The sequence below is a fragment of the Providencia sp. PROV200 genome (assembly GCF_049901995.1).
GTDB lineage: Bacteria > Pseudomonadota > Gammaproteobacteria > Enterobacterales > Enterobacteriaceae > Providencia > Providencia rettgeri_E.
In genome coordinates, this window is the sequence record NZ_CP096307.1 from 2,875,104 (window position 1) to 2,932,774 (window position 57,671).

50 protein-coding genes, 1 other RNA gene and 1 pseudogene (2 of these 52 cut by a window edge) are annotated in these 57,671 nt (G+C 40.6%); 18 read left to right on the forward strand and 34 right to left on the reverse strand.

Annotated elements, in window-relative coordinates; genetic code table 11:
* The 4 genes from M1E86_RS13290 to M1E86_RS13305 all read right to left on the reverse strand — a co-directional run.
* A protein-coding gene (locus tag M1E86_RS13290) for an S-(hydroxymethyl)glutathione dehydrogenase/class III alcohol dehydrogenase (protein WP_213914352.1) crosses the window boundary here: on the reverse strand, positions 1-76 show its start. The gene continues 1,037 nt to the left of window position 1, outside the view; the window shows 76 of its 1,113 coding nt (coding positions 1-76); its start codon is at positions 74-76; the stop codon falls past the left edge of the window.
* A 15-nt stretch (positions 77-91) separates the two neighbouring features.
* Positions 92-364: a metal-sensing transcriptional repressor gene (locus tag M1E86_RS13295; RefSeq protein WP_426099130.1), complete on the reverse strand. Its 273-nt coding sequence runs from the start codon at positions 362-364 to the stop codon at positions 92-94.
* 168 nt (positions 365-532) lie between these two features.
* On the reverse strand, positions 533-1,450 hold the full coding sequence (locus tag M1E86_RS13300) for a bestrophin family protein (protein WP_213914353.1): 918 nt from the start codon (positions 1,448-1,450) through the stop codon (positions 533-535).
* A 185-nt stretch (positions 1,451-1,635) separates the two neighbouring features.
* Positions 1,636-1,962 (reverse strand): DUF1090 family protein, encoded by a 327-nt coding sequence (locus tag M1E86_RS13305; protein WP_102137452.1) that lies wholly within the window; start codon positions 1,960-1,962, stop codon positions 1,636-1,638.
* Between the two features lie 549 nt (positions 1,963-2,511).
* On the opposite strand from M1E86_RS13305, the gene M1E86_RS13310 reads away from it, so the two are divergent.
* Both M1E86_RS13310 and M1E86_RS13315 read left to right on the forward strand, forming a co-directional pair.
* Complete coding sequence (locus M1E86_RS13310) at positions 2,512-3,609, forward strand: fatty acid desaturase (RefSeq protein ID WP_213914354.1); 1,098 nt, start codon at positions 2,512-2,514, stop codon at positions 3,607-3,609.
* A gap of 371 nt (positions 3,610-3,980) precedes the next feature.
* Complete coding sequence (locus M1E86_RS13315) at positions 3,981-4,925, forward strand: ATP-grasp fold amidoligase family protein (RefSeq protein ID WP_125894058.1); 945 nt, start codon at positions 3,981-3,983, stop codon at positions 4,923-4,925.
* Between the two features lie 70 nt (positions 4,926-4,995).
* On the opposite strand, the gene M1E86_RS13320 is transcribed toward M1E86_RS13315, so the two are convergent.
* Positions 4,996-6,138: an MFS transporter gene (locus M1E86_RS13320; RefSeq protein ID WP_213914361.1), complete on the reverse strand. Its 1,143-nt coding sequence runs from the start codon at positions 6,136-6,138 to the stop codon at positions 4,996-4,998.
* A gap of 668 nt (positions 6,139-6,806) precedes the next feature.
* On the reverse strand, positions 6,807-8,393 hold the full coding sequence (prpR, locus tag M1E86_RS13325) for a propionate catabolism operon regulatory protein PrpR (RefSeq protein WP_213914355.1): 1,587 nt from the start codon (positions 8,391-8,393) through the stop codon (positions 6,807-6,809).
* Positions 8,394-8,635: 242 nt separating this feature from the next.
* Between prpR and prpB the strand changes: the two genes are divergently transcribed.
* From prpB to M1E86_RS13340, 3 genes are read left to right on the forward strand one after another with little or no spacing between them, the layout of a single operon-like run.
* Positions 8,636-9,523 carry a methylisocitrate lyase gene (prpB, locus tag M1E86_RS13330; protein ID WP_213914356.1) on the forward strand — a complete coding sequence of 296 codons (888 nt, stop codon included), beginning with the start codon at positions 8,636-8,638 and terminating at the stop codon, positions 9,521-9,523.
* Between the two features lie 60 nt (positions 9,524-9,583).
* Entirely contained in the window at positions 9,584-10,747 is a 1,164-nt protein-coding gene (prpC, locus tag M1E86_RS13335; protein WP_213914357.1) for a bifunctional 2-methylcitrate synthase/citrate synthase, read from the forward strand.
* A gap of 11 nt (positions 10,748-10,758) precedes the next feature.
* The gene (locus tag M1E86_RS13340) at positions 10,759-12,213 is read left to right on the forward strand and encodes a bifunctional 2-methylcitrate dehydratase/aconitate hydratase (protein WP_125894066.1); all 1,455 of its coding nucleotides are present in this window, start codon (positions 10,759-10,761) and stop codon (positions 12,211-12,213) included.
* A 73-nt stretch (positions 12,214-12,286) separates the two neighbouring features.
* On the opposite strand, the gene M1E86_RS13345 is transcribed toward M1E86_RS13340, so the two are convergent.
* Together M1E86_RS13345 and M1E86_RS13350 are read right to left on the reverse strand one after the other, a co-directional pair.
* Positions 12,287-13,327 carry a galactose-1-epimerase gene (locus M1E86_RS13345; protein ID WP_213914358.1) on the reverse strand — a complete coding sequence of 347 codons (1,041 nt, stop codon included), beginning with the start codon at positions 13,325-13,327 and terminating at the stop codon, positions 12,287-12,289.
* A gap of 223 nt (positions 13,328-13,550) precedes the next feature.
* The gene (locus M1E86_RS13350) at positions 13,551-14,480 is read right to left on the reverse strand and encodes a cation diffusion facilitator family transporter (RefSeq protein WP_125894071.1); all 930 of its coding nucleotides are present in this window, start codon (positions 14,478-14,480) and stop codon (positions 13,551-13,553) included.
* Positions 14,481-14,778: 298 nt separating this feature from the next.
* On the opposite strand from M1E86_RS13350, the gene M1E86_RS13355 reads away from it, so the two are divergent.
* The gene (locus M1E86_RS13355; protein WP_125894073.1) at positions 14,779-15,216 is read left to right on the forward strand and encodes a universal stress protein; all 438 of its coding nucleotides are present in this window, start codon (positions 14,779-14,781) and stop codon (positions 15,214-15,216) included.
* Between the two features lie 47 nt (positions 15,217-15,263).
* Here M1E86_RS13355 and eco read toward each other — a convergent pair whose 3' ends face one another.
* Positions 15,264-15,740 (reverse strand): serine protease inhibitor ecotin, encoded by a 477-nt coding sequence (eco, locus tag M1E86_RS13360; protein ID WP_125894075.1) that lies wholly within the window; start codon positions 15,738-15,740, stop codon positions 15,264-15,266.
* Between the two features lie 266 nt (positions 15,741-16,006).
* Between eco and M1E86_RS13365 the strand changes: the two genes are divergently transcribed.
* The 3 genes from M1E86_RS13365 to M1E86_RS13375 all read left to right on the forward strand — a co-directional run bounded on the left by M1E86_RS13365 (position 16,007) and on the right by M1E86_RS13375 (position 18,397).
* Positions 16,007-16,219, forward strand: coding sequence for a DUF465 domain-containing protein (locus M1E86_RS13365; RefSeq protein ID WP_004261774.1), 213 nt, complete (start codon positions 16,007-16,009; stop codon positions 16,217-16,219).
* Between the two features lie 256 nt (positions 16,220-16,475).
* A complete protein-coding gene (locus M1E86_RS13370) occupies positions 16,476-16,844 on the forward strand; it encodes a nitrous oxide-stimulated promoter family protein (protein ID WP_125894077.1) in 369 nt (122 codons plus the stop codon).
* A gap of 734 nt (positions 16,845-17,578) precedes the next feature.
* Positions 17,579-18,397, forward strand: a complete 819-nt coding sequence (locus M1E86_RS13375) for a helix-turn-helix domain-containing protein (RefSeq protein ID WP_213914359.1) — start codon at positions 17,579-17,581, stop codon at positions 18,395-18,397.
* Positions 18,398-18,619: 222 nt separating this feature from the next.
* On the opposite strand, the gene M1E86_RS13380 is transcribed toward M1E86_RS13375, so the two are convergent.
* The 7 genes from M1E86_RS13380 to xerD all read right to left on the reverse strand — a co-directional run bounded on the left by M1E86_RS13380 (position 18,620) and on the right by xerD (position 31,160).
* On the reverse strand, positions 18,620-23,623 hold the full coding sequence (locus M1E86_RS13380; RefSeq protein WP_426099131.1) for a hypothetical protein: 5,004 nt from the start codon (positions 23,621-23,623) through the stop codon (positions 18,620-18,622).
* 20 nt (positions 23,624-23,643) lie between these two features.
* On the reverse strand, positions 23,644-24,198 hold the full coding sequence (locus M1E86_RS13385; RefSeq protein WP_125894081.1) for a hypothetical protein: 555 nt from the start codon (positions 24,196-24,198) through the stop codon (positions 23,644-23,646).
* An 834-nt stretch (positions 24,199-25,032) separates the two neighbouring features.
* On the reverse strand, positions 25,033-26,550 hold the full coding sequence (gene lysS / locus M1E86_RS13390; protein ID WP_102137438.1) for a lysine--tRNA ligase: 1,518 nt from the start codon (positions 26,548-26,550) through the stop codon (positions 25,033-25,035).
* 7 nt (positions 26,551-26,557) lie between these two features.
* Positions 26,558-27,659 (reverse strand): peptide chain release factor 2 gene (gene prfB / locus M1E86_RS13395; protein WP_125894083.1). Its coding sequence is split into 2 segments (ribosomal slippage): positions 26,558-27,580 and positions 27,582-27,659, totalling 1,101 coding nucleotides; the frame shifts between segments, so codons are not numbered across the junction.
* 129 nt (positions 27,660-27,788) lie between these two features.
* Positions 27,789-29,522: a single-stranded-DNA-specific exonuclease RecJ gene (recJ, locus tag M1E86_RS13400; RefSeq protein WP_213914556.1), complete on the reverse strand. Its 1,734-nt coding sequence runs from the start codon at positions 29,520-29,522 to the stop codon at positions 27,789-27,791.
* Positions 29,523-29,531: 9 nt separating this feature from the next.
* Positions 29,532-30,236, reverse strand: a complete 705-nt coding sequence (dsbC, locus tag M1E86_RS13405) for a bifunctional protein-disulfide isomerase/oxidoreductase DsbC (protein WP_125894087.1) — start codon at positions 30,234-30,236, stop codon at positions 29,532-29,534.
* 21 nt (positions 30,237-30,257) lie between these two features.
* Positions 30,258-31,160 (reverse strand): site-specific tyrosine recombinase XerD, encoded by a 903-nt coding sequence (xerD, locus tag M1E86_RS13410; protein ID WP_109912915.1) that lies wholly within the window; start codon positions 31,158-31,160, stop codon positions 30,258-30,260.
* Between the two features lie 117 nt (positions 31,161-31,277).
* On the opposite strand from xerD, the gene fldB reads away from it, so the two are divergent.
* A complete protein-coding gene (gene fldB / locus M1E86_RS13415; RefSeq protein WP_125894089.1) occupies positions 31,278-31,796 on the forward strand; it encodes a flavodoxin FldB in 519 nt (172 codons plus the stop codon).
* 108 nt (positions 31,797-31,904) lie between these two features.
* Here the strand turns inward: fldB and M1E86_RS13420 are convergent, their stop codons facing one another.
* Together M1E86_RS13420 and sdhE are read right to left on the reverse strand one after the other, a co-directional pair.
* The gene (locus M1E86_RS13420; protein WP_213914557.1) at positions 31,905-32,315 is read right to left on the reverse strand and encodes a protein YgfX; all 411 of its coding nucleotides are present in this window, start codon (positions 32,313-32,315) and stop codon (positions 31,905-31,907) included.
* Entirely contained in the window at positions 32,296-32,562 is a 267-nt protein-coding gene (gene sdhE, locus M1E86_RS13425) for an FAD assembly factor SdhE (RefSeq protein ID WP_004261864.1), read from the reverse strand. Before sdhE ends, M1E86_RS13420 begins: the two co-directional genes overlap by 20 nt.
* 247 nt (positions 32,563-32,809) lie before the next feature.
* On the opposite strand from sdhE, the gene ygfZ reads away from it, so the two are divergent.
* From ygfZ to M1E86_RS13440, 3 genes are all read left to right on the forward strand, one after another.
* Positions 32,810-33,793, forward strand: coding sequence for a tRNA-modifying protein YgfZ (ygfZ, locus tag M1E86_RS13430; RefSeq protein WP_125894094.1), 984 nt, complete (start codon positions 32,810-32,812; stop codon positions 33,791-33,793).
* A gap of 11 nt (positions 33,794-33,804) precedes the next feature.
* Positions 33,805-34,425 carry an HD domain-containing protein gene (locus tag M1E86_RS13435; protein ID WP_125894096.1) on the forward strand — a complete coding sequence of 207 codons (621 nt, stop codon included), beginning with the start codon at positions 33,805-33,807 and terminating at the stop codon, positions 34,423-34,425.
* Positions 34,426-34,665: 240 nt separating this feature from the next.
* The gene (locus tag M1E86_RS13440; RefSeq protein WP_213914558.1) at positions 34,666-35,562 is read left to right on the forward strand and encodes a YncE family protein; all 897 of its coding nucleotides are present in this window, start codon (positions 34,666-34,668) and stop codon (positions 35,560-35,562) included.
* Positions 35,563-35,657: 95 nt separating this feature from the next.
* On the opposite strand, the gene gcvP is transcribed toward M1E86_RS13440, so the two are convergent.
* From gcvP to M1E86_RS13475, 7 genes are all read right to left on the reverse strand, one after another.
* The gene (gene gcvP / locus M1E86_RS13445; protein WP_426099132.1) at positions 35,658-38,534 is read right to left on the reverse strand and encodes an aminomethyl-transferring glycine dehydrogenase; all 2,877 of its coding nucleotides are present in this window, start codon (positions 38,532-38,534) and stop codon (positions 35,658-35,660) included.
* Positions 38,535-38,919: 385 nt separating this feature from the next.
* Entirely contained in the window at positions 38,920-39,312 is a 393-nt protein-coding gene (gcvH, locus tag M1E86_RS13450) for a glycine cleavage system protein GcvH (protein WP_125894102.1), read from the reverse strand.
* Between the two features lie 46 nt (positions 39,313-39,358).
* Positions 39,359-40,453, reverse strand: coding sequence for a glycine cleavage system aminomethyltransferase GcvT (gcvT, locus tag M1E86_RS13455; protein ID WP_248466787.1), 1,095 nt, complete (start codon positions 40,451-40,453; stop codon positions 39,359-39,361).
* Positions 40,454-40,966: 513 nt separating this feature from the next.
* Positions 40,967-42,196 carry an FAD-dependent 2-octaprenylphenol hydroxylase gene (gene ubiI / locus M1E86_RS13460; protein WP_213914561.1) on the reverse strand — a complete coding sequence of 410 codons (1,230 nt, stop codon included), beginning with the start codon at positions 42,194-42,196 and terminating at the stop codon, positions 40,967-40,969.
* 27 nt (positions 42,197-42,223) lie between these two features.
* The gene (gene ubiH, locus M1E86_RS13465; RefSeq protein WP_213914562.1) at positions 42,224-43,402 is read right to left on the reverse strand and encodes a 2-octaprenyl-6-methoxyphenyl hydroxylase; all 1,179 of its coding nucleotides are present in this window, start codon (positions 43,400-43,402) and stop codon (positions 42,224-42,226) included.
* Between the two features lie 34 nt (positions 43,403-43,436).
* On the reverse strand, positions 43,437-44,759 hold the full coding sequence (pepP, locus tag M1E86_RS13470) for a Xaa-Pro aminopeptidase (protein ID WP_213914563.1): 1,323 nt from the start codon (positions 44,757-44,759) through the stop codon (positions 43,437-43,439).
* 189 nt (positions 44,760-44,948) lie between these two features.
* On the reverse strand, positions 44,949-45,527 hold the full coding sequence (locus M1E86_RS13475) for a YecA family protein (protein ID WP_125894112.1): 579 nt from the start codon (positions 45,525-45,527) through the stop codon (positions 44,949-44,951).
* A 139-nt stretch (positions 45,528-45,666) separates the two neighbouring features.
* On the opposite strand from M1E86_RS13475, the gene zapA reads away from it, so the two are divergent.
* The 3 genes from zapA (at position 45,667) to M1E86_RS13490 (ending at position 47,003) form a co-directional block, all read left to right on the forward strand.
* A complete protein-coding gene (gene zapA, locus M1E86_RS13480) occupies positions 45,667-45,996 on the forward strand; it encodes a cell division protein ZapA (RefSeq protein ID WP_125894114.1) in 330 nt (109 codons plus the stop codon).
* A gap of 112 nt (positions 45,997-46,108) precedes the next feature.
* A non-coding RNA gene (gene ssrS / locus M1E86_RS13485) (6S RNA) lies at positions 46,109-46,290 on the forward strand.
* A 119-nt stretch (positions 46,291-46,409) separates the two neighbouring features.
* Positions 46,410-47,003 carry a 5-formyltetrahydrofolate cyclo-ligase gene (locus M1E86_RS13490; RefSeq protein WP_213914564.1) on the forward strand — a complete coding sequence of 198 codons (594 nt, stop codon included), beginning with the start codon at positions 46,410-46,412 and terminating at the stop codon, positions 47,001-47,003.
* A 38-nt stretch (positions 47,004-47,041) separates the two neighbouring features.
* Here M1E86_RS13490 and serA read toward each other — a convergent pair whose 3' ends face one another.
* Together serA and rpiA are read right to left on the reverse strand one after the other, a co-directional pair.
* Positions 47,042-48,292, reverse strand: a complete 1,251-nt coding sequence (gene serA, locus M1E86_RS13495; RefSeq protein ID WP_213914565.1) for a phosphoglycerate dehydrogenase — start codon at positions 48,290-48,292, stop codon at positions 47,042-47,044.
* Positions 48,293-48,737: 445 nt separating this feature from the next.
* A complete protein-coding gene (rpiA, locus tag M1E86_RS13500) occupies positions 48,738-49,400 on the reverse strand; it encodes a ribose-5-phosphate isomerase RpiA (protein ID WP_004913074.1) in 663 nt (220 codons plus the stop codon).
* Positions 49,401-49,603: 203 nt separating this feature from the next.
* Here rpiA and M1E86_RS13505 point away from each other — a divergent pair, with 203 nt between their 5' ends.
* Positions 49,604-50,515: a LysR family transcriptional regulator ArgP gene (locus M1E86_RS13505; RefSeq protein WP_125894120.1), complete on the forward strand. Its 912-nt coding sequence runs from the start codon at positions 49,604-49,606 to the stop codon at positions 50,513-50,515.
* On the opposite strand, the gene M1E86_RS13510 is transcribed toward M1E86_RS13505, so the two are convergent.
* From M1E86_RS13510 to M1E86_RS13525, 4 genes are all read right to left on the reverse strand, one after another.
* Entirely contained in the window at positions 50,512-51,246 is a 735-nt protein-coding gene (locus M1E86_RS13510) for an oxidative stress defense protein (RefSeq protein WP_213914566.1), read from the reverse strand. The genes M1E86_RS13505 and M1E86_RS13510 overlap by 4 nt on opposite strands.
* A gap of 152 nt (positions 51,247-51,398) precedes the next feature.
* Complete coding sequence (gene argO, locus M1E86_RS13515; protein WP_213914567.1) at positions 51,399-52,034, reverse strand: arginine exporter ArgO; 636 nt, start codon at positions 52,032-52,034, stop codon at positions 51,399-51,401.
* A gap of 226 nt (positions 52,035-52,260) precedes the next feature.
* Positions 52,261-53,133, reverse strand: a complete 873-nt coding sequence (gene mscS / locus M1E86_RS13520; RefSeq protein ID WP_213914568.1) for a small-conductance mechanosensitive channel MscS — start codon at positions 53,131-53,133, stop codon at positions 52,261-52,263.
* A 141-nt stretch (positions 53,134-53,274) separates the two neighbouring features.
* Positions 53,275-53,640: a YacL family protein gene (locus tag M1E86_RS13525; RefSeq protein WP_125894128.1), complete on the reverse strand. Its 366-nt coding sequence runs from the start codon at positions 53,638-53,640 to the stop codon at positions 53,275-53,277.
* 98 nt (positions 53,641-53,738) lie between these two features.
* On the opposite strand from M1E86_RS13525, the pseudogene M1E86_RS13530 reads away from it, so the two are divergent.
* A pseudogene (locus M1E86_RS13530) lies at positions 53,739-53,870 on the forward strand (VOC family protein); the annotation flags it as partial.
* A 61-nt stretch (positions 53,871-53,931) separates the two neighbouring features.
* On the opposite strand, the gene acnB reads toward M1E86_RS13530, so the two are convergent.
* The 3 genes from acnB to M1E86_RS13545 form a co-directional block, all read right to left on the reverse strand.
* Positions 53,932-56,529 (reverse strand): bifunctional aconitate hydratase 2/2-methylisocitrate dehydratase, encoded by a 2,598-nt coding sequence (gene acnB / locus M1E86_RS13535; RefSeq protein WP_125894132.1) that lies wholly within the window; start codon positions 56,527-56,529, stop codon positions 53,932-53,934.
* A gap of 441 nt (positions 56,530-56,970) precedes the next feature.
* Positions 56,971-57,324, reverse strand: coding sequence for a VOC family protein (locus tag M1E86_RS13540; protein WP_213914569.1), 354 nt, complete (start codon positions 57,322-57,324; stop codon positions 56,971-56,973).
* A gap of 227 nt (positions 57,325-57,551) precedes the next feature.
* On the reverse strand, positions 57,552-57,671 hold the final stretch of the coding sequence (locus M1E86_RS13545) for a hypothetical protein (protein WP_166267662.1). Its footprint extends 243 nt past the window's final position; 120 of the gene's 363 nt are visible here — the last part of the coding sequence; its start codon lies off the right edge, out of view; its stop codon occupies positions 57,552-57,554.

The following is a 57,671-nucleotide window of genomic DNA, read 5'->3' on the forward strand; positions in this document are numbered from 1 at the left end:
TTGGTGGCATGACATCAATTTCGACAATTTTTAATGGCTCACCGGGACCAAATGCGACTGCTGCACGTGATTTCATCGTTATTCCTTCTTTTTACCGCAAATAAGTTCGAATTAATGAGATAGCATCGTCTACAGAGTCTTTTTGCAACTGTGTTGTCGCAGACTCTTGAAGCCCTTCCCGTAAATGACTTTCTAATACCCCGGCCATCAGACCGTTAACGGCCCCTCGAATAGCGGCGATTTGTTGTAAAATGGCCGCACATTCAACTTCATCTTCCAAGGCCGACTCCAAAGCAAGTAATTGACCTTTCAATTTTCTGACCCGTGTAAGGACAGCTTTTTTTTTCTTTGGGGAATGTGGCATATTTAAGCCCCTTTAATATACATAGGGGGAGTATAGTATTGGTCGGATTATCTGTACAGAATTCCTTATTTTTATGACCCGAAAAGACAAAATAATACCCAGTGGAAAAGTAAAACAGTAAAACACCAATATCGAGCTTTACTGTCTCCAATTAGGAATAGATCAACGTTACAACAAGTTGAAGTATTTATCTGGCTGGTACTGAGGGGGAAGTGGTTGAATATCTAACATATCCAATGCATTACGCTCAATACTATTACAAATGGCATTAAGCGGTAAATCATTTGCAGCAACCCCAAATGGGTCTTCAAGTTCTTCCGCTAATGCGTCCCACGCTAAGAAAGTATAAGAAATAAAAACAGACACCAATGGCGTCATAAAATGTAAGTCAACGACCAACGCAAAAGGAAGTAATGAACAAAATAAGTAGACTGTTCGCTGTAAAATGAGTGTATAAGCGAATGGGATCGGTGTATTAGAAATACGTTCGCAACCACCGAGTACCTCCGATAACGCATTAATATCTTTATTAATGGCTTGAAAAAGTACATCACTGATGACTTTTTTATCACGTAATTCCCCCACCTTTAGGCCTATCTGCAATAATATTCGGCTAGTGGGAAACGGGCTCTGGATAACCTCATCAAAAACAGCTCGGGGCAGCAACCTATACAAATCAATGATTGGGCTGGTTTTTCTTAATTCATGTTTAAGGCTCCAACCAAAAGCGATCAATAAATTCGCGAACTCCTTCTGTTCTACGGGATCATTGGGTAATAATCCTTTAATATTCCTGAGAATATTTCTTTGGTTGATCAATAACGAAGCCCAAAGCGTTCGAGCCTCAATCAAGCGGCTATAACATGCATTATTACGAAAACCTAGGAATATTGCGATAGCAATCCCTAGTAAACTAAAAGGGGCAATCGTTAAGTGTATACCTAATCGTTCGTACCATTGAAAACTGAGTACGGCCACGATAGATATCATTATATTTAGAGAAAGCCGAAATGTTATTTTTGACAGTACAGAACCATGCCAGTCGAATAACCGAAAAAACCAGTGTTGATGAGGGCGAATAACCATAAGAAGACATATTGTGTTAAGAAAACGACATTAACTTATTATTTCATTGATTAATTCAATACGCTAGCGCCAAACAAAAAATTAAAGTGAAAGTTACTATAATTATAACAAGTGGCAATTGCGCTAAATTCATCTAACACGGTTTATTTTATAAATAATATTGGGTTTTAATATTACCTATTACATTACTTTTTAGCAGCTTTTAAGCGTTCAATTTCATCTTGTAGCGCCTCTATCTGCTGCTCTAAATGATCAGTTTCAGTAAAACTATATCGATGATTTAGTTTAGTTGGGCCTGTCGCTCCAGAATAATGGTCATAGCAATTATTTTGCACATTTGAAATCGCACGCTCTAATCCTGCAACCCTATTTCGATTTCCATGCATTTTGGCATATTTTAGTTGTTTCTCTAGTTGATAGATTTTTTTATCACAACCATAGTATTTATAACTTGCTTGAGCAGATACTGGAATAATCAGTGTTGATAAAATTATTAACAGTATTTTTTTCATGTTACATTCCTAATTCAAGAAATAATTTACCAGTGACTATTTCATCATTTTGATACATTATTAATATAGGCAAGCTCCTAATTTAACTTAAGCGAGATAAATATAACACGCAATTCGCATAAAACCACCAAAAATGGTAACATTAATTTATTGTTAACTTGAAAAACTAAGTGGCGATATTTTTTCACATGATTTATTACAGACAGACATATTTTTCCTTGATACCTTAAGGCTAAAGGATTTCTCTACAAGGATGTAGCCCGTTTTTGGTATTTATGTAGGTTGAAAATACGTACATTTACTGGGTTGCTAACAAAAAAACACATCAATTTAATTAACTCATATTTAATCGATTATTCTACAAAATTATCCATTTATATTTATTTCCATCAAAAACACTTATTTAAATTGTCGAAATTTATTACTTTCGATGAAATCTGATTCAGAATAGGTCGAAACGTTCTCCCCCTGTCATATTTATTTTGCGACGATTAACTTAGTATGGATATACTCTTTGATTAAAAGAAGATAACATCAAATGAGAGTCGCATGCATCACACTGAATTCGAACTCACGTTCTCAAATGCTAACGAACAACAATTTCATATCGCATTAAAACAAGCAAGTCAGGAATATCTGCAAGCTAAACAAGATCACGTGTATGCCAGCCTAGCTGACCTTACTGTAATCGGGGTCTTATTTATTGTTGCCCTTCTGAGTTATCTTCCAACAATCATGACAACATCTACCTCAATTTACATATTGTCCTATTTTGTATTTGTTTTACTTATCATGCTATTAAATGTAATTGGCCAGCACGATGCCTGTCACAATACCCTGTTTAAATCAGGCTGGAAAAATCGGTTATTTGGCCGTTTAGTCACATTACCTTTAGGCTTAGAGCCGGAGTTTTGGCGTACACGTCACGTTCATTATCACCATCACTACGCCAACATCGAACATTACGATTTAGACACGGAAGAAAATGGTATATTCCGCCAAACGCCATTTCAACGGTGGCGGCCTTTTATGAAATATCAGCATATTTATTGGCCTTTCATTGCATCGTTGTCACTCACATGGATTGCTCTCGTATTTGATTGGTCCGATAGGACTGGGAAAACACGCTTAAAGGCGCAGAAAGTACTCGAGGGTAAGCTGGGTTGGGGGCTATTTTTAGGCAGCAAAATATGCCATTTAATACTGATGCTTGGCATTCCATTATTCGTAGCTCACAACCATGGGATCAGCTTAACAACAATATTTATCACTTATTTGTTGAGCCAAATGGTCGCATCCATTTTTGTCATTTATCTATTACTAGGTACACATTGGGCAGAGACACAGTTTTTCACTGTGCCTGAAGATAAACAAATTAAGCATGGCTGGTACCACCATAATTTTGTCACGGCTTGTGACTGGTTACCTACCCCTCATTATTTATGGCGCTTAACAGGAGGATTAAACTACCACCTTACACACCATATTTTTCCTCACTGGCATCATCGTCACTACCCTGCTTTAGCTCAAATTTTAGCTAGGCTAGCGCAGCAATATGATATGCCATACCGCTGTATTGATTACAAACAACTCGTTGCGGCCCAAATACGATTTCTAAAAAAAATGGGGCAACCGCCATTACAGTAAGAATATTAGTCATTTTGAAAATAATAACCTTCTCAATTATTATCTCTGAGCCCACGGGTTTAGAGATAACATCTAAATAAACCCTTAAGGTCTATCTTCCTTATCTTTGTTACACTTAAAATAAGCAATAACCTTATTATTAGTGACGAATAATTAAAACAATTGATTGACTTGTTGATATAAGTTCAGACAAATACCGGTTATTATTAACAAAATGACCTTTATTTATCTTTTGTTTACTATTTATTTATTAAAAAATTATTAAATTGCTCGTTAGATTTATTGAAGCTTTATTTAAGTTATAAAAAATATAATCAAATAAAAATTAGATTTCATTTACACACTACAATTTTAGAATGGTTGGTGCTCGCATGAAAAAAGCAGAGTATTTTATAAAAAAATTACGCTCACTCATTATGAGTGATAAAATCTATCTCTCTAATAAATTTACTAAAAAACTCAATTATCGCCCTGATTTTAAAGTACCCAAAAGCTTTAATGAGAAAGTAAACTTTAGAATGCTACGAGATAAAAATCCATTATATTCACAATATGCGGATAAACTTACGGTTAGGGGATATATCTCCCGAACAATAGGAGATGAATATTTAGTTCCTATTATAGCCACTTATAAAAATACCGATGAAATCGATATAAATAAACTGCCAGAGCGTTTTGTTTTAAAATGTAATCATGATAGTGGCAGTAGCATTATTTGTCGCAATAAAGCACAATTTGATTGGCCAAAAGCTAAAAACAAATTGGATTTTCACTTAACTAAAAATCTTTACTATATTACCCGTGAACGCCATTATAAAACGATTCCCGCACAAATTATGTGCGAAGAATATATTGATTTATTTGCTAATAAAAACCGAAAGTTAGTGCCTGAAACATGCAGGATCCACTGCTTCTCTGGTAAGCCTGTCTATGCAGAGATTGACTACTCCGACGAATTTGGCAATGAATTTATTAATATTTACGATACCAACTGGCAATTGCAACCCGTGACTTTTGGTTATCCAAACATGATGGAACCTGTACCTGAGCCTCCATTATTCAAAGAAATGTTACGATTAGCAGAAATACTCGTCACACCTTTTGATTATTGCCGAGCTGATTTTTTGATGTCTGATGAAAATACGTTGTATTTCAGTGAACTCACTTTCGCTCCAAATGCAGGTAGAACTGAAATATCGCCGCTATCATGGGATTTCAAATTGGGAGAGCTTTGGGAACAACGTATTGTCCGTAACACAAGGCATTTACCTATTGAAGCACAACTGGCACCTTCAATTGCAAATAAAAAGAAATAATTAGAACGTAAAAAAGGCTCTGAGATTACTCACAGAGCCTTTTATTTGCCGGTTTTATTTATCGACAAAATTAATTTGCTAACACGCTGGCTTTGCGACGTAAGCTGGCAATTAACATATAAATTGCAGTCACTAGCAGCACAATAAAGAAGAAATTCACTAACCCATTATATTGGCCTAAAAACGTCCCCGCAGCGATAGGTCCCATCGCTGAACCAATACTGTAACTAAACAGCATCACTTGGGTTGCAGCAACAATGTAAGAGGAATCTAAGCCATCACACGCTAGCGTTATCGCCACTGGATATAAGGCAAAAGTTGACATGCCGAGTAATCCTAAAGCGACAATCATCACCAAATAATCACTCGAAATATAAATAACTCCCATAGCAAAAACACCTAATAATGAAACCATGGCAAGCAATAAGGTTTTACTCATTAAAATAGATAATTTGCTAACAACTGGCTGTATTAACATCCCACCAAGAATAATTGAAGCCATCAACACCCCCACTTGATCGGTGGTGAACTGGTCTTTTTTCAATGATAACGGCATTAACCCATAGATAGTCCCCATGGTAATTCCAGAAACCATACAACCAATAATTGCAGGTTTACTTAAACGAGCAATTTTCTTCAATGAGAGTTTTTGATGTGAACCACTATCTGGCTGGCCTTGACGTACCAATAACGGTGGCATGACCGCCAATAATAATAGTCCTAATACCACCATAAACGGATAAGTACCCTGAGTTCCAATGACACCAATAGCAAGCTGGCCAAGGGTTGTTCCGCCATACAATGACGTCATATAAAAACTTAAACGTTTAGCGCGCTCTTTCGGATTGTCACCAATCAATAACCAAGATTCAACCACCACAAAAATCCCCGCCACTGCTACCCCCGCAATTAAGCGATTCGGTAACCAAGCTTCAATGGTTGGTGCCCATGGCAGTACGATAACTGTCGCGGCAAGCATCAATAAGAAACCTATAAATGCAAGGCGATGGCCTATTTTGGCAATAACGGGTTCAATTAACATTGAGCCAATTAATAGACCAATATAATACGCACTCGCTAACCAGCCCGCATATTGCGTATCAATACCAAAGCTTCCCATCGATAATGGGATTAAACTCATTAAATAACCCGATGCAATAGCAAAAATCGTTAACCCTGCAACAGGAACGAATGCATTGTCGCGTTTGCGCATGATAGTAGTGGACTGATTCACGCCCCACTCTCCAACTAACAAAATAAATAATATGCGCTGCAACTACATCGTAGAATACGACAACATTGTGTTCCTAATTAAAGAACACATTTCGGCGATTAGTGCAGTAGTAAAAAAACAAAGATAAGACTAATTTGAGCGCAATATAGAACGTTCAATCATGAAGTTAAAATGAGAAAATCTAATGGTGACTAACAAAATAATTTATGTGAGAAAAATCACGTTTTTTTTGTAAGTTAACCCCGTTCAAAAACGGCAAAAAACAGATAAAAATCAATATAAAAACAACAGGTTAGAAAACAAACAGATAAAATTACCTCTGTTACTTTTAGATACAACTTAAACTAAATACAAGGCACCTAAAAAGTGCTTAATCACAAAAAAAATTATTTATTGTTTTCTCCTGCTGAATAAGCTGATTGATGAAGCAAATTCGCCTTACTCAATTTACTAAAACAATTTATTTCACTTTTTTACTTAAAATAGAGAAATTAATTTTCTAATAATAAAATTAAGCCAACACTGATAACTATCATTCTCTATTCTTTGCCTTTAGTGACTTATGACACCTTAACATTCATATTGTCAATGAGTACCTAATTTGCATACTCTTTTTCTTTGGAAGGCAAGCACCTCTCAAAAGGTGATTAGGAATGGGAAGAAAGTCTTCGCCATAGCGTCGTTCTGCTAATACCTAGATACTGAGCCACGGCTTTACGGTCACCATTAAATTTAGCCATCACCTCTTCTAACGATTCATTAGATTTATCTTTTATTACAGCGTCCTTATATTCACTTTCCTGCCTTTCTGGGGATAAACTGGTTAGCATTTGTGTTGTGATCGTTTTTTCTGGGTAAGCACTGCAATACAACGCGACTCGCTCCATTAAATTTCTGAGTTCTCGCACATTACCGGGCCATGAATAATCAAGAAAAAAACGTTTACATGCAATTAACTGTTGCACGCGAAATGCGGGGAGTGGCAAGATCAAGCCTGCAAAAGCTAATTTAAGTAGCCGCTCCGCTAATACTAAAATATCATCACCGCGTTCGTTGAGCGCAGGCACGCGCATTCTCAGTACTCCGAGCCGATAAAATAGATCGGCTCGAAAACGTCCTTCTTTCACCCAGCGGTCTAAATCACAATGGGTTGCACAAATGACCCGAACATTCACTTGCAGCGGTTTATACCCGCCGACTCGCACTACAGATCGCTCCTCAAGAACCCGCAACAATTTTGTTTGCAATGCGATAGGCATTTCACCGATTTCATCTAAAAACAGTGTTCCCCCACTCGCCAATTCAAATAGCCCTGCTCGACCACCGCGACGAGATCCCGTAAAAGCACCTTCTTCATAACCAAATAATTCGGCTTCTAATAATGTTTCAGGTATCGCCCCACAGTTAACAGCGACAAAAGGCATTTGCTGTTTACTACGCTTATGTTGATTAAATAAGGTATATTCGTGATGGATCCCTTGCGCCACCATCTCCTTTCCTGTTCCACTCGCACCTTGGATCAATACCGTTGCATCAGAGCGTGCATACAACATAATAGTTTGCCTAACACGCTCCATCGATAATGACGAACCAATCAAGTCGTTTATGGTATAACGAACTTTTGCGGGGTTAGGCGGAAGGTATTTACCTTGCGAATGGTTTTCACGCCTCGACATTCGGCTTAATTCGATAGCATCTGAAAATGCTTGCTGTATGGTTTCTGTGGAATAGACAAAAACTCCAGTCATCCCCATTTCATCCGCCAAATCCATGATTAACCCAGCCCCCACGACAACAGAAATTCCCATGGCTTTTAGTGCTTTAAGCTGAGATCTTGCATCCTCCGCAGTGACGTAGCTCCGCTGCTCGATTTGTAAACCAAAGCGCTGCTGAAATTCATCTAATGATGACAGCGTTTTTTTATAATTGATGATCCCGACTTTATCGCTAATTTCCCGGGCTTTAGCCAATGCTTGCATAACATCGAAACCACTGATTTTCACAATAATAACAGGGACCGAAACATGGCTTTTTAAATAAGCCCCATTTGAACCCGCACTGATAATGGCGTCACAGTGCCCATCCTGTAATCGTTGACGAACGGCCTCTACCGCCTGCTCAAAACCAAGATTGAGTGGCGTGATTTCCGCTTGCTCACTAAATTCAGGGCTGATATCTCGAAACAATGTAAATAATCGGGACACTGAAACCGTCCAAATAATGGGTTTTTCCATCGTCACCCTACCTTCTCAATACGTTTCAAATTTGTTTCATTTAACAATATATGGTTTCAATGAAACATACCAACCGATTATTTTAAATTTGGTTTTCTTATCACAAACAAAAAAACCCCCACCCGATTGATTTCATAGAATTTTCCATTGCCCTTCATTTAATTCAAGGTTGGCACGTCAATTGCTAGGTGACTATGGCTACCCAATTTCATTACAATTAATTAACACCACATGAGGCTATTATGTCGTCATTTAGTGCAGGACAAAAGTTTCGCGAAGCTATCAAGCAAGAGTCTCCACTACAGCTTGTTGGAGCCATCAATGCCAACCACGCACTTCTTGCTAAACAAGCTGGCTATAAAGCTATTTATTTATCTGGCGGTGGCGTTGCTGCTGGCTCATTAGGCATGCCTGACTTAGGTATCTCAACGTTAGATGATGTTTTAATTGATATTCGACGCATTACTGACGTATGCGACTTACCGCTAATGGTTGACGCGGATATTGGCTTTGGCCCTTCTGCTTTCAATGTCGCACGCACGGTAAAATCATTTTGTAAGGCAGGCGCAGCTGGGTTACATATTGAAGACCAAGTAGGCGCAAAACGCTGTGGTCATCGCCCTAATAAAGAGATTGTGTCGACACAAGAGATGGTCGACCGCATCAAAGCCGCCGTTGATGCACGAACTGATGACAGTTTTGTCATTATGGCTCGAACCGATGCATTAGCGGTCGAAGGCCTTGATGCCGCGCTCGAACGTGCACAAGCCTACATAGAAGCCGGTGCAGATATGCTTTTCCCAGAGGCAATCACTGAACTTTCTATGTATCAACAGTTTACGAGCAACACCTCGGCTCCCGTACTGGCCAATTTAACCGAATTTGGCCAAACCCCTTTATTTACCCTTGATGAATTACGCAGTGTGGGTATTGCCATTGCGCTTTATCCACTGTCTGCATTTCGAGCCATGAATAGAGCGGCTGAACAGGTTTATACAACGTTACGTAAAGAAGGCACGCAAAAAAGTGTCATACCACTCATGCAGACTCGAGAAGAACTGTATCAAAGTATTCATTATTACGATTATGAACAAAAGCTGGATGCACTCTTTTCCCAGAAAAAATCATAATTTTAAGCACTTATCATTACTAAAAGTTGCATCTCCTCTGTCCCCTACAAGGAATAAATGATGAATGAACAACTTAGTCGTACTGAAGCACCTCAATTTAAACCTAAAAAATCAGTTGCACTGTCTGGTGTAGCAGCTGGAAACACAGCGCTTTGTACCGTTGGACGTAATGGTAATGACCTGCATTATCGCGGGTTTGACATTCACGACTTAGCCACACAGTGTGAATTTGAAGAAATCGCGCATTTGCTCATCCATGACAAGCTCCCTACCGCAACTGAGCTCGCTGCATACAAAGAAAAATTACAATCCTTTCGAGGATTACCCGCAAGTGTCAAACAAACCTTAGAATCAATACCGGCGAACGCACACCCGATGGACGTCATGCGTACAGGCGTATCCATGATGGGATGTGTATTACCCGAAAAAGAATCACACCCTTTTTCGGGCGCTAGAGATATCGCTGACCGCTTGTTAGCATCACTGGGTTCGATGTTGTTGTATTGGTACCACTTTAGCCACCACGGACGACGCATTGAAACCCAAACAGATGATGATTCGATTGGCGCGCATTTCTTGCATCTATTACACGGCAAAAAGCCCCCTGCTCAATGGGAAAAATTCATGCATATTGCGGCAATTTTATACGCAGAACATGAATTTAACGCATCCACATTCGCAGCGAGGGTTATTGCGGGAACAGGCACCGATTTTTACTCTGCAATGACAGGTGCAATTGCCGCCCTGCGTGGCCCAAAACACGGTGGTGCAAATGAAGTTTCATTAGAAATTCAGCAACGTTATGCATCAATGGACGAAGCGGAACAAGATATTATCGCCCGGGTTAAAAACAGTGAGGTTATCATTGGCTTTGGCCACCCAGTTTATACTCTCGCAGATCCCCGTCATCCCATAATCAAATCTGTCGCCTTACAGTTATCAGAACAAAATCTAAATCGACATCTTTATACCGTTGCAGATCGCATTGAATCCGTTATGAAACGTGAAAAAAATATGTTTCCAAACTTAGATTGGTTTTCTGCTGTGGCTTATCACCTTATGGGTATCCCTACCGCCATGTTTACACCTCTATTTGTTATGGCACGTACCGCTGGTTGGTCAGCCCATATTATTGAACAACGACAAGATAATAAAATTATTCGCCCTTCAGCCAACTATGTTGGACCTGAAAATCAATTATTTATTCCTATAGAACAGCGTTAAAAGGTAACCTAATGACAACACAAACCGTGCGTTCGCAACAAATTGAATTTGATAAAGTGATCAGCGATATTGTTGATTATGTAATGGATTACCCGATTACTTCTGACCTTGCCTATGATACGGCTTATTATTGCCTACTCGACACCCTGGGTTGCGGGATGGAATCCCTTGAATACCCTGCGTGTAAAAAATTATTGGGCCCTATCGTTCCAGGTACAATTGTGCCTAATGGCACAAAAATCCCAGGAACACAATTTCAATTAGACCCTGTGCAAGGTGCATTTAACCTTGGCACAATGTGCCGATGGCTTGATTTTAATGACACTTGGCTTGCTGCCGAATGGGGGCATCCATCAGATAACCTTGGGGGGATATTAGCCACTGCGGATTGGCTTTCGCGTGAAAACATTGCTAAAGGAAAGTCCCCATTGTCCATGAGAGATGTTTTGACTGCATTAATTAAGGCCCATGAAATTCAAGGCTGTATCGCATTAGAAAACGCCTTCAACCAAGTTGGGCTCGATCATGTTATTTTAGTCAAAGTGGCCTCAACTGCGGTTGTTTCTCATTTATTGGGCTTGGAAAGAGAACAAATTCTCAATGCGGTCTCCCAAGCATGGATTGATGGGCACAGCCTGCGTACCTACCGCCATAGCCCCAATACAGGATCTCGCAAATCATGGGCGGCAGGTGACGCCACTTCCCGTGCGGTACGGCTCGCTTTAATGGCTCAAAAAGGGGAAATGGGCTACCCAACGGCATTAACGGCTAAAACATGGGGCTTTTACGATGTTTTATTTAATGGACAGCCCCTGCGTTTTCAACGCCCTTATGGCTCATATGTCATGGAAAATGTGCTATTTAAGATTTCTTTCCCTGCTGAGTTTCATTCCCAAACCGCAGTAGAAGCCGCGTTACAACTCCATCAAACCCTCCAAAAATTAGGGAAAACGGCGCAAGATATTGAGTCGATTGCCATACGTACCCATGAGGCATGCATTCGTATCATTGATAAAAAAGGGCCATTACATAATCCGGCAGATAGGGATCATTGCATTCAATATATGGTCGCTGTCCCATTAATTTTTGGTCGTTTAACGGCCGCTGATTATGAAGACAATATTGCTAAAGACGAACGTATCGATGCATTACGTGCAAAAATGCATTGCACAGAAGATGTCCAGTTCACCCGAGACTATCATGACCCAGAAAAACGCTCGATTAGCAATGGGTTAACCATTACATTGAAGGATGGGCAAGTGCTTGATGAAGTTGTTATCGAGTATCCTGTTGGCCACAAGCGCCGCCGTAAAGAGGGTATGCCATTACTATTAAATAAATTTAGAGTCAATTTAGCAAGGCAATTCCCTGAGGCTCAACAAATTCGAATTCTAAAAGCCTCTCTCGATAAGCCAATGTTAGAAAAAATGCCCGTAAATGAATATATGGATTTATTTGTTATTTAAGTCTAAAGCTAATTATTGGCGAGCAATTCAATTCAGCGCCTTAATATTGAGGCGCTGAATATTCACTGAGATATCAAAAAACAAATTGGTAGCGAGTTTGGTTTCGGTACACTTGTTGAGGAAACGCAATCGAACTGTATTGTTCTCCCCACTCTGGATGATTAATGGCATCCGCTGGAAACTGAGTGGCCAACACTACCCCTGAATAAGGCACATACGTTCGAGTTTTCCCCGATGTTGCATGCAGGTTATTCCCACTATATACATGTAATGCAGCCTGTGTTGTTGCGATATTTAGCCGTACATCACCATTTGGTGCCCCCAGTCTTGCCACTGTCTGCTCACCATCGGTTAATGCGTTGTTTAATATAAACCCATGATCATACCCACCAACGCGGTGCTGCACATCATCTTGTAAAAAGTCTCGGCCAATCCGCTTGCTTTGGCGAAAATCAAAATTGGTTTCAGCCACATTATGCCATTCACCCGTTGGAATACCGTCCATATCTGTCGGCAAGAATTGGTCTGCATCAATGTATAAATCATGCTCCAACGCTGTTCTAACCGAATCTTCTCCCGCTAGGTTGAAGTAGATGTGGTTCGCGAGGTTTACAGGGCAAGCTTCTGTCAATTGATAAGCATGGTGAATAACAACTTGATTATCTTCTGTAAGTTCATAGCTCACCTCAACCTCTAGCCGACCTGGAAAGCCTTGTTCACCGGCAGGAGACACCAACGAAAAAATAGCTTTCTGGGGAGTTGGCTGAAAAATACCCCATATACGCTGGCTAAAATTACGCTTTCCACCATGCAAGCAATGTGCGCCTTGGTTACCAACGAGCTGATAGCGTTGTTCATTTAGTGTGAATTGTGAATTATTTATACGGTTAGCGACTCGCCCAACGGTTGAACCAAGGTATACCCCTTGCTCCATCTGTTTCGCCATATTGGGTGAACCCAAAACAACGTCTCGTTTACCTGTTACTAATGGAAGTATACAGCTAACCCAACTAGCGCCTAGACTACTGAGAATAATCTTCATACCATTTTGATTTGTAAGGGCAATAACCTTTGGGGCGCGAAATATCTGACATTGTTCTTGAGTTAACTGCATTTTTTCCTCAATCATTCAATAATCACTATAAAGAGCAGCTTGCTATATTTACCCTTTACGTTGAAAAATACTATATTGTGCCATGCTGAAACAACATATTAATTTTCGCCTTGTTATCAATTAGGTGCAATAATTAATAGATCCTTTTTACATAATAGCTTGCAATAAAAAACCGAGCCACTTTTATGCTCGGTTCTTATCAGAAAAGAAAATCAACCTATCATTAATGCTTAATCTCTTTGTCATACGGGTCAAGGTGTGTCATGACATCCAAAATTAATGGGTTTTCCATCAATTTTTTACGTACATTTACCGCAATCTCATGGCCAACAGTGATACTCATATTTCCATCCAGCTCTAAATGTACATCTACCAACAAAAAATCCCCTGACTTACGTGTTTTTAAATCATGATACCCTGATAATTCACTGATATTATCCAAAATAGAACGAATTTCTTGCAACGTTTCTTCATCCGCACCTTTATCCATTAAATCTTGCATGGATTGATTGGTGAATTTAAACCCCATGCGGAAAACGAATGTCCCCACAATCAATGCTGCAAGTGGGTCAAAAATTTTAAATCCGCACAAACTACCAACAATACCGATAGCCACCACCAAGGAAGAAGCTGCATCAGAACGAGCATGCCATGCGTTCGCCACTAACATACTGGAATTCACTTTATTTGCGACATGCAACATATAGCGAAACAGCCCTTCTTTTGCGACTAAAGCAATCAATGCGACAACTAATGCGACTGAGTGCACTTCAGGGATCAAATCCGGTTTCAGCAATTTTTCGATCGCTGACCAAACCATTCCTACACCCACAATTAATAAAATAATACCCAATATTAATGATGCACCATTTTCATAACGAAAATGGCCGTATGGGTGGTCTTCATCCGGTTTTTTATGGCTTTTCTTATTCGCTATCAATACAACAAAATCAGCGATTAAATCCGATAATGTGTGAATACCGTCAGCTATTAACCCAGAAGAATGCGAAAAAAAACCAATAATTATCTGCCAAATCGATAAAAAAATATTTACAACAACACTAACTAATGTACTTTTCTTTGCGGCTTTAAATTTTATTTGCTGAATTTCAAAATCACTTTTTTTCTGTGTGGAGGCATTATTCATAGTCATAAAATGGGTTCTTAATGAAAAACAAAATAATTATCATTCATATAACCTATTTAAATCAATAAGTTAAAACATAAAATGCAATACTCGCATATATTCTGTTAAAAGTCTCCGTGTTATTTGTAAATAAAAAGCGTGATTGATAATAATTATTCTTTCTTTTCAAAGAATTAATTATACTATCTTTAAATTATCATTATAAATGCGCACTTTATTACATTTATTATTTTTCATTTAACTTATAGTATATTGAAGATAAGCCTTTGTAATTAACTTTAAATAATACGAAAATGAGGTAGCTATGTATAAAAAAATCCTAGTTCCTATTGATTTGTTAGAAGATGAATTGAACCAAGAGATCATCAAACACGTTGAAGCACTAGCGCAACTTAGCTCAGCCGAAATTCATTTTCTATCTGTTATTCCGAGTCTCGAATTATTTTTTGGTATTGAAATTGCCGCATTACCAGAAAGTAACAAAGATTCTGCTGAACGCGCAATCCTTGCCATGCGCGCATTAGAAGAAGTCATTAAAGACATCAAAGTTGCTGATGAACGCATTAACTGCAAAATTGGTATTGGTTCCGCTAAAGATGAAATCTTAGATTATGCGCAAGAAATTAGTGCTGACCTGATTGTTGTTGGTTCTCATCACCCAAGTTCTTCAACTTACCTATTAGGCTCAACAGCATCCGCTATTGTACGTCATGCTAAAACATCCGTATTTGTTATCCGCTAAATGATTTTCTATAAAAATGCCGCAGTTAGCGGCATTTTCTTTAATCATTATTTTGTAACTGAATCCATTAATTTATCGTCTGTAGACCAAATTCGATATTTCACTTGCATATCTTTTGGTGCATAAATCACAATCGGTAATTTGCTGTTATAACGCACAAATGCATCATCACCTAACTGTGTTGAAACAAAACGGTCTTTGGCTGGCTCAGAGCACCCCATCATTGTTGAAGCAGGGCCTTTAACCTCATCTAATTTATAGTAGCTGTAACCCCAACCTTCCAACGTTTTTTCATCCAGCTCCCCCATAAACCATTGACGATTACAGTCTGCTTTGATCGTTTTACCAATAACTAACTCGACCATAAAATTATTTTCATTTTGTTGCTTAGTTAATTCAATCACATGACGAGTCATACCCGCTTCCGCTTTTGGGTATGGCGCGATCTTTTCCAAATCTTCCGTTGCGACTGCACATGATGAAATTAATGCCGCTGCCATTACAGATAAAATCGCTTTTTTCATTATTTATTCCTATCTAGAAACACAAAATCAATTTTAAAAACCAGAATTCTATACATACTAAGTCATTTACACCGTAATTATCACTATAGATGATTCTTAATTACAAAAATATAGGTAACCCAGATAAAAGCAATGTAATACTACTTAATTCTAGTTGAAGGATCATAAAACTAATAAAAATTATGTAAATTACAAGCTATTCGATGTACAAAATGTACGCTCTGTTTATACTGAATCTGAGGCTTAATATATTCTGAGGAGGTAGTATGTTATCAGCAGATCAAGATTTAGTTTCAAAATTAATCTCTACGCATCCCCGTTTTCAAACTCTTTATGAAAAGCATCATCAACTCGACAAAGAAATCAGTAAATTAGAAGGCCCTTCTGGAGCTGGTTACAATGAGCATGTCGCTAAGCTAAAAAAAGAAAAATTACATCTTAAAGATGAAATGCAAAAAATAATGCTCTCGAGTCAATAAATTATCACGATAACAACATGCGTTGTTTTTCTTGCATAGTGAAAATAAAACTAGCTAACCAATTGAAAAATGAAAATATTTTATTATTCATTTAATATTAGCTAAGTATCGTGTTTCACGCTAATAAAAGAGGGTAATTTTTACCCTCTGTTTTATTGAGCTCCATCAAAAAAAGTAAGAATACATTGTCATTAGCTAGCTATCCTTACATAAAGTTGTATATTAAATGTATGTTTATTTTTTATAGAGACTTATTATGGTTGGTAAACGTATTAATCGTGAAATTAAAACGATTGAAAAAATGATAAAAATCTATGAAAAAGCTCACCCTGTTCCCATAGAATCTCCTAATTTCTATCAAGAATTATTTTCCTATGCCATTAATAGGTTAGAAAAATGCCGATATGGGGAAGAAAAACCAGCTTGTAAACAATGTCCAATCCATTGTTATCAACCCAAAATGCGAGAACAGATGAAGCTCGTTATGCGTTGGGCTGGCCCTAAGATGCTAATCCATCACCCAATACTTGCTATACGGCACTTACTTGATGACCGTAAACCCGTTCCTGACTTACCAGCCAAAGTTAATAAGCGAACAGCTAAAAGCATTGGTCATGATAAGTGAAACTCTAGCGCAAATTGGTACCTTCTATTTGAAGCTTCAAGCAAAATACAGCAAAAGGAGAAAAATAAGGTATAGAAAGATTGAATAATGACGATTGAAAAAATAATAACAAATGAAACTATGTATAAAAATGCATATTTGAAATACCTATCAGAGCAATTGTAAAAACCTATCGTTGTTAAAATGAGACACCTGTCGCAACAAACCCGCCATAAAGCCCCTTTTTGATAAAATTATATTATCGTCAAGATACATAAAACAAATAACTCAAGTTAACAATCATTTATTATATAAGATAAATTTATCAGTGTTAATTTTAACGAATGTTAATATCATCATTCTCATAGCTAAAATTCACATTACCATACTAAAAATGATAAATGAGCAAAAAGTAGAAAAAAAACGCCTGTTACGCGTAAAAAACGATAACATATTAACATCCGACTAATTTTAATATTATAGGTTAATAATCTAAAATAATAAATTCAGACAAAATAAAACACCAAACTCGTTATTTTAAACACAACTAATACCGAGCTATAAGCACAAAAAGATCGGCAAAAGTATATTTGGAAACATTTATTTATATTTAGAATTACAATGTGACACAAAATTAATCGATTTATATAATTTCAAACATACTAATAACACCAATGCTTTATATTGCCAGATGGAAATTGTTGAATATTTTATTTTGAAGTTATATTTGAAATACAATTAATGAAGGTATCGTCATGCAAGTAATAAACTCATCGAATCAATGCGTAATTAAACAGATAAACATTAATAACCTCGCAACCCATAACATTATCGACTTAGAAACCAAAGGGCTTTTGATCATAGAACAAGGCTCTGTGTTACTAGAAACCCCAGCCAACTCACAACGTTTAAATGAAGGTGATATTTTATATCACAAGCAAGGGGCTTACTCCTTACAACTCAGTGAAACTACAGATTGCAAATTACTTTGGGTTCCCTTAAGTGATGATTTTTTGCGTAACTTTATTTCCAATCATGGTGCAGAGTTAAGTGAAATAGACCGTAATGAAGGCTTACCCTGTGATGTAATTAAATTTAATTCATCTCCTATCATTAACGAAATAAAAGCGAGCTTAAATGCATTTATCAATAATGAATACCCTGACGTCATCTTCACACTTCGAGTAAGCGAATTATTATTATTACTTAGCTACAGCGAACAAGGGGCTTTATTATTATCTAATTTTAGGCAGCTGAGTAGTCGCCAAGTCGAACGATTGCAGTTATTTATGGAAAACAATTATCTTAAAGAATGGAAGTTAAGTGAATTTGCTCGTACTTTTGGCATGGGGTTAACAACATTTAAAGAACTGTTCAATACCGTCTATTCAACTTCACCACGCTCATGGATTAGTGAAAAACGTATTATGTATGCACACCAGTTATTAGTTAACACGACAATGAGCATTGTCGAAGTTTCAATGGAAGCAGGCTTTTCCAGTCAATCTTACTTCACCCAAACTTATCGCAAACGATTTGGATATACGCCGAGCAGATCAAGAATAGCAGCTTAACCGCTCAGTAATTTTCGAACTCATGCCCTGTCAGTTATAGAAATTTAAGCTTTAACTATAATCTGGCAGAAAGGCAAGTTCAGTCCCTTCCATTACACAGCCATATTCACTTTTTAGCCTTCTTAAATTTCTATAATCCCTTCAGATTGATATATCACAAAAAAAGGTAATTCGCCTTTCAGTGACAAATTACCTTTAAGATAAACCCAGATAAAAGCTATATTATTTTGCTTTAATTATTTTTAAATCAATAATTGACATGGAGTTCGGTGGTACTTCACCTGGTATGCCGTCAACACCATAGCCACCTTCCGGTTTAATATAGACTTTAACCATCCCTCCTTCCCCTGCTCGTTCCACAAAGGAATTTAATGGCGTCGGTAGCTGACTATAAGGTAATGTGACCGGGTTTTGATCGGTGTACAATACCGTAACCTTACCATCCGTTAATTGTTCTCTCATAATAAAAGTCACGTCTTTATTTTTAACATCTTTTATAGGAGAACCTGCTTGAATGATTTTATAGTAAGTGTTGCTATCGAGCTTACTGTATTTTTGAGCGGTGATTTGCTCAATAATTTTTTGGTTTTTCTTCGCATTTTCTGCAGCAATCGCTTTTGCATCTTTGCTAGGTGGAACTCGCCCTGCCAAGCCAGTATTCGGTTTTGTACCACTTCTCGCTTTTAATGCATCATTTTCATCTTGTAACTGAGTTATCAATCGGTTTAATTCCATAATTTGTGATTTTAAAGTTTCATCACTCGAAATGGATTTACGCGAATCTAGCTCTGTCTGTAATTTTTTCAACTTCTCTTGTGCTGATGCCAACTCTTTTTGAGAATTGGTTTTTAAATCACCAAGGAGTTTATTCGTCTCTGCCAGCTTTTGCTCAATCTCAGACTGTTTCCTTGTTTTAGCCGCAATATCGCTTTCAAGTTTACTAATTTTGTCTTCTTGGGACTTAGTCTGTTTAACAAATTGCTGGTTTTGCTGCTCAAGTTTTTTCTTCTCATTTTCCTGGGCAGTCAGTGCATCATTAATTGATTTTTTCTCAGATTCCAACTTAGCTAAAGCGGCTTCTTTCTGTTTCAATAATGCAATTTGTTTATTTAAGTCGGTCGTTAACTCTTTAACTTGCTTGTCACTTGCTTGCCCTATTAACGCAGTTTGTTTTTCAACCTCTTTTTGCAACTTCAGCAGATCCACATTAGCTTGTTGTAATTGTTTTTGAGCATCAACAAAATTCTGTTCATTTTGTTTTAAGTTTGTTTGTAATTGTTCTTGTTGCTTTTGGCTCTCAGCATATTGTTTAGATAATGTATTTTGTACTGCTTGCTGCTCAGCCAACTGTTTTTTTGCTATTGCTAATTCTGACTCTAACGTAATTTTTTGTGCTAACTTGGCCGTTTGCTCAACTAAAGAAGCTTGAATTTTGTCTGCTTGCTGCGCTTTTTGTTGCAGCTCGGCGGTCAGTTGCTGGTTTTTCTCCGCTAGTGCTTTTGCATCAGCTTGCTGTTTTGCTAAGGCTTCGCGAGTGGTTTGGCTTTCCGCTTGCGCTTTCTTCAACCCGTCTTCTTTTTGCTTCAACAAGGCGAGTTGTTTATTTAAATCGGCGGTCAGCGCTTTCACTTGCTGATCGCTCGCTTGATTCATTAAAGCAGTTTTCGTTTCAACTTCATTTTTTAACTTTTGTAAATCCGCATTCGCTTGCTTCAGCTGCGCCTGTGCCGTGGTGTAATTTTGCTCTTGTTGAAGGAGTTTCGCCTGCAAGTCTGCCTGTTGTTTTTCACTGTTCGCAAACTGTTTGGACAACGCATTTTGCGCCGTTTGGTGCTCGGCTAACTGTTTTTTCGCCTCAGCCAGCTCGGCTTCTAATGCCGCTTTCTGAGCCGCCTTCGCGGTCTGCTCGGCTAAAGAGGCTTGGATTTTGTCTGCTTGTTGCGCTTTTTGTTGCAGCTCGGCGATCAGCTGCTGGTTTTTCTCCGCTAATGCTTTTGCATCAGCTTGCTGTTTTGCTAAGGCTTCGCGAGTGGTTTGGCTTTCTGTTTCCGCTTTCTTCAAACCCTCTTCTTTTTGCTTCAGCAAGGCGAGTTGTTTGTTTAAATCGGCGGTCAGTGCTTTCACTTGCTGATCGCTCGCTTGGCTCATCAAGGCAGTTTGTTTTTCCATATCAGCTTGGAGCTTCTGTAAATCCGCATTCGCTTGCTTCAGCTGCGCCTGTGCCGTGGTGTAATTTTGCTCTTGTTGAAGGAGTTTCGCCTGCAAGTCTGCCTGTTGTTTTTCACTGTTCGCAAACTGTTTGGACAACGCATTTTGCGCCGTTTGGTGCTCGGCTAACTGTTTTTTCGCCTCAGCCAGCTCGGCTTCTAATGCCGCTTTCTGAGCCGCCTTCGCGGTCTGCTCGGCTAAAGAGGCTTGGATTTTGTCTGCTTGCTGCGCTTTTTGTTGCAGCTCGGCGATCAGTTGCTGGTTTTTCTCCGCTAATGCTTTTGCATCAGCTTGCTGTTTTGCTAAGGCTTCGCGAGTGGTTTGGCTTTCCGTTTCCGCTTTCTTCAAACCCTCTTCTTTTTGCTTCAGCAAGGCGAGTTGTTTGTTTAAATCGGCGGTCAGTGCTTTCACTTGCTGATCGCTCGCTTGGCTCATCAAGGCAGTTTGTTTTTCCATATCAGCTTGGAGCTTCTGTAAATCCGCATTCGCTTGCTTCAGCTGCGCCTGTGCCGTGGTGTAATTTTGCTCTTGTTGAAGGAGTTTCGCCTGCAAGTCTGCCTGCTGTTTTTCACTGTTCGCAAACTGTTTGGACAACGCATTTTGCGCCGTTTGGTGCTCGGCTAACTGTTTTTTCGCCTCAGCCAGCTCGGCTTCTAATGCCGCTTTCTGAGCCGCCTTCGCGGTCTGCTCGGCTAAAGAGGCTTGGATTTTGTCTGCTTGCTGCGCTTTTTGTTGCAGCTCGGCGGTCAGCTGCTGGTTTTTCTCCGCTAGTGCTTTTGCATCAGCTTGCTGTTTTGCTAAGGCTTCGCGAGTGGTTTGGCTTTCTGTTTCCGCTTTCTTCAAACCCTCTTCTTTTTGCTTCAGCAAGGCGAGTTGTTTGTTTAAATCGGCGGTCAGTGCTTTCACTTGCTGATCGCTCGCTTGGCTCATCAAGGCAGTTTGTTTTTCCATATCAGCTTGGAGCTTCTGTAAATCCGCATTCGCTTGCTTCAGCTGCGCCTGTGCCGTGGTGTAATTTTGCTCTTGTTGAAGGAGTTTCGCCTGCAAGTCTGCCTGTTGTTTTTCACTGTTCGCAAACTGTTTGGACAACGCATTTTGCGCCGTTTGGTGCTCGGCTAACTGTTTTTTCGCCTCAGCCAGCTCGGCTTCTAATGCCGCTTTCTGAGCCGCCTTCGCGGTCTGCTCGGCTAAAGAGGCTTGGATTTTGTCTGCTTGCTGCGCTTTTTGTTGCAGCTCGGCGATCAGTTGCTGGTTTTTCTCCGCTAATGCTTTTGCATCAGCTTGCTGTTTTGCTAAGGCTTCGCGAGTGGTTTGGCTTTCCGTTTCCGCTTTCTTCAAACCCTCTTCTTTTTGCTTCAACAAGGCGAGTTGTTTGTTTAAATCAGCGGTCAGTGCTTTCACTTGCTGATCGCTCGCTTGGCTCATCAAGGCAGTTTGTTTTTCCATATCAGCTTGGAGCTTCTGTAAATCCGCATTCGCTTGCTTCAGCTGCGCCTGTGCCGTGGTGTAATTTTGCTCTTGTTGAAGGAGTTTCGCCTGCAGGTCTGCCTGCTGTTTTTCACTGTTCGCAAACTGTTTGGACAACGCATTTTGTGCAGTTTGGTGCTCGGCTAACTGTTTTTTCGCCTCAGCCAGCTCGGCTTTTAACGCGTTTTCTAAAGCAACTTGTTGCTCCGCTTGTTCCGTTTTTTTCGCCAGAGAAACTTGAATTTTTTCTGCTAATTGTTCTTTTTCTACCAGCTGAGTTTGTAATTGCTGGTTTTGTAACTCTAATAATTTACTTTTTTCTTGCTGGGCGGCCAAAGAGGATGCAACACCATCTTTTTCACTTTTAACGGTCGCTAATTCATTTTCTTTCTGTTTCAACAATTCTTTTTGCTGTAGAAGTTCAGCTGTCACTGATTTCATCTGCTCATCAGCGTTACCCGCGACTTGCAGTTGATTTTTAGATTCCAACTCTAATTTTGCAATATCCGCAGTGAGTTGCTCAATTTTCAAATTTGCAGCAGCAAATTGCTGTTCTTTATCTGCTAATTGCTGTTTAAGTTGGGCTTGTTCAACGACACTTTCATTTAATTGTTTTTCAAGTTGAGCAATCGTTTCTTGGGTTTGCTGATTTTCTTGACTCAATTGCTCAAGACTATTTTGCTTTTGCTCAATTGTTTTTTGAGCATCCGCCAGTTTAGTCTTTAATGAGTCAATTAAAGATTGGTCATCTGATGAATTGACAACTGCCTGTAATTGCGCAATTTGCTCTTTGCTTTTCAGAACTTCATCATTTAATTTATCAATCTCAAATTGTTTTTCCGTAATTGTATGCGTTAATTGCGCGATACTCTTATTATGATTAATGAGTTCAGAAACGAGTTGTTCATCATTGAGCAAATGATTATAGGCAATAAGTTGGCCTACACCTTGAGCAATACCAAACTTATATAGATGTGCTAATTGCTGACGTTCAATTAATTGCGCCAATTGCTCAAGATAAGCAGAGGTATTAATACCTGCTGGCTTGGCAAATTTAGATGCATATAAGCCGAGTGGGTCAAGAACCAATTGATATTTTGCAAAATCTTTGGCTAGATAAGCAGGATCCCATTGATTGCTTTGGAAGAAATAAGGGTAAGACGACAATAAAATAGGGGATGCCCCATTTTCTGTCGTCACCGCACACACTTCAGAAAAAGTCGTTTTTTCCGGTTCAGCAGGCTCCGCCTTCACGACATCGACTTTCTTCGTTGATGCCGAAGTAGATTTATTCTTCCCTGTAGCTTTGCCTTTCGTTCCTTTATTCGCTGCCGCAGATTTTTGTTTCTCTTTTGGAGCAGGAACAGTAGATAGCGAAGAAAAGATATCATAACCCTGGTTTTGTGTATTAACTGGCAATTGTTGCTTTTGTTCTTGTACTTTGCCTTCTTTTTCCATTTGAAGGTAAGTATCAAAATCATCAATTACATTGTTAAAGCGCTCTGCTTTTGGAGCATGACTAAAAAACGTCGTAACAAGTGCCAGTGACACACAAAGCCTAAGGTTTATTCTCATAATCCACTAATTTTCTTCAATGTTGATTCGGTAGACAATACTGAGTTATAACGAACTTTTGCACACAATACTTTAGTTTTAGATTCTATCGCCATTTGTAATAATTCAATTGTGTCAGGGCTAGCCGTCCCCTCAACTTGTCGATATAGACGGTTGATTTCGCTAACCTCTTTAAATGAACCTACTAAGCGATTGTAATCTTTAGGTGAGAGTGTTTTGAGTGCATTGAGTTCTTTAACACACGTATTTAAATGAGCAAATGTTTGCTGGTCGCCCCCTGTTTCACCATAGGCTGTCGAAGCAATTGGTGTACGGTTGATAGCGCTGTTTAATACTTTTTGAGATTCAGGGTATGTGTTATCAACTTGACCTGAATTGGTATCAGCAGTCGGTTGTGTGACCGGTTGATCGGTACTTGTATTGACTACCTGTTTACTTGGAGTATTCGGTGTTGCTGTATTGTATGTGTCTGAGCCAAATGTACAACCTGAAAGAAGGGCTGTACCTGCTATAAGCAAAGATGCAACATAAAATTTATTTTTTAAAAACATATGGTTACCTTACCAGCACTTTTCTTCGCTATTATAATGATGTCCAAAAAACCTAGTGTAAGCTAAAAACTAGCTATTTTCTATAAGCCCGAATGTAGAAATAGAGTCATCTCATAAATTTAGATTAACTTAACTTTAGTTTTAAAATTATTTTATTGCTACATTTTCATTAATTTTATGAGCTGATCCCTACTCGCCGCCCTTGTAAAAGGATAATTCTACACCTTTGCCGTCATTTTTTATTATTTTATGTCAGGGAACGTTCGGGCTACTCGATAAACTTTTTAGCAACTCAATACTTTCCATGCACACTCTTATTTTAGGCCTACCGTCAGTAACAATTGTTAACAAATAAAATATTCACTCACAAAAAAAACAATCTTATATTTTCATTTATCATGTCGCTGACACATTTTAAACCGCTGATATGACAACATGCATTATCAGACTAAATATGGGTAACCTGCTTAATTCAATTTTACAAGCTAACAATAATTAAAAATTATAAATAGAATCAAATTTTTATCAAAATACGTATTTATCGATATTAAACTACGTAATAAAGCATAGCAGTTATCTGTCAGAATTACTTATATTAAATTGATACGATTCGTAACTCAAATTTATTTTTAATAAAAATTTAGTGATTACATAGCCATAATCACTAAAAAAGCACTTTTCAGTGATTTTATTTTAGCTTACTCATTTAGCGTCTAGTAAAGAGTGTTTTATCTTATAACTAAAATGAACTGATTGAATAAAGCATAAGAAGAGTCAATGTGGATAGCTTATAAATGTTAATGTATGCCCGATATTAACCGGGCATACTCGCATTTAAGCTTTGCTAGGACGTAAAGCAGGGAATAAAATAACATCTCGAATAGTATGACTATTAGTGAATAACATCACCATTCGGTCAATACCAATACCTAAACCAGCTGTTGGCGGCAAACCATGTTCTAATGCAGTAACATAGTCTTCATCATAGAACATTGCTTCGTCATCGCCTTCGTCTTTTTGACGAACTTGCTCTGCAAAACGTTCAGCTTGGTCTTCTGCATCGTTTAATTCCGAGAAACCGTTACCAATTTCACGGCCACCAATGAAGAATTCAAAACGGTCAGTAATGAATGGATTATCATCATTGCGACGCGCTAATGGTGAAACTTCAGCAGGATATTCAGTGATGAATGTCGGTTGAATTAAGTGGCTCTCTGCAACTTCTTCAAAGATTTCACACTGAATGCGGCCAAGCCCCCAGCTTTTCTCAATTTTGATACCAATTGATTGAGCAATAGCCACTGCTTTATCCATATCGTCCAAATCAGCAACGTTAGTTTCAGGACGATATTTGCAAATTGCCTCTTTCATTGTGAGTTTGGTAAATGGCTTACCAAAATCAAACTCTTGCTCACCATACTGAACAACCGTGTTACCTAAAACATTTTGTGTCAATGTACGGAATAAATCTTCTGTTAGCTTGATCAGATCACGATAATCCGCATACGCCATATACAGTTCCATCATGGTGAATTCTGGGTTATGACGTGGAGATAAGCCTTCGTTACGGAAGTTACGGTTGATTTCAAACACACGTTCGAAACCACCAACAACTAAACGCTTCAAGTACAACTCAGGCGCAATACGCAAGTACATATCGATATCTAATGCATTATGGTGAGTCACAAATGGACGCGCAGAAGCACCACCTGGAATGACTTGCATCATTGGGGTTTCGACTTCCATGAAACCGTAACCAACCATAAAATTACGTACTTCAGCGAGGATCTTGGAGCGAACAATAAAAGTATGACGAGATTCATCATTCGCGATTAAGTCAAGGTAGCGCTGACGGTAACGTGTTTCTTGGTCTGATAAACCGTGGAATTTGTCAGGTAATGGGCGCAATGCTTTAGTCAATAAACGAACTTCATGACAATGAACGGTCAACTCACCTGTTTTGGTTTTAAATAAACGACCTTTCGCGCCTAAAATATCGCCTAAATCCCATTTTTTAAATTGTTCGTTATAGATGCCTTCCGCTAAATCATCACGGGAAACATAAATCTGAATACGCCCGCCAACATCTTGTAACGTTGCGAATGATGCTTTACCCATGATGCGACGAGTCATCATACGGCCAGCAATCGACACTTCAATATTTAGGTCTTCAAGCTCTTCGGATGTTTTATCATCATATTGCGCATGAATTTTATCGGAAATATCTTCACGACGAAAATCATTTGGAAATGGAATCCCTTTTTCACGCAGTGCCGCTAACTTTTCTTTACGGGCTTTAAGTTCGTTATTCAAATCAGGTGCTTGTTCAACACCTTGTTGTTCCTGAGACATTTTTTCCTCACAGGCCAGCTTTTAAGCTAGCTTCAATGAATTTATCCAAATCACCATCCAGTACGGCTTGCGTGTTACGCGTTTCCACACCAGTACGTAAATCTTTAATTCTTGCATCATCAAGGACATAAGAACGAATCTGGCTTCCCCAGCCAATATCAGATTTGTTCTCTTCCATCGCTTGCTTGTCTGCATTTTTCTTTTGCATTTCCAGTTCGTATAGCTTCGCTTTTAACTGGCGCATCGCTTGGTCTTTGTTTTTATGCTGCGAACGGTCATTCTGGCATTGCGTCACAATATTAGTTGGAATATGTGTGATACGTACCGCTGATTCCGTTTTGTTAACGTGCTGACCACCAGCACCAGAAGCACGGTATACATCAATACGTAAATCCGCTGGATTGATGTCGATATCAATATCATCATCAACTTCAGGATAAATAAACGCAGAACTAAAAGAAGTATGACGACGCCCGCCTGAGTCAAATGGACTCTTACGGACTAAGCGATGAACGCCTGTTTCCGTTCTTAGCCACCCGTAGGCATAGTCACCAATAATTTTGACCGTTGCCGATTTTAGCCCAGCAACATCACCATCAGACTCTTCGATAATCTCGGTTTTAAAGCCCTTTGACTCAGCCCAACGCAAGTACATGCGCAATAACATACTCGCCCAATCTTGCGCTTCAGTACCGCCAGAACCCGCTTGTAAGTCAATATAGCAGTCTGCACTATCGTATTCGCCTGAGAACATACGACGAAATTCAAGTTGCTCTAATTTGCCCTGTAATTGCTCTAACTCAGCTTCTGCTTCATTGAATGTATCTTCATCGTCAGCTTCAACTGCAAGTTCTAATAAACCTTCAACATCTTCAAGGCCTTGCGTCATCTGGTCAATCGTTTCAACAATCGCTTCAAGCGATGAACGTTCTTTACCAAGGGCTTGCGCTCTTTCGGGTTCATTCCAAACATCAGGCTGTTCAAGCTCAGCGTTGACTTCTTCTAAGCGTTCCTTCTTGGCATCATAGTCAAAGATACCCCCTCAGAACCACTGTCCGCTCAGACAGGTCCTGAATCTTACTTTTTACTGGGTTTATTTCAAACGTCATTTTTCAATATCTTATGGTTAGTCAAAAATAATTTTTTATTCACAAACCGTTTAGTATAGCGGAATTTATCTCATGTTTATAGCGCCATCAAACGCTATTTCATCGTTATTCAGTGTGTTAGTTACCCGTTTAATCAGGCCAAATATGTTCAACCATTAGCTGCACATTCTTTTGCCCACGATACTCATTCACATCCAACTTAAAAGCAATTTTAGCTTTTTTGATACTGTTATCTGGCCAGCGACGAACATCAATATTAAACATGATGGCATCTAACATTGGGCCGCCATTCACTGGCTCTAACATGAGTTTTAGATGACGCTCACCCACTAGCCTTTGCTGTAATAATTGGAATTCACCATCAAATACTGGCTCAGGGAATGATTGTCCCCAAGGGCCACTCTCTCGAATAAGTTCCGCGGTTTCTAAACAAAATTCATTGCGAGAAAGCTCACCATCACTCCATATCACTCCAGCAAGTTGTTCAGGCTGAATAAGTTCTCCCATCAATAGCTCAAAGTGATGTTTAAAAGCATCAAATTTATCCACTTCAAGCGTCAAGCCTGCTGCCATCGCATGACCACCAAACTTTTGCATTAACCCCGGTTGTAAGGTATTCAAGCGTTCAAGTGCATCGCGCATGTGTACCCCTTGAATGGAGCGCCCTGAACCTTTTAATAAGCCATCACCCGCAGGAGCAAATGCAATAACCGGACGATGGTATTGTTCTTTGATCCTAGAAGCCAATATCCCTACAACGCCTTGATGCCATTCGGGATGGTAAATGGCTAGGCCATTTGGTAGCTGGTTTTCACCGTATTCGAATTGATTAAAAAACACGAGAGCTTCTTGCTGCATACCCGCTTCAATCTCACGGCGAGTTTGATTTAGCCCATCCAACTCATTTGCCAGTTCCCGCGCATAGGCCATATCGTCAGTCAGTAATAATTCAATGCTCACTGACATATCATCTAATCTACCTGCTGCATTTAACCTAGGGCCAAGTGCAAAACCGAAATCATTTGCCACTAACCTGGATAAATCCCGCTTGGAAACCTCAACGAGGGCTTTAATACCCGCGCAACAACGCCCTGCTCTAACCCGATTAAGCCCTTGGTGAACTAAAATACGGTTATTTACATCCAGAGGAACTACGTCTGCGACCGTTCCCAGCGCAACTAAATCAAGGTACTCGGCTAAATTAGGCTCTGCCACGCCTTGTTGCACAAACCACCCTTGCTGACGTAAATACGCACGTAATGCCGACATTAAATAAAATGTAACACCAACTCCCGCTAATGATTTAGAGGCAAAGCTACATTCATTTAAGTTCGGGTTGATTATCGCATCCGCAGCAGGCAACGTTTCCCCCGGCAGATGGTGATCTGTAATAATGACATTTATTCCATAGTGGCTAGCGGCTTCAACGCCTTCATGGGATGAAATGCCATTATCAACGGTAATAATAAGATTCGTTCCTTGGTTACGCGCCTCTTCAACCACCAAAGGTGTTAAACCATAACCATTTTCAAAGCGGTTCGGAACGATATAATTGATATTCCGATATCCCATTGATTTTAAGGCTCGAATAGCTAACGCAGTACTGGTTGCTCCGTCGGCATCAAAATCCCCAACAATGGTGATAGCCTCATGTTCATTTAAAGCACGATAAAGTAGCGGTAATGCCTTATCAATACCCGATAATGTCCGATAATCCAATAAATTGGCTGCTTTACGCTCTAATTGAGTGATATCGGTGACGCCTCGGTGTTGGTAAATCCGTTGTAATAGTTCAGGCAAGCCAGGAAGTTGAGCAGCAGAACTTTGCTGCTGCCTTTGTTGTAAGAGTGTTTCTACATTCACAATAATTAACTATTTTTCGTTGAGTAATTGAACAAGGGCATCCGGTTTCATGTAGCCAGGTAGTAATTGCCCATCCGGTAGGATGATTGCTGGTGTTCCCGTCACTTTAAATAAATTACCCACACTCATGTGTTTGCTTAGGTCAAGTTTGCAATCTTCAATCATGGCAATTTCCTCACCTTTAAACGCTTGAGTTAGCGCTTTTTGTGGTAGGCCATTACACCAGATAGACGCCATTTTTTTCCCTACGTCGCTGTCCGCACCTTGACGTGGATATGCAAGATAACGCACCGTGACACCTTGGCTATTTAGTTCACCAACAGATTCATGTAATTTTTTACAGTAACCACAGCTAATATCGGTAAAAACGGTCACAACATGCTTTTCCTGCGGTGCTTTAAAAACAATCATTTCATCTTTGAGCGCTTCTACTTTTTTCATTAATGGCTGATTACTGATATTAACCGGGGTTTTACCGCTCATATCATAAATTGGCCCTTGCAATAAATATTTGCCATCATCAGTGATGTATACGACACCGGTTGATGTTTCAACAACATTCAGCCCAACAATAGGTGAAGGTTTAATCACTTCAACAACCATGTTGTATTTTTCCAACGTATCACGAATAACTTTTTCTTCCGTTGCTCCATAGACTGAGGAAGTCAACGTTGCAATACATGCCGCAGCCAATAATATCAATTTGCGTTTCATAAATAGTCCTTTAATCATGCATCACCCCCTTGGATGATGCTGCTCATGTAATACTCGTAACCGTTCAGTCGCTACATGAGTATAAATTTGTGTGGTTGATAGATCACTATGACCCAACAACATTTGTACCACGCGTAGATCCGCCCCATGATTGAGTAAATGGGTTGCAAATGCGTGTCTAAGAACATGCGGTGAGAGTAGCTCGCTATCAATATGAGCAAGTACTGCGTAATATTTTATTCGGTGCCAAAACGTTTGCCGAGTCATTTTCGTGCCACGCTTACTCGGGAATAGAATATCGCTCGTTTTGCCATTTAATAAATCTGGGCGGCCTTCATCAATATATTTCTCTAGCCAATATATTGCCTCTTCCCCCAAGGGAATCAATCTTTCTTTATCGCCTTTACCGACAACACGAATAACCCCCTGCCGCAAACTAATATCTGAAAACGTTAATCCGATTAATTCAGAAACACGCAAACCACATGCATATAGCACTTCCAACATGGCTTTATCACGTAACTCTAAAGCATCTTCAGTCGCAGGAGCATTTAATAAATCCTCAACTTGCTTTTCACTTAAATCTTTGGGCAAACGCTGCGGAATTTTTGGGGCAGCAATCACCGCTGAAGGGTCATCCAAACGGATTTTTTCCCGGTACAAATATTGAAAGAGTCGACGCATCGCACTTAATAAACGTGCCGAACTGGTTGCTTTATATCCACAATCAATGCGTTCAGCAAAAAAAGATTGTAGGTCAATTGATTGAACATTTTCTAAATGCAACTGATGTGCATCAAGCCATTTATCTAATAGTTGAAGGTCATTACGATAAGAAGCCAATGTATTTTCGGCAAGATCTTGTTCAAGCCAAATTGTATCAAGAAATTGTTCAATTAATGGATTAAGTTGTTTTGTTTCCACGACAAATAAGCTTCCTTTAGATAATACCACACGATTCTATTATGCCTGAATGTGGCTGCTTCTGTTACAATACATCTCTTGTGATGAAAACCATAGCTGGACATAGTAATAAAATATATGAAAATAGGTCTTTTTTACGGTTCTAGTACCTGTTATACCGAAATGGTTGCAGAAAAAATACGTGATATTCTCGGCGATGATTTAGTCACACTTCATAACGTTAACGATACACCGCCTACAGAAATGGAACAGTATGATGTTCTTATTTTGGGAATACCTACATGGGATTTTGGTGAAATACAGGAAGATTGGCTTGAAATTTGGGAAGCGCTTCCCAATCTTGACTTAGCAAATAAAATCATTGCTATGTATGGTTTGGGTGACCAAATAGATTATGGCGAGTGGTTCCTTGATGCCCTAGGAATGCTCTATCACCAACTGAAACCAACTGGTGCTAAATTTGTTGGCTTCTGGCCAACCGAAGGCTATACCTTTGATAGCCCTAAACCACTCAATGATACCGGTGATATGTTTGTTGGCCTTGCATTAGATGAAGTCCACCAGTTTGAACAAACCGATGAGCGCATTGCACAGTGGTGTGTACAGATTTTTCAGGAAATCGAAGCGTTGTTATAATGCAGGTTGATGCAAGCTTATATTGACTGGATGATTGATAACCCAAAGTGAGGGTTATCTACATACACTTAGGCTACCCATGCGGTTTAACACCGATGATTTGGTAGCCTAAATATCAGGATATTGCAGCAATAACTGGTTTAAATTACGCCAATTATCTTCTGACAGGGCGTCCTTCGCTACCCACAAATAAACCTTTTGCGGTTTACCCTGCAAAGCTTCTAGTGTCAGCAATGTCCCATAACGGCTAAGCCAAGGCGCTTTTAGTATTCTCCACTCGTTTTTCTTCCATTGCACCTTATTGCCATTAACTAGTACAGCAACACCCTTTATTTTACTTATCGTTTTTTGACTCTTAGCCCAACTCGCAACCACAACCACTAATAGTGGTAGCCATATCATTGAGTTCTCAGGAGACCATGGTGTCAATAGCAAAATCATCCCAACAACCCCATGAACACAGGTTGAGAACAGTTGAGTTTTCCATGAAATGGAGAGATTAGATTTCCACAGGACCACGATTTTTATTTTTTTCCTGAATCAGTTTAATCATACGAAAAAGTTCGTCATCATCTGGGCGACCGTGATTCATTAACCAATTGAATAAATCAGGGTCCGCACATTCTAATAAACGGACAAATACCTGCTTATCATGCGTTGTCAGGTCATCATATTCATACTCAAAAAACGGCATGATTGAAATATCTAATTCACGCATACCACGGCGGCATGCCCAATGAATTCGTGCTTTGTTCTCAATATCCATTCCACTACGGCCTTTTTTGCAGTTAACTGATTAGATTGATTATTTTCCATACTCTAACAGATTATCCGCCAAGAAAACATGTCATAGACAACATTGTTGTAATTTTAGTAGTAAAATACCGTTTTTCTACAAACAGATGATAAAAAACTATTAGATAATACAGGTTCATCATAATAACTACTTGCAATGTTATCTAGCTATTTTACCATTAGGCACCTTTATCTATCAAAGAACAACAGGTGAAATCATGACTAACCAAATTGATAGTACACAGCAATTCCCTCTCGGATCTCAGTCTTTACCACTCGTTTTGATTTCACTGGAAAACTGGGAACTTATTCATATCCACGGCGCTGATGCAGAGAAATACCTGCAAGGCCAAGTAACCGCAGATATCGCCACACTTAAACAATCACATGCATTAACAGCACATTGTGATCCTAAAGGTAAGATGTGGAGCGACCTCCGCCTATTCCATCATTTAGATGGCTATTCCTATTTATTAAGAACCAGTGTTGCCGACTCACAACTCGCCGAACTGAAAAAATATGCGGTTTTCTCAAAGGTTACCTTTGAAAAAAAATCGGACCTTAAATTAATGGGAGTGGCAGGTCAAGGCGCTAGAGAAGCGCTAGCCACATTATTTACTGCATTGCCTGACGATCAAAATCAGGTCGTTACCGACGGCGCTTCTACAATATTGCATTTTGCATTACCCACCGAGCGTTTTTTAGTAATCACCAACGAAGAAACCGCACAAAAAATGGCCCAAAGCTTAGGTGCTATTCAGGTCAACGATGAACAATGGTTAGCCCTTGATATCGAAGCCGGTTTTGCGGTTATCGATCAAGCAAATAGTGCCCAACATTTACCTCAAGCCACTAATTTACAAGCTCTACCTCATGGTATTAGCTTTAAAAAAGGCTGTTATACCGGGCAAGAAATGGTTGCACGAGCAAAATTCCGTGGTGCAAATAAACGCGCGATGTATACCTTAAAAGGCACTGGCACCTCCATTCCTGTCATTGGTGAAGGTGTGGAATGGCAGCTTGGTGATAAATGGCGCCGCACGGGAACTGTTTTGGCCGCTATCCGTTTAGGTAGTGGCGAAATTTATGTACAGGTCATTATGAATAATGACATGGAAGCCGATAGCGTTTTCCGTGTTATGGGTGATGAGCAAAGTCATCTAACCATCGTGCCACTACCTTATTCATTAGAAGAGAATTAATTGGAGTTTTTATGTCATCTGCATTAGGTAGCAAGCCCGTAGAGGTGGTTAATTTTGGGGCTTTTACCGAAGTCGTCCAATTTTTAATGGAATTAGATAAACTCAAAAGCGTTTATCGTAAAAATAAGTTATTGAACCGTGAACGCCAAGAAAACACCGCAGAGCATAGTTGGCAATTTGCGGTTGCAGCAATGAGTTTTGCACCTTATGTACAAGGCATTAATATCGAACATGCGATAAAGCTTGCCCTTGTGCATGACATTGTTGAAATTGACGCAGGTGATGTATTGGTCTTTGATAATGCAGCTCGTGATGCGATTCATGAAGAAGAAGTTAAAGCCGCTAACCGTATCTTTAACTTGTTGCCTAGCCCACAAGCTGAAACCCTTTTAGCGTTGTGGAATGAATACGATGCATTAGAAACACCAGAGTCTGTCTATGCAAATGCCATTGACCGAGCGATGCCAATGCTAATGAACTTGCACAATCAAGGACAAAGTTGGGTTGAAAATAATATCCGCCTTGAGCAAGTACTCAGTAAGTGTGATTATATCGAACAAATTCTGCCTGAGTTTTATCAGCAGTTAAAATTACAGTTAGAACTCGCTCAAAAAAAAGGTTGGTTGTTGTAATTTTCGCCAAAAGCGGCTGAAAAGCCGCTTTATTTAACGTATTACACTCATCTAATTTATATTGTCTGTGACAAGATATGCTTTTCACTAATTAATTATTTTAATTTAAATAATAAACTACTTTATATTCTATATATAATTATTAATCTCGACTAATAAAGAAATATCAATATTAATAACTTGCTAATTATTAATATCACTCCTATCTTTATCATTGAACATTTGCCTAAGAGGTTTAAAATGCAAAAATTCAATGAATATTCAACCCCTTACCTTTTACTACTAGATGTCCATTCTCCCGCGATCATTCAATTCAATAAATCAACACATCAAACACTCCCAATTATCGAAGGACTCGGTGGAACTCCTGACGGTATTGCCATTGACCCTACTAATCGATTAATTTATTGGAGCAATATGGGGGATGATTATGATGCTGACGATGGCTCCATCAATGTGATAAATTTTGATGGTACTGGCAGAAAAATGCTATTAGGCAATGGGAAAATAAGAACACCAAAACAATTGCATCTTGATTTAGTCAATCAACGATTATATTGGTGTGACCGCGAAGGCGGTATGGTTTCCTCATGTCATGTCGATGGCTCTGATTTATTAATCCATGTAGCAAGGCCTCGAGATAAACACAATAACGTAGATATATTAGACCAGTGCGTTGGTATTACTGTTGATGTTGCAAATAACTGGCTCTATTGGACACAAAAAGGCACCGCTAAAGGCAATTTAGGCCGTATTTTTAGGGCGCCATTAACACCTAAAACCCAGCAATCAGCCAATCAACGCACTGATATTCAATTGCTCCTTCAAAACCTACCCGAACCTATTGATTTATTGCTTGATGAAGAAGCCCATATTTTATATTGGACAGATAGAGGTGCTGAGCCCGATGGTAATAGCTTAAATTGTGCCACTATTGCTGCTGATGGATTGAGCCATTACAAAGTAATAAGCCGTGGTTTTAAAGAGGCGATTGGGCTCACATATGATAAACCAGCACAACTGATGTATGTCGCCGACCTTAATGGGGGGATTTACCAAGTCGTCATGGAAACAGGCGGAGTGGAAAAACTCTATCAAGGTAAAAATTACACGGGTATTTCACAATATTCGGGCTAGAAACACCCATAATAAAGGCTTGATTTCAGTAACCTACTGAAATCAAGCCTAAAAACATTTAATTCACACTATTTAATGAAAAGCGTGATTCATTCCTACATATAATCTTCAATCGGTACGCACGAGCAGTGTAAATGGCGGTCACCATACACATCATCGAGGCGTTTAACCGCTGGCCAGTATTTATTTGCTTTGGTTTGTGCTGTAGGGAACACGGCAAGCTCACGGCTATAACGATGTGACCACTCCCCGACTAACTCTGTTTGCACATGAGGCGAATTCACGAGAGGGTTATCTTCGAGTGTCCACTGCCCTTTCACTACTTGGTCAATTTCATCGCGTATAGCTAACATCGCATCAATAAAACGGTCAATTTCCGTCATACTTTCAGACTCAGTCGGCTCAATCATTAAAGTGCCTGCGACAGGGAAAGACATGGTTGGCGCATGGAAACCATAATCAATTAAACGCTTAGCAATATCGAGCTCACTAATACCGGTGTCTTTCTTAATTGGGCGCAAGTCAACAATACATTCGTGAGCCACATAACCGTCTTGCCCTGTATATAAAATGTCATAACGACCAGAAAGGCGCTTAGCAATATAGTTAGCGTTCAAAATAGCCACTTGGCTCGCTTTACGTAAACCATAAGAGCCCATCATACGAATGTACATCCAGCTAATTGGCAAAATTGATGCACTACCAAATGGCGCTGCAGATACCGCACCTTGGTCGGTTAACATTTCTTGCTCAACCACAGAATGCCCCGGTACGAACGGCGCCAAGTGTTTTTTCACACCAATAGGCCCCATGCCTGGACCACCGCCACCATGAGGGATACAGAATGTTTTATGTAAATTCAGGTGAGACACATCCGCACCAATAAAGCCCGGAGTCGTTAACCCAACCTGAGCATTCATATTTGCACCGTCAAGGTATACTTGACCACCATATTGGTGAATAATTTCACACACTTCACGAATACTTTCTTCATATACCCCATGGGTTGATGGGTAAGTTACCATCACGCAAGAAAGTGCTTCACTATGTTGCTGAGCTTTTTCGCGTAAATCAGCTAAATCGATATTACCTTCATCATCACAACGCACTACCACCACTTCCATACCCGCCATATGCGCAGAAGCTGGATTGGTACCGTGAGCAGAGGCCGGGATCAAACAAATATTTCGTTCCCCTTCATTGCGACTTTCATGATAGCGACGAATAGCCAATAAACCTGCATATTCCCCCTGAGCCCCTGAGTTAGGTTGCATACAAACCGCATCATAACCGGTCAATTGCACTAACCAATGAGAAAGCTGCTCTATCATTTGGTGATAACCTTGAGCCTGCTCAGGTGGGCAGAATGGGTGTAGCTCGCCAAATTCAGGCCACGTAATTGGGATCATTTCCGCTGCCGCATTGAGCTTCATCGTACAAGAACCCAGTGGGATCATCGCTTGGTTTAATGCTAAATCTTTGCGCTCTAAGCTATGCATATAGCGCATCATTTCGGTTTCACTATGGTAACGATGTAAGTTTGGATGCGCTAAAATTTCATCATCACGTAACATTGCGCTTGGGATCCCTTGCTCTGCCGCTGAAACCGATTGGTCGAGCTTTTCAAAATCCAACTTAGCTTCAATACCTGTGATCACCGCAAATAATTCATTTAAATCTTGGCGAGTCGTGATTTCACTAAACGTCACACCAACTGCACCACGAATATCAGTGCGTAAATTCACTTTAGCTTTCTCTGCACGTGCTAGCACCGCTGTTTTGTCTGCCACTTCAATGCAGAGCGTGTCAAACCAAGTTTTATGGCGTAACGAAACCCCTGCGTCTGCTAATGCTTTAGCGAAAATAGAGCTGAAGCGATGGATACGCTCAGCGATCATTTTCAGCCCTTGTGGCCCATGGTAAACCGCATACATGGCGGCAATATTGGCTAACAACACTTGGGATGTACAAATATTCGAGTTCGCTTTTTCACGACGAATATGTTGCTCACGAGTTTGCATCGCCATACGCAGCGCGGTGTTGCCTGCCGCATCACGTGAAACACCTATCAGACGTCCCGGCATCGCCCGCTTGAACTCATCACGACAAGCAAAGAATGCTGCATGTGGGCCACCGTAGCCCATTGGTACACCAAAACGTTGAGCTGAGCCGAATACAATGTCAGCACCCTGTTTACCCGGAGCAGCTAACAGCACAAGAGCCATCATATCTGCAGCAACGCAGCTGACAATTTTGCGCTCTTTTAGTTGAGCAAATAGTGAACTGTAATCATGGACGTTACCTGTTGTACCAACCTGTTGAAGTAGCACACCAAAAACACCTTCATGCTCCAACACTTTCTCTGCGCTATCGACAATCACTTCAAAACCGAAGGTGCCCGCACGTGTGCGAACAACATCGAGAGTTTGCGGATGAACATCATCTGCAACAAAGAAGCGTTCTGCATCTTTCAGTTTGCTGATCCGTTTTGCCATCGCCATGGCTTCCGCTGCCGCAGTTGCTTCATCCAATAACGATGCAGATGCGAGATCTAGCCCCGTAAGATCGATAGTGACCTGTTGAAAATTCAGCAGTGATTCTAAACGGCCTTGTGATACCTCGGGTTGGTATGGCGTATAAGCGGTATACCAACCCGGGTTTTCTAATAAATTGCGCAAGATAACTGGCGGAAGCACTGCGGGTGCATAGCCCATACCAATATAGCTTTTGTAGCGCTTATTCAGAGATGCTATCGCTTTTAATTCAGCTAAAGCTTCTTGCTCCGTTGCTCCACCACCCACTCTTGGCGGCTCTGCAAGCAAAATGGCTTTGGGGACAATTTTGTCCATCAAAGCATCTAATGACGTTGCACCCACGGTGTCTAACATGGTTTTTAATTGTTGTTCTGATGAACCTATGTGGCGCGAAATGAATTCTGAACGGTTTTCTAATTGACTCAGTGACATCGACATATCTGTGTTCCCATCCTTTGTCTGCTATGCATAAGTTGTAGGGCGGCTATTACGGAACTTGCGAGATAACGCTTAAAATCAATGATATTGCAGTTGTTTCTTGTTTCTTGTTTCTTGTTTCTTGTTTCTTGTTTCTAACTAATTAGATTTTATCAATCCTCTAAATAGTTCATCTTGTGACTAGGCGGCAAGCAAATGAGACCCTAGGAGCATACACCAGTATGTGACTAGGGCGAATGAGCGAAGCCAACACCGCCACAAGATGAAATATGACGAGGTTGTGGCTAGGCGGCAAACGAATGAGACCCTAGGAGCATACACCAGTATGTGACTAGGGCGAGTGAGCGTAGCCAACACCGCCACAACACAAAATATGACGAATAAACTATTCTTCGGCTTCGATCATAGACGTATACCCCGCCGCATCAATCAAATCCGCCAGCTCTGCGGTATCCGACGCCTTAATACGGAAAATCCAACCTTCTTGATACGGTTGTTCATTCACGAGCTCTGGTGCGTCATTCAACTCGCTATTAACTGCCACAATTTCGCCACTCAATGGTGCGTAAATATCAGATGCCGCTTTAACTGATTCGACGACTGCAACGTCATCGCCTGCACTTACCGCAGTCCCCACTTCGGGTAAATCTACAAACACCATGTCACCCAACGTCTCTTGCGCATGTTCGGTGATACCTACTGTATACTCACCATTTCCCTCGTCACGCAGCCACTCATGTTCACGGGTATACATTAATTCTTTAGGTGTATTGCTCATCACTAGCCTCTCAATTTTTAAATTTATTAATTCGATCTGCCCAAATTTACACTAAGCGGTTTCCTTCACGGACAAAGCCTGGCTTAACGACTTCAACTGGCATTTCTCTTTGTCTGATCTCAACAATCGCTTTATCTTGAATTCCGTTCGGGACACGTGCTAACGCAATACTAAAACCTAGGGTTGGTGAGAAAGAGCCACTGGTTATCACCCCTTCTTGTAGTTTCCCCAGTTCATCAGTAAAGCGGACAACTTGCCCTGCACGCAGTATACCTTTTTCACGCATCACAATACCGACAAGTTTTTCAGTACCTTGTTCGCGTAATTTTTCTAATGCTTCACGGCCAATAAACTGGCGCTCTTCAGGTTTCCAAGCAACCGTCCATCCCATATTTGCAGCTAATGGTGAAATCGTTTCATCCATATCTTGCCCATATAGGTTCATACCGGCTTCAAGACGTAAAGTATCACGAGCCCCTAAACCTGCGGGGTGAACCCCTGCCTTAAGCAGTTTATGCCAAAATTCAACGACCTGCTCTTTAGGCATAGCAATTTCATAACCTTTTTCACCCGTATACCCAGTGGTTGCAATAAATAAGTCCCCGGCTTGAACACCATAAAAGGGTTTCATTCCTTCGATGCTGTTTTTTTGTTCTGAACTGAGTAACGAATGAACCTTTTCTGGCGCTTGCGGCCCTTGAACAGCCAAGAGCGCTAAATCATCGCGAACACGAATTTCAACCGCATAGCCTTTAGCATGTTGTTCAATCCAAGCGAGGTCTTTATCACGTGTTGCGGAGTTTACAACGAGACGATAAAAGTCATCAGCAAAGTAATACACAATCAGGTCATCAATAACACCACCGGAAGCATTCAGCATACCTGTATATAAAGCTTTGCCTTGTTCTGTGAGTTTATTGATATCGTTGGCGAGAAGGTAACGCAGAAAATCACGACAACCTTCACCGTGTAAATCGACAATAGTCATATGGGATACATCAAACATCCCTGCTTCGGTTCTGACAAAATTATGTTCATTGATCTGCGAACCATAATGCAACGGCATCATCCAACCATGAAAATCGACCATTTTTGCACCGCAGGCTATATGTTCATCATATAGTGTTGTTTGCTTTACCATGAATACCCTCTTTGCATTATTAATATGACAGGGTGATTGCGTGGTGAAAATTACCCATCTGCAATAAAATACCTTGATAATTTTACCCCAACGCAAACGATAACTTTTTAAAAACCTACCACTGTTTGCTGTTCTATCCTATAAAAAAAAATAGGGCGACCATTCCTCTGTATTACTGATTGCGCTCTGATTTTGCCAGCGCTTTTTGTTAAATAATTGAGAATGATCACTCAAAATCCTTACATTCAGGGGGAAATGGCACAAAATATAACCACAAATAGAATTTAAATAGTCACTTTGACAATAAAGCTCATTACAGCAATATAAATAAAACTAATGCGAAAAACGAATGTAATTAGTTTTTTTCAGTCATGATAGAAAGAGAGAGTTCCGCTATTCATACTAAAACGTAATAATAAAAATTATTTTTATGCAGAGTTCAATTACGACGCTCTGTATTTTGACATAAGAAAAAGGCACAATTTTATCAACTGTGCCTTTTGGGAAAAGGATTTAGAGGGCGTCTTCGACTTGTAACTGTTCCAACCACTTAGGCATATCAAACAGACCCATCGCATGGTTTAATAATTGCGGTTTAACCCCTGGCAAACTGTCCGCTAAGACCAGCCCGATATCACGAAGTAATTTCTTCGCAGGGTTATTACCATCGAACAATTCACGGAAACCTTGCATACCCGCCAACATCAGTGCTGCACTATGTTTGCGGCTACGTTCATAATCACGCAAATATAAGTATTGGCCAAAGTCTTTACCTTCACGGTGCAAACGTTTTATTTCACCGATTAGCATGGCGACATCCATAAACCCAAGGTTAACCCCTTGGCCAGCTAATGGATGGATGGTATGTGCCGCATCCCCTAACAGCGCTAAACGTTGAGCCGCAAATTGCCTTGCATAGCGCCCCGTCAGAGGAATGGTTAATCGGTCACTTTCAACTTGGCAGAGGCCAAGGTGAACATCAAACGCAACTGCCAGTTCTTTATTAAAATCAGCGGGTGCTAAAGACTGGCGTCTTGCTGCCTCCGTGGCCGGTTGAGACCAGACAATCGAACAAAGGTGTGGGTCACTTAATGGTAAAAATGCCAAAATACTTTCACCATCAAAAGCTTGGCGAGCAACGCCTTCGTGAGGTTTTTCGGTTCGGATCGTAGCAACTAACGCGGTATGTTCATAATCCCAAAAGGTTAATGGAATATCGGCATGGCTACGCAACCACGAGTTTGCCCCGTCAGCCCCCACAATTAACCGCGCTGTTAACATGTTTTCATCATCTAACGTAATAAAAACATCGTTTTCCCCCCACACCACTTTTTTAATCGTTGCGGGGGCTAATAATGTCACATCGCGAAGTTGCGATACTTTTTGCCATAGGGCATCACGTACAACATTGTTCTCAACAATATGCCCTAAATGCGTTAGGTTACGTTCTTGAGCGGTAAACGTAATTCGCCCAAAACTGTCGTTATCCCAAACCTCCATGCCATTATAAGCTGAAGCTCGCATTCCTTTAATGGTTGACCATACACCTAAGTGGGTCAGTAACTTCTCACTTGCTGCATTAATGGCAGATACCCTTAATGCGTGCGGCTCTGCGGCACTGAATGGCACCTTCGGTGGATGATTTTCAATGACCGCAACACGTAGTCCACTCCCTTCAAGCCCACAAGCGAGTGCTAACCCAACCATACCACCACCGGCGATAACCACATCAAATGATTGCATATTTTTTTATTCCTCTTTATTTCGTGGTTATTGGTGAGCAACCCAGCCCAATGTTTGGCGAGCCAAAATATCACGAGCTGGTGGCAACATTTCCATTGCCATTAAACCTAAGTTACGGCCGACAATAAGCGGTAAGCAGCGATTCGCAAATAAACGGACCAAACCGTCGGTTATCGAAACCGTTTTGTCTCTATCTAACGCTCTGGCTTGTTGGTATTGGCTTAATAATGAATAACGACCAATGTCTTGCCCTTTCGCATTTGCATCTACCACAATGTGAGCCAGTTGCATCACATCACGGATGCCTAAATTGAAGCCTTGTCCCGCAATGGGGTGCAAGGTCTGAGCAGCGTTCCCCACTAACACGACTCGATGGCTAACTGGGTTAAGCGCTTTACGTAATACCAGTGGATAACAATGACGCTTACCGGCCATAATAATTTCGCCTAACCGCCAGCCGAACGCTTGCTGTAACTTGCTAATAAATGTTTCATCATCCCACGCGTTGATATCGTCGGCCTGTTCTTGATGGTGGCACCACACTAAAGAGCTGCGCCCTTGTGACATAGGTAATAATGCCAAAGGACCGAATTCAGTAAAGCGCTCAAAGGCTTGGCCTTTTGGGTCAATGGCAGTTTTCACATTCGCAATAATGGCCACTTGCCCATAATCGTCCTGTTGCCATTGCATATGGCAGGCTTTGCCAATAGCGGAATGGCTGCCATCCGCAGCAATTAGTAATTCCCCGGTTACCTCATCACCATTATCCAAAGTGACCGTAACGATATCTTGTTCACGATGGACATTTTCTACTTTTGCAGGGCAATAAAGAGTGACTCCGGGCGCTTTACGTAACAATGAAAACAGACGGGCGCCCGCTTCGTGCAGTTCAATCACATTGCCTAGAGCATCGATATGATAATCATCAGCAGCAATATTCACAAAACCGGCATGGCCTCTATCAGACACATGAACGCGATTAATGGGGGTCACACAATCTGCTAAAGCAGGCCAAACGCCTATTTTTGCTAATGATTGACAAGTGCCGTGGGCTAACGCAATCGCACGTGCGTCAAACCCGGGATGTTTGCCATCTGGCACAACAGCCTCGATTAGTGAAACCGATAATTTTCCTTGGCTAAGGGATGATATTGCCAGTGCTAATGTTGCACCCGCCATACCGCCCCCCACGATGATCACATTCATGCGTTGTTTATTACCTTTCTATGATGACTGACATCTACCCTAAATTGTGCGTTGCTGCCGCCATTAGGGCTTCAATTTCATCAGGGTCTTTCACGACTAAATCTGTTAAGTTTTCATTTCCGTTTTCGGTGATCACAATATCATCTTCGATACGTACACCAATACCGCGATATTGTGGCGGCACATCTGCATCTGGAGCAATATATAAACCAGGCTCGACAGTTAATACCATCCCCACTTCAAGTATACGGTCTCGGTCTGTGCCATAAAAACCCACATCATGTACATCTAACCCTAACCAGTGACTTAAACCATGCATAAAGAATGGATGATATGCCTTGTTTTCGATCAATTGATCCACATCGCCTTGTAAAATTCCAAGTGCAACAAGACCTTCTGTTTTGATACGCACAATCTCACGTGTCACCTCATGGATACTGGTACCCGGACGATATAGCGCTAATGCGGTATTTAACGCTTTAAGGACGATATCGTAAATTTCTCGTTGTGCTTGGCTAAATTTGCCATTAACTGGGAAAGTTCGCGTGATATCCCCTGCATAGCCATCAAATTCTGCACCCGCATCAATTAACACGAGTTCGCCATCTTTCATTAGGCTCTCATTTTCGGTGTAGTGCAAAATACAGGCATTTTCACCACTACCCACAATGGAGTTATATGAAGGGAAACGTGCACCATGGCGAGTAAATTCATGTTCTAACTCACCACAAAGCTGGTATTCATACATATTCGGCCGGCAAGTTTCCATTGCTCTGACGTGTGCTAGAGCAGAAATTCGCCCAGCCATACGCAGGGTATTAATTTCTTCTTCCGACTTAAATAAGCGCATTTCATGGACAATCGGCCGCCAATCAACCAATGTTTGTGGCGCGCGTAAGTTACGACGGCTACCTTTACGTAGAATATCTAAGGCATCAAATACCAATTTATCGGCATAGGCAAACTCACCTTGTGCATGATAAACCACGTCGAGGCCATTCAGTAATTGATAAAGTTGCTCTTCTATTTCATTGAAAGGTAACGCTTTATCAATACCTAATTTTTCAGGTGCGGCGTCTTGCCCAAGGCGGCGACCAAACCAAATCTCAGCGGTTAAATCACGAACACGGTTAAAAAGAACAGTATGGCTATGTTTCTCATCGCTTTTAATCAGGACTAATACGGCTTCAGGCTCACTAAACCCCGTTAAATACAGAAAGTCGCTATGTTGACGATACGGGTATTCGCAATCCGCATTACGTTGCGCTGGAGGCGCTGAGAAAATAATTGCTGCACTGCCTGATTGCATTTGAGCCAATAATGCATTGCGACGAGAAATAAATTCCTGTTTATTCATACCGTTTTTGCCTTATTATCAGAATAATTAGATTGCTGAATATATTGTTTGTGTTTAATCAATCACATACAACATATACTGGCGACATGACTTAAATCTGGATACACCTCGTTTTCAAGCACTTAGTTTATCAATAATAAAGTATTGATTGATTAAGTTAAGTGCTTTGAAAATTCATATTGATAGAAACTAATGAAGAACCGGTTTATCATTTTCTACAGCTGTAGGGCCTTTAGTCGGCTCAATCAACGCAATGTAACATAATTGCACTGCCACCCTGACATACTCAACTACTTCTTCTAACGCTTGCTCAAGTTCTTCTTGGTCTTCGTCTTCGTCATAACCAAGCATACCAATATTGCGTAAATCTGTGATAACTTCGCTTATCTCTTTTTTATCAGCCAGTTTCGGTTGTGTAACCCCCATACCTAATAAAAAGTGATTAACCCAACCCGCCAACGCATCAGCATGGTCAAAAATAGACGCTTCTTCGCTAGGAAATAGCAGGGTAAATGCAAATTCGCTATCATCAAGTGCGTCAAATGTGGTATCGAAGAGCTCTCGTAATGGCTGCGAAACCGTTTGTGGGAACGCTAAGCCATCGTTAGCAAGGTCATGGACCAACGTTTGCCAGCTATGGTCACGGCCCCCACCACAGATCAACCCGGTTATTAGACCATGGATCTCCGCAGCAGTAAGTGCGATTGAGTGCTGTTGTAGCAATTTGTCCAGTGATTCATAGTTTGGTAAAGATTTTTGTATAGACATCTGAATTCGTCATGTTAGCTTATGATTCGTGATATGCTACCATCAAGGATAGCCGCTAGACCAGTATGCTTTTGTCTTATCTATTAATTGCGCCAAATATGATGTATTTACGGCGAGTATTATTCAGTATGGAGGTATAATGTCCGCACAACCTGTCGACATCCAGATTTTCGGGCGCTCAATGCGAGTCAATTGCCCAGCAGAACAAAAAGAGGCCCTTCTTGAGTCGGCTAAAGAATTAGAACAACGCTTGCAAAATCTAAAAGATAGAAGCGGTGTGACCAACACGGAACAACTTATTTTTATTGTAGCATTGAACGTCTGTCACGAATTAGCACAAGAAAAGACAAAAACGCGTGATTATGCTTATAATATGGAAGAGAAAATAAAAATGTTGCAGCACACAATCGAACAAGCGTTGCACGATCAGGTGAAAATTACTGAGAGGCAGGTATTGCCCCTAGAGTAAATCTGCTTATTAATCAGACACTAGTAGAAAAAAAATATACAAAATTAAGGTTGCATTTTAAATCTAGTTTCGTACAATGAAATCACTGAGTAACGATAAGTTCTCAAACCAAATTTCTCTGAGATGCGCGTGAGTGGGCGAGTCCCCTGAGCCGATATTTCAACTAAATAGAATGTGGTTATGGCGCTGGTGAGCATGCCTGATTCGCTCAGGAAGCCTAAAGGTTGCTAAACTGCGTTCACCTTGAACCAAGGGTTCAAGGGTTACAGCCTACAACGGCATCTTGGAGACCCTCAATTAAGTTCCTGCTTATTTTTCATTTGTTTTCTACATAACTTACCATCTTGCGATATACTCTAAGTAATATAATTACTGGGTTAACTGTTTTTATCGTATTTATAACAGGTTATCACATGCAAGATTCTCTCTCGACACAACGCCAGCTGGTACGTCAAGCTATCCGTCAGGCACGCCGCCAACTAAGCCTTGAACAACAACAGAGTGCCGCTGAGCAACTCATGCATAATGCATTAAGCCACCCGAAAATTGCACAAGCCAACACGATTGCTTTGTTTCTTTCTTTTGATGGGGAAATTGACACCAAACCGCTCATTCATGCGCTATGGGCCCAAGACAAACAAATCTATCTCCCTGTTTTACACCCTTTTAGTCGCCACCATTTATTATTTCTTCACTATCGCCCAGACAGCCAACTCGTTAAAAACCGATTTAATATTGATGAGCCACCACTGGATGTCAGAAATGTGCTACCCCTTGAGAAATTAGATATCATGCTTATCCCATTAGTGGCATTTGATACTCAAGGGCAACGGTTAGGGATGGGAGGTGGGTTCTACGATAGGACTCTTGCAAATTGGCAACAAACTGGGTTTTATCCCATTGGCCTTGCCCATAATTGCCAGCAAGTAGAAAAACTCCCTGTCGCGCACTGGGATATTCCGTTACCCGAAATTATTACGCCGCAAAAAATATGGCGCTGGTCATAAATACCCGCGCCATCATTTCACACCATTTTTAGCGTAACTTAGAACAGTAAACGCGCGCGAATGGTTCCAGGCAAATCTTTTAATTTCTGGAGTGCTTCATCTGTTTGGTTTGGCGTTTGCATTAATACGTCAATAACCACATAACCTACGTTGCCTGATGTACGTAAATACTGGCCAACAACGTTAATGTTATTTTCAGTGAAGACTTGGTTGATGCTATTCAAAATACCAGGGCGGTTTTCATGAATATGCAAGAAACGGTTTGTGTCTTCAGTATGAACTGGCAGAGAAACCTCTGGGAAGTTAACCGCCGATAATGTTGAACCGTTATCTGAATACTTAGCCAGTTTACTTGCCACTTCTAACCCAATGTTTTCTTGAGCTTCTTCTGTAGAGCCCCCAATGTGCGGTGTTAAAATCACATTGTCGAACTTAATCAATTCAGAGATAAATGGGTCATTAGGGTCATTGTTCGCAGCGGGTTCACTTGGGAAGACATCCACCGCAGCACCTGATAAATGCTTGGTTTCTAACGCAGCGGCCAGTGAAGGAATATCCACGACTGTTCCACGTGATGCGTTAATGAATATAGAGCCAGGCTTCATACGATCGAATTGTTCTTTAGCAAACATATTCTTCGTACTTGGGGTTTCAGGCACATGTAAGCTAACCACATCACTCATATTCAGCAGTTCAGTTAAAGAGCGAACTTGAGTTGCGTTACCTAAAGGGAGTTTGTTTTCAATATCATAGAAGAAAACATTCATACCGATACCTTCAGCTAAGATCCCTAACTGAGTACCAATGTGACCATATCCAACAATCCCAAGGCGCTTACCACGCGCTTCAAAACAGCCTTTAGCTTGTTTTTCCCAAATACCGCGGTGTGCTTGCATATTGGCTTCAGGAATACGACGTAGTAAAAGTAATAATTGGCCTAATACCATTTCTGCAACGGAACGTGTATTCGAAAATGGTGCGTTAAATACAGGGATACCACGTTTTGCCGCAGCATCTAAATCAACTTGGTTGGTTCCAATACAAAAACAACCTACTGCAACGAGTTTTTCTGCTGCAGCGAAAATTTCTTCAGTAAGATGAGTACGGGAACGGATACCTACAAAACGTGCATCTTTAATCGCTTCTTTTAATTCTTCGTCGGATAACGCACTTTTGTGATATTCAATATTGGTGTAGCCTGCGGCTTTTAAGTTATCAACCGCACTTTGGTGCACACCTTCTAGCAGTAAAAATTTAATTTTGTCTTTTTGCAAAGATACCTTAACCATTTCCCTACCCTATCGTGAACGTACTTAAGATTTATAACAGATGAACCCATGTGTTTGCCTAACATAGCTCAAGAGAGATGACATTCATCTACCTTGAGCTATGAAGCGTATACCAACATAGCAAAAAATAGCGTAGTAGCAATACAACCGTTTGCTTGATGGATGCTAAAAAGCGCGAAGAAAAAGAAGTTAAATGGTAGAAAATCAGGGGCGATAACACAAAATAAGGATTTTTCCTGCACAATGCCTATTTGTGTGAGATATATCACCAAAATAGCTGGGTATTAAAAAAAATAAAATAAATTTTAAATTGATGATATTTATAAAACTGGTTAATTAATTTAGCTTCTATCTATGCATAAACTAATGTCAAAATATCAGTAAGACAAATAAGCCAGCGAGTATAACGCCGCTGGCTTATTGGAATAATTAAATATGATATCGATTATAGCTTGATGGTTTTCACACCTTCGTTTGCAGTCCCCATCAAAACAACATCAGCACCGCGATTGGCGAATAACCCAACGGTTACAACCCCCGCAATCCCATTAATCGTATTTTCTAATGCCACAGGGTCAACGATATTTAAATTATGGACATCTAAAATCACATTGCCGTTATCAGTAATCACATTTTGACGGTACTCTGGCGTACCCCCCAATTTGACCAGTTCACGTGCCACATAGCTACGCGCCATTGGGATCACTTCGACGGGTAGTGGAAATTTACCTAACACATCAACTAGCTTAGACTCATCAACAATACAGACAAAGGTTTTTGCAATTGCTGAAACAATTTTTTCACGTGTTAAAGCCGCACCACCGCCTTTGATCATATTCATGTGATGGTCAACTTCATCAGCACCATCAACATAAACATCTAATGAATCCACTTCATTACAATCAAATACTGTAATTCCCAGTGATTTTAGTTTTTGAGTTGATGCTTCTGAGCTTGATACCGCACCTTCTATTTGACCTTTCATTGTCGCTAATGCATCAATGAAGTGTGAAGCCGTTGACCCCGTTCCAACACCAACAATAGTGCCCGGTTTTACATAATCAAGTGCAGCCCAACCTACCGCTTTTTTTAATTCATCCTGAGTCATACTCATGCCTTTTAAGATTTAATTGAGTCGTGATTAAGGTTATTAAACACTAGTATATACCGGACACCCAATAAGTTGCAGCTTTGTTCGCTGTATTTATGTCACGGTTCTTGGGATTTGCACCACAACGATAATATTTTTAAGTGTTGCGTGTAAAAATATGGCATAGTGCTTAATAGAATAACAACAAGGAGATTTTTTTGATGAAGCGCCCTGACTATCGCGCATTACAAGCACTGGATGCCGTTATCCGTGAACGCGGCTTTGAGCGCGCGGCTCAAAAGCTCTGCATCACGCAGTCTGCTGTGTCTCAACGCATAAAGCAGTTAGAAAACCTATTTGGGCAACCTCTGCTGGTACGTACCGTTCCGCCACATCCAACTGAACAAGGGCAAAAACTGCTAGCACTGCTTCATCAAGTCGAACTGTTAGAAGAGCAATGGTTAGGGGATGAAAATAGTGGCTCAACCCCTTTGTTACTGTCACTTGCCGTCAACGCCGACAGCTTGGCAACTTGGTTTCTCCCAGCCCTAAACCCTGTATTAGGCAATAGCCCTATTCGCCTAAATATTCAGGTTGAAGATGAAACACGAACCCAAGAACGCTTAAGACGCGGTGAAGTGGTCGGCGCTATCAGTATTCAGCCCCAAGCCTTACCGGGTTGTTTAGTCGATAAACTTGGCGCCCTAGACTATATTTTTGTGGCCTCACCAGACTTCGCTGCGAAATACTTCCCAGATGGCGTGACTCGCTCTTCGTTACTAAAAGCCCCTGCAGTTGCTTTCGACCATTTAGACGATATGCACCAAGCCTTCGTACAACAAAACTTTGGTTTATCGCCCGGCAGTGTTCCATGTCATATCGTGAACTCCTCTGAGGCCTTTGTACAGTTAGCAAAACAGGGCTCTACCTGCTGTATGATCCCACATTTGCAGATAGCAAGTGAATTAGCGAATGGTGAGTTGGTTGATTTAACCCCAGGGTTATGTCAAAGACGGATGCTTTACTGGCACCGCTTTGCACCTGAAAGCCGCACAATGAAAAAGGTGACTGACGCCCTATTAAAAACGGGGCGCCAGATGTTAAAACAAGAAGATGAGCCCGCAAAAAGCTAGCGTTTTAATTCAAATACCACATCGACTTGGTCATTAAAATCAATACTCTGTTGTTCATAGGTCTCATCAATTTTGAGATCTTCAGCAACAGAGGCTTTCATCGCCCCAGCATAATTCCTTGCCGCCATTGGATATGGCACCGCAGCGGGTGCATTATAGTTAATGCTATACACCGGACCTAACTGGACATTAAAGCCTTTAGCTAAGATATTGGCTTGTTCTGTGGCATTTTTAATCGCTTGAGACCGTGCTTCATCACGGTACTGTTGCGGGTTGGCAACACCAAACTGTACTGAGTTGATTTCATTCAGGCCTGCGGCTAAAGCACCATCTAACAAGACATTAAGTTGGTCTAATTTCTTCACTTTCACTTCAACAGAACGTGTTGCCGTGTAGCCTTCGATGGTTGATTTTTGCTTCACACTACTGTAATCATATTTAGGCTGAGTTCGCACATTTGCCGCGTTAATATCTTCTTTTTCAATGCCGTTTTTCTTAAGAAACTCAAAATACTCTGCAACTCGCTTATCGACGCCAGCTTTGGCAGCTGCCGCATCTTTTGCAGTGACTGTCACAAGAATGTTCAGCGTCGCCATATCTGGGGTCGCTTTTACTATTGCATTACCCGAAGTTGTAATGTGTGGGCCATTGGGTAACGGGTCAGCCAAAGACATGGTAGGAACCGCAGCACCTGCTACCATCGCAGCTAAAACTAAAGATTTTAATTTCACAGAACCTCCCAAGAAAATTATTTATCGCTAAAAAAGGGATAATTACTGATAAACTATCCCTGAGCTCAATTTAACAGTAACACACGGGACAAAAAGTACAGTCAGAATAATGAGAAATTGAACATTATTGAGTGTCTGTTGAAGATATATTGTTATTGAGAAATCAAACCGAGCCCCTTAAGCCCCTGTATTGCAAGTTGAAATGCGATAAACCACATCACGCCACCGACAAAAATATTAATAATACGCTGTGAACGTGGTTTATTTAGTACAGGAGAAAACCAAGCAGCAAGTATCGCTAATGCAAAGAACCACACAAATGATGCTGTTAATGCGCCAGCCGTAAACCAAGGTCGTAATTGGCTTTCTAATTGGCCTCCCACACTGCCCAATACAACGAAGGTGTCTAAATAAACATGTGGATTCAGCCAAGTGACAGCAAACAGTGTGACAATCACTTTCCACCTTGTGATAGCCCGGCTTTCCGTTTGAAGTATCACCTCATCAGGGCTAAGGGCTGTACGAAACGCACCATAGCCATACCACATAAGAAATACGACACCAGCCCACGTGATCAATTGCATTAATATTTCGGACTGGCTGAGTAGAGCACTACCACCAAACACGCCGGCGACAATTAAAACTGTATCACTTAGAGCGCATAATAATGCACTCATAAAATGAAACTGCTTTCGGCTTCCTTGCTGTAAGACAAATGCGTTCTGTGGTCCTAACGGTAATATCATTGCAGCACCTAATAGCGCACCCTGTAAATAGATCGAAAACATGCATTAATTCCAATTTTTTATTCAGTTAATATGCATGAATATTAGCGATAAAAAATTATTAGTGGAAATGATTAAGTCTAATAGGTCATAAGTATTACTTATGGCCAAAAACGTATCAGTAAGAAAAAATATCAGTATAAAAATATAAGAAAGGGAAATGAATAAGAGCCCATCAAAGACAGGCTCTTATTTTCAGTGAAACTGCTAAATGTTACTTAGCCAAGTATTACTCTGCAGGATCTTGCTTGATAGGTGCATTTTGTTTATGAACATGCACATCCATTTGTGGGAATGGGATACCAATATTATGTTTGTCCAGCGCTCGCTTAAACTCTTCTAGCAAATCCCAATATACAGGCCATGCATCACCATTGGTGGTCCAAAAACGCACTAAATAATTTAATGATGATGGAGCCATATCATGTAAACGGATAGTAACGCCTTTCGCATGCTGAATACGGTTATCCGCAGCGACGATATCACCTAATACTTTTTTCACCACATCAATATCAGAATCATAAGCAACACCCACAATAATATCTTGACGGCGATTAGGCTCACGGCTGGTATTAATAATGTTATCAGCAATGATCTTTCCATTAGGAATAACAATAATACGGTCATCTGCCGTTCTTAATGTCGTTGAAAATATTTGTACATTTTGCACTGTACCTTCAACAGCACCAATCGAGACATACTCTCCCGCTTTTAGTGGTCTAAATACCACCAGCAACACACCTGCCGCAAAGTTACCCAGCGAGTTTTGCAATGCTAAACCAACAGCCAAACCTGCCGCACCCATTACCGCGATCACAGAGGCCGTTTGTACCCCAATTTTTCCTAATACCGCAATTAAAGTGAATGCGACGATGGTATAACGTGCTATCGCTGATAAAAAGTCACTGACTGTTGAATCAATGCCTTTCATAGTCATCACGCGATGCAAACCACGTCCGACCCATTTTGCAATCATCATCCCGACAATTAAGATAACGATAGCAGACACGATATTTACAACATACTGAACTAACAGATCTTGGTTTGCCACAAACCAATTCGTTGCTTCATTCAACGCGCCTGTAACATCATCAGTATTCATATATATTGCCCTTTAAAATCCAATTATCAAAATTAATCCCAGCCAATTAATCTTTAACTAAGCGTTTAACGGCTGGCCGTACACTGCAAATAATAGCGGTGATTTATTGAAATACAAAACAAATCACTAAATAAAATTATTTTATCTATTTTCTATAACAAAAAGACGATAATCTTTTAACATTAACAGAAAGTCATCAATGCCGCAAAATGCAACACTTTCATTATCATAATAACTCATTCCCTCTTCCAACCCTTCGGTTTCAAATGATAATTGGTTGGCGCGGATCATCACTTCTTCATCATCAAGCAACAATGTATATTCGTGGCCAATAAGCTCCCATTGTTTTTCACTACCTTTAATTTTTTCGTAGTTTTCTTCAATAGCATCTAACAGACTAAGGTCGTTTTTAACCTCTTCATTAAGCCAATATCCAATAGCCTCATGATCCATCGAGAATTTAGCGGAGATAGCTCCGGTGATATCTTGGAAAAATTGGTAGTCCATATGCAGTCCCTCTACTCTTGCGTTATTGAACCTAGTATAACGCGAGTCAAACCGCTTTGTTGAGAGGTATTACCATCAAAAGAATAAAACTGAATAATGACGTGCAAAAGCATATTGAACAACAAGGTGTAAAAATTATCGAAGGGCCGGTTAATCGGACTGGAGCAATTAGATCTCTTTACTTACGTGATGACGATTTAACTTTAATCGAAATTTCTGAATATATTTAGCGAATACACCCAATTAAAAAAGGCTCCTAAATTAGGAGCCTTCATGACTAATATTACCTAATTACACGGCTGTTTGGAAAATCACGCCATCCGCTTTTTCGGTATATTGTGATAGTTGGTCAAAGTTCAGATAACGGTAGGTATCCGCTGCTGTTTCATCGACCTTATCCATAAATTGCAGATATTCTGCCGGCGTTGGTAAACGACCTAATAAGGAAGCGACCGCAGCCAGTTCTGCTGATGCGAGGTAAACATTCGCACCTGTCCCTAAACGGTTCGGGAAGTTACGTGTCGAAGTGGAAACAACCGTTGCACCATCTGCCACACGTGCTTGGTTACCCATACACAGAGAACAACCTGGGACTTCAATACGCGCTCCACTCTTACCAAAGACGCTGTAATAACCTTCTTCGGTTAACTGTGCTGCGTCCATCTTAGTTGGAGGCGCAACCCATAAACGTGTTGGTAATTGGCCTTTGTGGGAATCCAATAACTTACCTGCTGCACGGAAGTGACCAATGTTTGTCATACAAGAACCGATGAAAACTTCATCAATTTTCTCGTTTTGCACATCAGACAATAAACGTGCGTCATCTGGGTCATTTGGGGCACACAGAATTGGCTCTTTGATATCATTGAGGTCAATTTCAATCACTGCTGCGTATTCCGCATCTGCATCACCTTCGAGCAGTTGTGGATCTGCTAACCAGTTTTCCATTCCTTTGATACGGCGTTCGATAGTACGACGGTCGCCATAACCTTCCGCTATCATCCATTTTAATAGAACGATATTCGATTGCAGGTACTCGATGATTGGCGCTTTATCCAATTTGATAGTACAACCTGCCGCTGAACGCTCTGCTGACGCATCCGCTAATTCAAACGCTTGTTCAACTTTCAGCTCAGGCAAACCTTCAATTTCTAAAATACGGCCAGAGAAAATGTTTTTCTTACCTTTTTTCTCTACGGTCAGTAAACCATCTTTGATTGCATACAGTGGAATTGCATGAACAAGGTCACGTAATGTGATACCCGGTTGCATTTCACCTTTAAAGCGAACCAGTACTGACTCAGGCATATCCAGAGGCATCACCCCTGTTGCTGCAGCAAATGCGACCAAACCAGAACCCGCAGGGAATGAAATACCGATTGGGAAACGCGTATGTGAGTCACCACCAGTACCAACGGTATCCGGCAGTAACATACGGTTTAACCATGAGTGGATAATACCATCTCCTGGACGCAGAGAAACACCGCCACGGTTCATGATGAAATCAGGTAAAGTGTGGTGTGTGGTCACATCAACAGGTTTTGGATACGCTGCTGTATGGCAGAATGACTGCATGACTAAATCTGCAGAGAAACCAAGACAAGCCAAGTCTTTGAGTTCATCACGGGTCATTGGGCCAGTTGTATCTTGTGAACCTACAGAGGTCATTTTTGGCTCACAGTATTCACCAGGGCGAATACCTGGGCGACCGCAAGCACGACCAACCATTTTTTGTGCTAATGAGAAGCCACGGTTGCTTTGTGCAACAGATTTAGCGTGACGGAATACTTCTGTCGCTTCTAAGCCCAGAGATTCGCGTGCTTTATTGGTTAAACCACGGCCGATAATCAGTGGAATACGACCGCCCGCACGGACTTCGTCAATCAGCACATCGGTTTTTAATTCGAATGTTTCAAGCAGCTCACCCGTTTCATGGTTTCGCACTTCACCTTTAAATGGATAGATGTCAATCACATCCCCCATATTCAGTTTAGAAACGTCCACTTCAATTGGTAATGCGCCCGCATCTTCCATTGTATTAAAGAAGATCGGTGCAATTTTGCCGCCCAATACCACCCCACCGCCACGTTTATTTGGCACAAATGGGATATCGTCACCCATAAACCATAGCACGGAGTTAGTCGCTGATTTACGAGAAGAACCAGTACCGACAACGTCACCCACGTAAGCTAATGGGAAACCTTTCTTATTCAGCGCATCAATTTGCTTGATTGGGCCAACATTACCCGCATCGTCTGGTTCAATACCATCGCGTGCGTTTTTCAGCATTGCTAATGCGTGTAATGGGATATCTGGACGTGACCATGCATCAGGAGCAGGTGATAAATCATCGGTGTTAGTTTCACCAGTGACTTTGAACACAGTCACGGTCATTTTTTCAGCTAATGCAGGACGCTCTTTGAACCACTCGGCATCTGCCCATGATTCAATAACTTGTTTCGCGTGAACATTTCCCGCTTTCGCTTTTTCTTCTACATCGTAGAAGTTATCAAACATCAGTAAGGTGTGGGAGAGTGCTTTAGCGGCGATTGGCGCCAGTTTTTCGTCATCCAACGCTTCAATTAGTGCATGGATGTTATATCCGCCCTGCATAGTACCTAACAGTTCAATGGCTTTTTCGGGGGAGATAAGAGAAGAGGAAGTTTCGCCTTTCGCTATCGCGGCTAAAAATCCAGCTTTTACGTACGCTGCTTCGTCAACACCAGGGGGGACGCGGTTGGTCAGCAGGTCTAACAGGAAATCTTCTTCACCTTTGGGTGGGTTTTTGAGTAACTCTACCAGTGCAGCTACTTGTGACGCATCTAATGGCTTAGGGACAATCCCTTGAGCGGCACGCTCGGCTACGTGCTTACGGTATTCTTCTAGCACGACGTTCTCCTCGCTTCATTGTAATTTGTATACCCGGCTGTCTGCACCATACTGACAAAATTATCATCCGGTGCCAGGTCAGAGGAATTTGCTCGCATAATCTCAATGGCGGTAAAATTATGCCCAGCTTCGGGCGATCAGCATAGCAGAATTTAAACGTAATGTTAATTCATTCACAAGAAAGCAACATTTAACTACTAACTTTACGCCTTAACACTTCATTACTGGCTATTTTTCAGCTTAAGATACTATTAATCATCGTAAAACGCCGAAAAAACCATACTTTTTATAATGCATTTTAAAACTTAAAGCACCCTAATTAGTGCCTTTTTTCATCAGCTATCACAAATTATATTTTTTATCGCAATTTTATTTATATTACTAATTGATAAGGTAAATCATTGCGATTGGTTTTAATCCTTTTAACGGTTTTAATGGATTTTACCGCCCTTTTAAACCCATTAAATTGCCAAACGGGTCTTCAAGTTGACACATTCGATTATTACCATCTATTAACATTGGCCCGCGGTACAGTTTTGCCCCTAGCTGAGTGAAATGCTCAAAAGCCAAATCAAAATTATCGACTTGCCAATACAATACCGTTCCTTTTTTACCTTCACTGACTTTTTTATCCGCTTGCACCACTTCTATCGTGAAGTCCCCGACATGTAATAACGTGAAATCAAAATTAGGCAGGTACTCCGCCCTTGCCTGTGGAAACGCTTTCTGGTACCAAGCCAATCCTGCTTGTACATCGGGTACGTGGATTAAAATTGCAGTAGGTTTTAGTTCCATAGCGTTTTCTCATTGATATATATTATTTTGTTTTAGCTTACACTAATGATTAAAAGTGAGTAAATGTCGATAAGGTGTAAACAATGGCCAAACCAGCGATTGCTTACGCCTTGAGCATCATCAAGTCAGATCATTTGACCCTGTAAATATACAGAATTATTTACAGGGTCTTACAGAATCATCTAAGGAAATTATTGTATTGACCTAAACCTATTTAGATAGAAAATTTAAGAACCCACATATTTTCCGGATCCATCCATCCATAAAATCGCTGGCATTTCATAAAAATAGAAGTTCAAGTCATCATCATCCTCTGCTTTAGCATTTTCAGGCCAGTATTGTTCAAG

Coding starts and splice junctions, on each gene's coding strand:
- M1E86_RS13295 (WP_426099130.1), bottom strand. CDS start 364: ATGCCACATTCCCCAAAGAAAAAAAAAGCTGTCCTTACACGGGTCAGA.
- M1E86_RS13300 (WP_213914353.1), bottom strand. CDS start 1,450: ATGGTTATTCGCCCTCATCAACACTGGTTTTTTCGGTTATTCGACTGG.
- M1E86_RS13305 (WP_102137452.1), bottom strand. CDS start 1,962: ATGAAAAAAATACTGTTAATAATTTTATCAACACTGATTATTCCAGTA.
- M1E86_RS13310 (WP_213914354.1), top strand. CDS start 2,512: ATGCATCACACTGAATTCGAACTCACGTTCTCAAATGCTAACGAACAA.
- M1E86_RS13315 (WP_125894058.1), top strand. CDS start 3,981: ATGAAAAAAGCAGAGTATTTTATAAAAAAATTACGCTCACTCATTATG.
- M1E86_RS13320 (WP_213914361.1), bottom strand. CDS start 6,138: ATGCGCAAACGCGACAATGCATTCGTTCCTGTTGCAGGGTTAACGATT.
- prpR (WP_213914355.1), bottom strand. CDS start 8,393: ATGGAAAAACCCATTATTTGGACGGTTTCAGTGTCCCGATTATTTACA.
- prpB (WP_213914356.1), top strand. CDS start 8,636: ATGTCGTCATTTAGTGCAGGACAAAAGTTTCGCGAAGCTATCAAGCAA.
- prpC (WP_213914357.1), top strand. CDS start 9,584: ATGAATGAACAACTTAGTCGTACTGAAGCACCTCAATTTAAACCTAAA.
- M1E86_RS13340 (WP_125894066.1), top strand. CDS start 10,759: ATGACAACACAAACCGTGCGTTCGCAACAAATTGAATTTGATAAAGTG.
- M1E86_RS13345 (WP_213914358.1), bottom strand. CDS start 13,327: ATGCAGTTAACTCAAGAACAATGTCAGATATTTCGCGCCCCAAAGGTT.
- M1E86_RS13350 (WP_125894071.1), bottom strand. CDS start 14,480: ATGACTATGAATAATGCCTCCACACAGAAAAAAAGTGATTTTGAAATT.
- M1E86_RS13355 (WP_125894073.1), top strand. CDS start 14,779: ATGTATAAAAAAATCCTAGTTCCTATTGATTTGTTAGAAGATGAATTG.
- eco (WP_125894075.1), bottom strand. CDS start 15,740: ATGAAAAAAGCGATTTTATCTGTAATGGCAGCGGCATTAATTTCATCA.
- M1E86_RS13365 (WP_004261774.1), top strand. CDS start 16,007: ATGTTATCAGCAGATCAAGATTTAGTTTCAAAATTAATCTCTACGCAT.
- M1E86_RS13370 (WP_125894077.1), top strand. CDS start 16,476: ATGGTTGGTAAACGTATTAATCGTGAAATTAAAACGATTGAAAAAATG.
- M1E86_RS13375 (WP_213914359.1), top strand. CDS start 17,579: ATGCAAGTAATAAACTCATCGAATCAATGCGTAATTAAACAGATAAAC.
- M1E86_RS13385 (WP_125894081.1), bottom strand. CDS start 24,198: ATGTTTTTAAAAAATAAATTTTATGTTGCATCTTTGCTTATAGCAGGT.
- lysS (WP_102137438.1), bottom strand. CDS start 26,550: ATGTCTCAGGAACAACAAGGTGTTGAACAAGCACCTGATTTGAATAAC.
- dsbC (WP_125894087.1), bottom strand. CDS start 30,236: ATGAAACGCAAATTGATATTATTGGCTGCGGCATGTATTGCAACGTTG.
- fldB (WP_125894089.1), top strand. CDS start 31,278: ATGAAAATAGGTCTTTTTTACGGTTCTAGTACCTGTTATACCGAAATG.
- sdhE (WP_004261864.1), bottom strand. CDS start 32,562: ATGGATATTGAGAACAAAGCACGAATTCATTGGGCATGCCGCCGTGGT.
- ygfZ (WP_125894094.1), top strand. CDS start 32,810: ATGACTAACCAAATTGATAGTACACAGCAATTCCCTCTCGGATCTCAG.
- M1E86_RS13435 (WP_125894096.1), top strand. CDS start 33,805: ATGTCATCTGCATTAGGTAGCAAGCCCGTAGAGGTGGTTAATTTTGGG.
- M1E86_RS13440 (WP_213914558.1), top strand. CDS start 34,666: ATGCAAAAATTCAATGAATATTCAACCCCTTACCTTTTACTACTAGAT.
- gcvP (WP_426099132.1), bottom strand. CDS start 38,534: ATGTCGATGTCACTGAGTCAATTAGAAAACCGTTCAGAATTCATTTCG.
- gcvH (WP_125894102.1), bottom strand. CDS start 39,312: ATGAGCAATACACCTAAAGAATTAATGTATACCCGTGAACATGAGTGG.
- gcvT (WP_248466787.1), bottom strand. CDS start 40,453: ATGGTAAAGCAAACAACACTATATGATGAACATATAGCCTGCGGTGCA.
- ubiI (WP_213914561.1), bottom strand. CDS start 42,196: ATGCAATCATTTGATGTGGTTATCGCCGGTGGTGGTATGGTTGGGTTA.
- ubiH (WP_213914562.1), bottom strand. CDS start 43,402: ATGAATGTGATCATCGTGGGGGGCGGTATGGCGGGTGCAACATTAGCA.
- pepP (WP_213914563.1), bottom strand. CDS start 44,759: ATGAATAAACAGGAATTTATTTCTCGTCGCAATGCATTATTGGCTCAA.
- M1E86_RS13475 (WP_125894112.1), bottom strand. CDS start 45,527: ATGTCTATACAAAAATCTTTACCAAACTATGAATCACTGGACAAATTG.
- zapA (WP_125894114.1), top strand. CDS start 45,667: ATGTCCGCACAACCTGTCGACATCCAGATTTTCGGGCGCTCAATGCGA.
- M1E86_RS13490 (WP_213914564.1), top strand. CDS start 46,410: ATGCAAGATTCTCTCTCGACACAACGCCAGCTGGTACGTCAAGCTATC.
- serA (WP_213914565.1), bottom strand. CDS start 48,292: ATGGTTAAGGTATCTTTGCAAAAAGACAAAATTAAATTTTTACTGCTA.
- rpiA (WP_004913074.1), bottom strand. CDS start 49,400: ATGACTCAGGATGAATTAAAAAAAGCGGTAGGTTGGGCTGCACTTGAT.
- M1E86_RS13505 (WP_125894120.1), top strand. CDS start 49,604: ATGAAGCGCCCTGACTATCGCGCATTACAAGCACTGGATGCCGTTATC.
- argO (WP_213914567.1), bottom strand. CDS start 52,034: ATGTTTTCGATCTATTTACAGGGTGCGCTATTAGGTGCTGCAATGATA.
- mscS (WP_213914568.1), bottom strand. CDS start 53,133: ATGAATACTGATGATGTTACAGGCGCGTTGAATGAAGCAACGAATTGG.
- M1E86_RS13525 (WP_125894128.1), bottom strand. CDS start 53,640: ATGGACTACCAATTTTTCCAAGATATCACCGGAGCTATCTCCGCTAAA.
- M1E86_RS13540 (WP_213914569.1), bottom strand. CDS start 57,324: ATGGAACTAAAACCTACTGCAATTTTAATCCACGTACCCGATGTACAA.